Source organism: Shewanella sp. SM95, from assembly GCF_025653595.1.
In the GTDB taxonomy this organism is placed as follows: Bacteria; Pseudomonadota; Gammaproteobacteria; order Enterobacterales; family Shewanellaceae; genus Shewanella; species Shewanella oncorhynchi.
Map to the genome: position 1 here is coordinate 1 of NZ_JAKKSE010000028.1, position 53,591 is coordinate 53,591.

At 45.5% G+C, this 53,591-nt stretch carries 46 protein-coding genes, 1 tRNA gene, 1 rRNA gene and 1 pseudogene; 27 read left to right on the plus strand and 22 right to left on the minus strand.

Annotated features, from left to right (window positions below):
* A partial coding sequence (locus L5M29_RS20815; RefSeq protein ID WP_411569023.1) for a transposase occupies positions 1–229 on the plus strand: 229 nt, incomplete at its 5' end.
* Here L5M29_RS20815 and L5M29_RS20820 read toward each other — a convergent pair.
* Positions 226–600, minus strand: coding sequence for a hypothetical protein (locus L5M29_RS20820; protein WP_411569051.1), 375 nt, complete (start codon positions 598–600; stop codon positions 226–228). The two genes, L5M29_RS20815 and L5M29_RS20820, sit on opposite strands and share 4 nt — an antisense overlap.
* Before the next feature lie 548 nt (positions 601–1,148).
* Between L5M29_RS20820 and L5M29_RS20825 the strand changes: the two genes are divergently transcribed.
* The 5 genes from L5M29_RS20825 to L5M29_RS20845 all read left to right on the plus strand — a co-directional run bounded on the left by L5M29_RS20825 (position 1,149) and on the right by L5M29_RS20845 (position 5,449).
* On the plus strand, positions 1,149–3,263 hold the full coding sequence (locus L5M29_RS20825; protein WP_263169837.1) for a heme lyase CcmF/NrfE family subunit: 2,115 nt from the start codon (positions 1,149–1,151) through the stop codon (positions 3,261–3,263).
* On the plus strand, positions 3,263–3,682 hold the full coding sequence (locus L5M29_RS20830; protein WP_028761784.1) for a cytochrome c-type biogenesis protein CcmH: 420 nt from the start codon (positions 3,263–3,265) through the stop codon (positions 3,680–3,682). Before L5M29_RS20825 ends, L5M29_RS20830 begins: the two co-directional genes overlap by 1 nt.
* 17 nt (positions 3,683–3,699) lie before the next feature.
* Positions 3,700–4,284 carry a TlpA family protein disulfide reductase gene (locus tag L5M29_RS20835; RefSeq protein WP_263169840.1) on the plus strand — a complete coding sequence of 195 codons (585 nt, stop codon included), beginning with the start codon at positions 3,700–3,702 and terminating at the stop codon, positions 4,282–4,284.
* Between the two features lie 174 nt (positions 4,285–4,458).
* Positions 4,459–5,037 carry a nucleoside triphosphate pyrophosphohydrolase family protein gene (locus L5M29_RS20840; RefSeq protein ID WP_105250355.1) on the plus strand — a complete coding sequence of 193 codons (579 nt, stop codon included), beginning with the start codon at positions 4,459–4,461 and terminating at the stop codon, positions 5,035–5,037.
* Between the two features lie 124 nt (positions 5,038–5,161).
* Positions 5,162–5,449 carry a helix-hairpin-helix domain-containing protein gene (locus L5M29_RS20845; protein ID WP_113939223.1) on the plus strand — a complete coding sequence of 96 codons (288 nt, stop codon included), beginning with the start codon at positions 5,162–5,164 and terminating at the stop codon, positions 5,447–5,449.
* Positions 5,450–5,460: 11 nt separating this feature from the next.
* On the opposite strand, the gene L5M29_RS20850 is transcribed toward L5M29_RS20845, so the two are convergent.
* The 4 genes from L5M29_RS20850 to L5M29_RS20865 form a co-directional block, all read right to left on the minus strand.
* A complete protein-coding gene (locus L5M29_RS20850) occupies positions 5,461–6,543 on the minus strand; it encodes an AI-2E family transporter (protein ID WP_113939224.1) in 1,083 nt (360 codons plus the stop codon).
* A 226-nt stretch (positions 6,544–6,769) separates the two neighbouring features.
* A complete protein-coding gene (locus L5M29_RS20855; protein WP_219250996.1) occupies positions 6,770–7,687 on the minus strand; it encodes a TlpA family protein disulfide reductase in 918 nt (305 codons plus the stop codon).
* A gap of 221 nt (positions 7,688–7,908) precedes the next feature.
* Positions 7,909–8,958 carry an NAD(P)H-dependent flavin oxidoreductase gene (locus L5M29_RS20860; RefSeq protein WP_263169843.1) on the minus strand — a complete coding sequence of 350 codons (1,050 nt, stop codon included), beginning with the start codon at positions 8,956–8,958 and terminating at the stop codon, positions 7,909–7,911.
* Positions 8,959–8,992: 34 nt separating this feature from the next.
* On the minus strand, positions 8,993–9,388 hold the full coding sequence (locus tag L5M29_RS20865; protein ID WP_263169847.1) for a VOC family protein: 396 nt from the start codon (positions 9,386–9,388) through the stop codon (positions 8,993–8,995).
* Between the two features lie 298 nt (positions 9,389–9,686).
* On the opposite strand from L5M29_RS20865, the gene torT reads away from it, so the two are divergent.
* Entirely contained in the window at positions 9,687–10,679 is a 993-nt protein-coding gene (gene torT, locus L5M29_RS20870; RefSeq protein WP_263169849.1) for a TMAO reductase system periplasmic protein TorT, read from the plus strand.
* 122 nt (positions 10,680–10,801) lie between these two features.
* Here torT and ubiA read toward each other — a convergent pair whose 3' ends face one another.
* Together ubiA and uvrD are read right to left on the minus strand one after the other, a co-directional pair.
* Positions 10,802–11,662: a 4-hydroxybenzoate octaprenyltransferase gene (gene ubiA, locus L5M29_RS20875; protein WP_006084316.1), complete on the minus strand. Its 861-nt coding sequence runs from the start codon at positions 11,660–11,662 to the stop codon at positions 10,802–10,804.
* Between the two features lie 138 nt (positions 11,663–11,800).
* Positions 11,801–13,969, minus strand: a complete 2,169-nt coding sequence (gene uvrD, locus L5M29_RS20880) for a DNA helicase II (protein WP_263169851.1) — start codon at positions 13,967–13,969, stop codon at positions 11,801–11,803.
* A gap of 590 nt (positions 13,970–14,559) precedes the next feature.
* On the opposite strand from uvrD, the gene L5M29_RS20885 reads away from it, so the two are divergent.
* The 3 genes from L5M29_RS20885 (at position 14,560) to L5M29_RS20895 (ending at position 17,385) form a co-directional block, all read left to right on the plus strand.
* Entirely contained in the window at positions 14,560–15,438 is an 879-nt protein-coding gene (locus L5M29_RS20885; RefSeq protein WP_219250994.1) for a restriction endonuclease, read from the plus strand.
* A gap of 132 nt (positions 15,439–15,570) precedes the next feature.
* On the plus strand, positions 15,571–15,996 hold the full coding sequence (locus L5M29_RS20890) for a GNAT family N-acetyltransferase (protein WP_263169853.1): 426 nt from the start codon (positions 15,571–15,573) through the stop codon (positions 15,994–15,996).
* A 189-nt stretch (positions 15,997–16,185) separates the two neighbouring features.
* Positions 16,186–17,385: a class I SAM-dependent methyltransferase gene (locus L5M29_RS20895; RefSeq protein ID WP_131524220.1), complete on the plus strand. Its 1,200-nt coding sequence runs from the start codon at positions 16,186–16,188 to the stop codon at positions 17,383–17,385.
* 25 nt (positions 17,386–17,410) lie between these two features.
* Here the strand turns inward: L5M29_RS20895 and L5M29_RS20900 are convergent.
* From L5M29_RS20900 to L5M29_RS20915, 4 genes and pseudogenes are all read right to left on the minus strand, one after another.
* Positions 17,411–17,857, minus strand: a pseudogene (locus tag L5M29_RS20900) (NUDIX hydrolase).
* Positions 17,858–17,908: 51 nt separating this feature from the next.
* Entirely contained in the window at positions 17,909–18,787 is an 879-nt protein-coding gene (locus L5M29_RS20905; protein ID WP_263169855.1) for a neutral zinc metallopeptidase, read from the minus strand.
* Positions 18,788–18,917: 130 nt separating this feature from the next.
* Positions 18,918–19,343: a hypothetical protein gene (locus tag L5M29_RS20910; protein WP_263169856.1), complete on the minus strand. Its 426-nt coding sequence runs from the start codon at positions 19,341–19,343 to the stop codon at positions 18,918–18,920.
* An 11-nt stretch (positions 19,344–19,354) separates the two neighbouring features.
* Positions 19,355–19,486, minus strand: a complete 132-nt coding sequence (locus tag L5M29_RS20915; RefSeq protein ID WP_263169858.1) for a hypothetical protein — start codon at positions 19,484–19,486, stop codon at positions 19,355–19,357.
* A gap of 368 nt (positions 19,487–19,854) precedes the next feature.
* Here L5M29_RS20915 and L5M29_RS20920 point away from each other — a divergent pair, with 368 nt between their 5' ends.
* From L5M29_RS20920 to L5M29_RS20940, 5 genes are all read left to right on the plus strand, one after another.
* Positions 19,855–21,351, plus strand: coding sequence for a helicase HerA-like domain-containing protein (locus tag L5M29_RS20920; protein ID WP_219234791.1), 1,497 nt, complete (start codon positions 19,855–19,857; stop codon positions 21,349–21,351).
* 365 nt (positions 21,352–21,716) lie between these two features.
* A complete protein-coding gene (locus tag L5M29_RS20925; RefSeq protein ID WP_105250371.1) occupies positions 21,717–21,839 on the plus strand; it encodes a hypothetical protein in 123 nt (40 codons plus the stop codon).
* 279 nt (positions 21,840–22,118) lie between these two features.
* The gene (locus L5M29_RS20930; protein WP_105250372.1) at positions 22,119–23,075 is read left to right on the plus strand and encodes a TAXI family TRAP transporter solute-binding subunit; all 957 of its coding nucleotides are present in this window, start codon (positions 22,119–22,121) and stop codon (positions 23,073–23,075) included.
* A gap of 108 nt (positions 23,076–23,183) precedes the next feature.
* Complete coding sequence (locus tag L5M29_RS20935; protein WP_263169860.1) at positions 23,184–25,217, plus strand: TRAP transporter permease; 2,034 nt, start codon at positions 23,184–23,186, stop codon at positions 25,215–25,217.
* A gap of 45 nt (positions 25,218–25,262) precedes the next feature.
* Positions 25,263–25,667 carry a DUF1850 domain-containing protein gene (locus L5M29_RS20940; protein ID WP_263169861.1) on the plus strand — a complete coding sequence of 135 codons (405 nt, stop codon included), beginning with the start codon at positions 25,263–25,265 and terminating at the stop codon, positions 25,665–25,667.
* Here the strand turns inward: L5M29_RS20940 and L5M29_RS20945 are convergent.
* On the minus strand, positions 25,664–26,383 hold the full coding sequence (locus L5M29_RS20945) for a FadR/GntR family transcriptional regulator (RefSeq protein ID WP_263169863.1): 720 nt from the start codon (positions 26,381–26,383) through the stop codon (positions 25,664–25,666). The two genes, L5M29_RS20940 and L5M29_RS20945, sit on opposite strands and share 4 nt — an antisense overlap.
* A gap of 276 nt (positions 26,384–26,659) precedes the next feature.
* On the opposite strand from L5M29_RS20945, the gene L5M29_RS20950 reads away from it, so the two are divergent.
* The 3 genes from L5M29_RS20950 (at position 26,660) to L5M29_RS20960 (ending at position 30,645) form a co-directional block, all read left to right on the plus strand.
* Entirely contained in the window at positions 26,660–27,901 is a 1,242-nt protein-coding gene (locus L5M29_RS20950) for an OprD family outer membrane porin (RefSeq protein ID WP_317633259.1), read from the plus strand.
* Positions 27,902–28,551: 650 nt separating this feature from the next.
* Complete coding sequence (locus L5M29_RS20955; RefSeq protein WP_168827782.1) at positions 28,552–30,231, plus strand: FAD-binding protein; 1,680 nt, start codon at positions 28,552–28,554, stop codon at positions 30,229–30,231.
* A 69-nt stretch (positions 30,232–30,300) separates the two neighbouring features.
* The gene (locus tag L5M29_RS20960; protein WP_263169867.1) at positions 30,301–30,645 is read left to right on the plus strand and encodes a cytochrome c3 family protein; all 345 of its coding nucleotides are present in this window, start codon (positions 30,301–30,303) and stop codon (positions 30,643–30,645) included.
* Positions 30,646–30,769: 124 nt separating this feature from the next.
* Here L5M29_RS20960 and L5M29_RS20965 read toward each other — a convergent pair whose 3' ends face one another.
* Positions 30,770–31,747 (minus strand): sensor domain-containing diguanylate cyclase, encoded by a 978-nt coding sequence (locus tag L5M29_RS20965; protein WP_263169869.1) that lies wholly within the window; start codon positions 31,745–31,747, stop codon positions 30,770–30,772.
* A gap of 142 nt (positions 31,748–31,889) precedes the next feature.
* Positions 31,890–32,225, minus strand: a complete 336-nt coding sequence (locus L5M29_RS20970; RefSeq protein WP_011845636.1) for an FKBP-type peptidyl-prolyl cis-trans isomerase — start codon at positions 32,223–32,225, stop codon at positions 31,890–31,892.
* Positions 32,226–32,459: 234 nt separating this feature from the next.
* On the opposite strand from L5M29_RS20970, the gene trxC reads away from it, so the two are divergent.
* The gene (trxC, locus tag L5M29_RS20975) at positions 32,460–32,882 is read left to right on the plus strand and encodes a thioredoxin TrxC (RefSeq protein WP_113939239.1); all 423 of its coding nucleotides are present in this window, start codon (positions 32,460–32,462) and stop codon (positions 32,880–32,882) included.
* 57 nt (positions 32,883–32,939) lie between these two features.
* Positions 32,940–33,374, plus strand: a complete 435-nt coding sequence (locus tag L5M29_RS20980) for a hypothetical protein (protein WP_131524208.1) — start codon at positions 32,940–32,942, stop codon at positions 33,372–33,374.
* Between the two features lie 164 nt (positions 33,375–33,538).
* Here the strand turns inward: L5M29_RS20980 and L5M29_RS20985 are convergent, their stop codons facing one another.
* A complete protein-coding gene (locus L5M29_RS20985) occupies positions 33,539–34,939 on the minus strand; it encodes a DASS family sodium-coupled anion symporter (RefSeq protein ID WP_168827785.1) in 1,401 nt (466 codons plus the stop codon).
* 611 nt (positions 34,940–35,550) lie between these two features.
* On the opposite strand from L5M29_RS20985, the gene L5M29_RS20990 reads away from it, so the two are divergent.
* Both L5M29_RS20990 and L5M29_RS20995 read left to right on the plus strand, forming a co-directional pair.
* On the plus strand, positions 35,551–36,717 hold the full coding sequence (locus L5M29_RS20990; RefSeq protein ID WP_198572014.1) for an MFS transporter: 1,167 nt from the start codon (positions 35,551–35,553) through the stop codon (positions 36,715–36,717).
* 261 nt (positions 36,718–36,978) lie between these two features.
* Positions 36,979–37,680, plus strand: a complete 702-nt coding sequence (locus L5M29_RS20995) for a pseudouridine synthase (protein ID WP_263169875.1) — start codon at positions 36,979–36,981, stop codon at positions 37,678–37,680.
* Between the two features lie 163 nt (positions 37,681–37,843).
* On the opposite strand, the gene L5M29_RS21000 is transcribed toward L5M29_RS20995, so the two are convergent.
* Together L5M29_RS21000 and zntR are read right to left on the minus strand one after the other, a co-directional pair.
* Positions 37,844–39,346 (minus strand): SO_0444 family Cu/Zn efflux transporter, encoded by a 1,503-nt coding sequence (locus L5M29_RS21000; protein WP_263169877.1) that lies wholly within the window; start codon positions 39,344–39,346, stop codon positions 37,844–37,846.
* A 2-nt stretch (positions 39,347–39,348) separates the two neighbouring features.
* Positions 39,349–39,849 carry a Zn(2+)-responsive transcriptional regulator gene (gene zntR / locus L5M29_RS21005; RefSeq protein ID WP_263169880.1) on the minus strand — a complete coding sequence of 167 codons (501 nt, stop codon included), beginning with the start codon at positions 39,847–39,849 and terminating at the stop codon, positions 39,349–39,351.
* A gap of 352 nt (positions 39,850–40,201) precedes the next feature.
* Between zntR and purH the strand changes: the two genes are divergently transcribed.
* The 4 genes from purH (at position 40,202) to L5M29_RS21025 (ending at position 46,981) form a co-directional block, all read left to right on the plus strand.
* Entirely contained in the window at positions 40,202–41,800 is a 1,599-nt protein-coding gene (gene purH, locus L5M29_RS21010; protein WP_131524202.1) for a bifunctional phosphoribosylaminoimidazolecarboxamide formyltransferase/IMP cyclohydrolase, read from the plus strand.
* 70 nt (positions 41,801–41,870) lie between these two features.
* Positions 41,871–43,163, plus strand: a complete 1,293-nt coding sequence (gene purD, locus L5M29_RS21015; RefSeq protein ID WP_263169881.1) for a phosphoribosylamine--glycine ligase — start codon at positions 41,871–41,873, stop codon at positions 43,161–43,163.
* 183 nt (positions 43,164–43,346) lie between these two features.
* Positions 43,347–46,583 (plus strand): ImpA family metalloprotease, encoded by a 3,237-nt coding sequence (locus L5M29_RS21020; protein WP_263169885.1) that lies wholly within the window; start codon positions 43,347–43,349, stop codon positions 46,581–46,583.
* 170 nt (positions 46,584–46,753) lie between these two features.
* A complete protein-coding gene (locus L5M29_RS21025; protein ID WP_105250390.1) occupies positions 46,754–46,981 on the plus strand; it encodes a hypothetical protein in 228 nt (75 codons plus the stop codon).
* Positions 46,982–46,999: 18 nt separating this feature from the next.
* Here L5M29_RS21025 and L5M29_RS21030 read toward each other — a convergent pair whose 3' ends face one another.
* The 3 genes from L5M29_RS21030 to hemE form a co-directional block, all read right to left on the minus strand.
* On the minus strand, positions 47,000–47,803 hold the full coding sequence (locus L5M29_RS21030; protein WP_263169886.1) for an SDR family oxidoreductase: 804 nt from the start codon (positions 47,801–47,803) through the stop codon (positions 47,000–47,002).
* A 75-nt stretch (positions 47,804–47,878) separates the two neighbouring features.
* Entirely contained in the window at positions 47,879–50,458 is a 2,580-nt protein-coding gene (locus L5M29_RS21035; protein ID WP_263169890.1) for a putative bifunctional diguanylate cyclase/phosphodiesterase, read from the minus strand.
* A 416-nt stretch (positions 50,459–50,874) separates the two neighbouring features.
* Positions 50,875–51,939, minus strand: coding sequence for a uroporphyrinogen decarboxylase (gene hemE / locus L5M29_RS21040; RefSeq protein WP_006079904.1), 1,065 nt, complete (start codon positions 51,937–51,939; stop codon positions 50,875–50,877).
* Between the two features lie 457 nt (positions 51,940–52,396).
* On the opposite strand from hemE, the gene rsd reads away from it, so the two are divergent.
* Positions 52,397–52,876 (plus strand): sigma D regulator, encoded by a 480-nt coding sequence (gene rsd / locus L5M29_RS21045; protein WP_113941703.1) that lies wholly within the window; start codon positions 52,397–52,399, stop codon positions 52,874–52,876.
* 496 nt (positions 52,877–53,372) lie between these two features.
* On the opposite strand, the gene L5M29_RS21050 is transcribed toward rsd, so the two are convergent.
* A tRNA-Asp gene (locus L5M29_RS21050) sits at positions 53,373–53,449 on the minus strand.
* A gap of 36 nt (positions 53,450–53,485) precedes the next feature.
* Positions 53,486–53,591, minus strand: a 5S ribosomal RNA gene (gene rrf, locus L5M29_RS21055); the annotation flags it as partial.

Consider the following 53,591-nt stretch of genomic DNA (forward strand, 5'->3'; position numbering starts at 1 on the left):
TGAAAACAGCTTACACTGGGTGCTAGATGTCTCAATGAAAGAAGATAGTTGCCAGATTTACCAACATCATGGGGCAGAAAATTGGGCCATGCTTAGGCAAATATCACTCAATATGCTTAGGGCAGAACCTTCTAAGGGAAGCATTCCGGCGAAACAGAAAAGAGCTTGGATGAAACCTGAATATCTAGAATCGGTTTTATTAGCAGGATTGCAGTTGGGCGAATTTTAAACATTCATGCGGTTGCCCTGATATTTTTGGCTATCACCACCGTGTAAGTATTCTTCACCACGGTCACTGACCTTATAGGTTCCTTTTAAACGACCTTGCTCGGCATATTTAAATACCGGATGATTTTCAAAAAGAAAATCAAACAACTCTTTTTCCTGAACAATATAATCCTGCAGTGTTCTTACACCACGGGACTCTAGTGTTAGATCGGGATTAGCCATAATTCCCTGAGCTTCCGCACTCTGTTGTTTATTACCATAGCCAGGCTTTACCTCGCCCGGTTTAGCATCGGATGCTATTCCGGCCACACTGACGATAGTACCTAAACAAAACAGCACGCTGAGTGCTATTTTGGATTTCCATCGTTTCATCATTCACTCCTAATTATCATTAGTTTTTTATTTTCCACTGAACCTAACTGCTCACTGAACGACATAAACAATTGACCAGTTACAGCATGGTGGAGGCAAAAAACCATTAAAAATCAGAGCTAGAGCACACTAAATTCCCGCTGATAAATCAAGATGAATAAAATCAATTAAAACAAATTAAATACAATAACTTACAAAATTAATGTCATTTATTTTTTAGAAGTTAAAAAGCACATTTCAGTTATAAAAAAAACTAAAAATGCGTTTGATTTTTCAAAAAACATCAAGCGTAAAAAGGAATGATTTAATAACGGATAAGATCACATTATTAAATGCGAAACTCGACTAATCTTAAAATCAACAGTGATTAAATCTTGTGATTAAACTGACTTTTACTACGAAAAGATTATATGTAAATTTAAAATCACAAGAAAATAACTCAAGTTTCTGAGCGAACTTAATAAAATCAGCATGTAAAAATCACACGGGTAAAATAGCCAACTGTAAACACTATATTACCGCGACCACATTATTCTAAGGCATAATAAATGACAACTATGCTTCCAGAAATTGGACATATATTACTGATCATCAGTAGCGTATTGGCATTATTTTCTGCAGCACTACCTTTAATCGGTATTAAGCAGAATAATGCCTATCTGGTAGGATTAAGCCCGATACTCTTTAGAGCTATATTTACCTCGGTATTTGTTTCACTTCTTTGCTTAATTTATGGCTTTGTCACTGATGATTTTTCTGTTGCTTATGTCGCAAACCACTCGAATAGCCAATTAGCATTGGGTTACAAAGTGGCCGCCGTTTGGGGCAGCCACGAAGGGTCAATGCTGTTTTGGATATTTGCGATTGCCCTTTGGGGCGCGATCATTAGTTATCGCATAAAGATGGCGGATTGCACTCAGGATAAGGCCAGCGATAAATACCAAGACGCCCTGTATTTTGCGAGGCTGTTGGCCATTTTGGCGTTAGTGATCCTAGGTTTTAACCTATTTTTACTCTTTACCTCTAATCCCTTTGCCCGTTTATTACCTAACATTCCGATTGAAGGGCGAGATCTTAACCCTATTTTGCAAGACATAGGACTAGTACTGCATCCGCCCATGCTCTTTCTTGGTTATGTTGGCCTCACAGTTTGCTTTGCCGCAGCGTTAGCATCACTGCTCGGTGGTGGTTTTAATACTCGTCAAATTAACTATTTACGACCTTGGGTATTATTAGCGTGGGTGTTTCTAACAGGCGGCAATGCCTTTGGATCTTGGTGGGCCTATAACGAACTGGGTTGGGGTGGTTGGTGGTTTTGGGATCCGGTAGAAAATGCCTCCTTTATTCCTTGGCTTGTGGCAACAGCATTAGTGCATTCCCTCATTCTCACTCAACGTACTCATGGCTTTAAACTCACGACTTTACTGCTGTGCTTATTGGCATTCTCACTCAGTTTACTCGGCAGCTTTTTGGTGCGTTCCGGCATAGTGCAATCGGTACATGCCTTTGCCGCCGATCCGACCCGTGGCATGTCAATCCTCTGCTTATTAGTGATTTTTGTTGGGGCTGCGTTACTCATTTTTGCACTCAAAGCCCACCATTTAAAACAGGATGTGACTTTCGCGCTTTTCAGTAAGGAAACACTGTTACTGCTCGGGATCGTTATCTTAGTCGTAGCAGGGTTTTCCGTATTGCTCGGTACATTTTACCCTTTGATCTATGAGCTACTCGATTTAGGTACACTTTCAGTGGGGGCCCCTTATTTCAACGCTATATTTGTCCCCCTCACTTTCTTGCTTGTCCTGTTAATGGGCATTGCGCCCTTAGTGCAATGGCAAATAGCGCAATGGCAAATAGTGCAATGGCAAAATGCCTCAAAGACTCGTATTACTTCCCTGCTCATTCCTAGCCTAGTGATATTAGCCGTCGCAGGCTGGGTAAGCTTACAGGCCGCCTCGGGCAGTAGCTTATTTTTACTCCTTGGCACTGCCGCAGCACTTTGGTTGCTAGTGTGTTTATTGCTCACGATATTGGCAGCCTCGGGATTAGGTAGACGAATATATGCCCGGCAATTAACCCAAAACCGCAATGAGCACGGCTTAAATCCTCCCGTTAAATCATCAAAACAAGGGTTTATAGCCATGCTATTCGCCCACTTTGGGGTGGCTATCACTATTATTGGAGCGACATCCGTCTCCTTTTTTGAACAGGAAGCCCTACTGCGAATGGGGCCTGGTCAAGGTAAGCCTTTGGCGAGTTATGTCTTAGTTTATGAAAGCACAGAGAATGTTGAAACCAATAGCTTTACCGCCATTCAGGCCAATATCAGTATCCGCGATGGTGCGAATGGTGAACGGGTTTTAAGCTATATCACACCACAACGGCAAACCTTTAAAAGCAATGGGATGGAAATGTCCCACGCGGGTATCGATCATGGATTCTGGCGGGATATTTATGTGTCTATGGGGCTGCAATTAAGTGACAGCGAATACCTTATCCGCATCAGCTATAAACCCCTTGCGAGTTGGATCTGGCTGGGCGCCATATTAATGATGCTAGGTGGGGCGATTGCCGCTTGGCCTACTCGCCATTTTAGCTACCAAGCTGATTTAACAACCTTAGTTAACCTATCCCATCACAAGCCACAGGAGACGCTTGCCTAATGAATCCAATATTGCGCTTTTTAGTCTTACTGCTCCCTATCACCTTATGTGGGATAGGGATCCCATGCTTATCCGTCGCGCAAGCTCAGCCCATATCAAGCCTTTCCTACCAGCAACAGGCAATAGATATCAGTAAAGTGCTGCGTTGCCCTATGGCGACGAATCAGAGCCTATTTGAATCACAGGCGCCAATCGCCCACGAGCTCAAAGCACAAATATTCTCGATGCTGGAACAGGGGCAAAACCAAGATGAGATTATCGATTTTATGGTGCAACGCTATGGTCAAAAAATCCGTTATCAACCTGAATTTAAAGCCTCCACCTTCGCACTTTGGTTTGGGCCACTGCTGTTATTAGTGCTTGGTGTTGGGTTGTGTCTCGCATTGGTAACCCGTAGAAAAACACAAACGACTATTTAAAAGTAAAGGATAACCAGATGAAATTACAATATTTTCCCTTTGTTCTACTCGTGTGTTTGGGTCTGTTTTCTAATAACAGCCCAGCCCACTCACTAGACAATAAACTCTACAGTACGGGAGAGCCCCTCCCTAAGCCCCTTGTGATGACTGGTTTTATAGAAATGCAGCACGCACGCGGCGTACCAGAAGTTCCCTTTATTGATGAATCAGGACAAACCCAAACCCTAAAACAGCACCAAGGAAAATTGGTTTTAGTCAATCTTTGGGCAACCTGGTGTGCACCCTGTTTAAGGGAAATTCCAGAACTCCAAAAGCTTAAGCAGCAGTATAAAGGGAAGAATATCGCAATCATTCCAATCTCTATCGATGAAGAATCTAAAGATGTACGCCCTTTTCTTAACCAACATGGCTTTAGCGGCTATGCCACTTGGCTTGACCCGGAGCAAAACATAGAACAAATCATTCCCGCGAATGTCGTACCCGCCAGTTATATTTTTGATGCTAAAGGTAATCTTGTCGGTTTTGTGCGGGGATATCTCGATTGGGCTGATAAAGACGTTGGCCCTTATCTTGATCAACTGATTGCAAAATACAGCCAATAATCACCAAGTAACACAGACTCACAATATATTTCTTCGTTCGGTCATCCGCCAAAATTTGCCGAAACCCGCTGCCGCCTATTTGACTGCGGGTATTTTTATCTCTACCCCATCTTTGTATTCTGCGACGCATTTCTTTAAAATTGCCGCCAAACTCTTTATTTCAAGGCAAATCAGATGAAACTCACCCGCTTAACTCAACCTATTTATGACCACTTATATCGTGATATCAGTGAGTTTCGTAGCACCTTCGACTTGCCCGTTAATGATGTTGATTCTTTAGATGACAAGGCCGACACTTTACATACTTCACTGATTATTGAGGAGTTAACTGAACTTGCCGAAGCCGATAGCCGTATCGAACAGGCCGATGCCATCGTCGATTCTGTATACGTATTAATGGGCCGCCTAGTGCACTTAGGCGCGCAAGCAATGACAGACAGACTCGAAATCAGTTACCTGATTGACTTGTTGCTTTGCGTGGCTCAAAACCGTGAAATCGACTTTATTAGCTGCTGGGATGAAGTCCACTCGAGCAATATGAGTAAAGTGTGCCGTAACGAGCAAGAACTGGCCGAGACCATTGCCTTCTATGCCAAGCAAGGTGTTGAAATTGTCGGTAGTCAGCAAGGTGATTTCATCATAGCGAAATGCGCTAAAGATGTGGAAATGGCAGGTAAAGTGGTTCGCCAAGGTAAGGTACTAAAATCGGTTTACTATCGCCCAGCGGATCTGACAACACTGGTTAAAGCCTAGATTTTATAGCTTTTTTTAAGAGCCTGTTATTTGCAGGCTCTTATTTCGCCAAGGCAATTATCTCGCCTAAGCGATTATCCAGCAGTAATGACTTTTCAGCGTGTGTTTTAACGAGGCAATCCGTATGAATCCAGCAAAAGTCGTGCGTGCCGAGGTTAAGCAATTAACTGATTTACCGAATATTGGCAAAGCCTGTGCGGCGGATTTACGTTTGCTTGGCATAGATAAGCCTGAGCAGCTGTTAGATAGAAACCCCTACGAGCTGTATCAAACGCTGTGCGACAAAACGGGCCAGAGACACGACCCCTGTATGCTCGATGTGTTTATCTCCATCACCCGTTTTATGGCAGGTGAAGATGCTAAACCTTGGTGGTTTTACACCGATGAGCGCAAAAATACCTTAGAGAAATGATGCTTTAGCGACTATCTATCCGCCTGTTTATCCAATGGTATCGTTTCGGGCTCTTCCCTTAACCACTCACGCCAAATGGCCACCAGCAGGGCCATCAATACTGGACCAACAAACAAACCGACAAAACCCATGGTTTTTACGCCGCCGATCAAACCGAAAAAAGTCGGTAAGAAAGGCAATTTAATCGGCCCACCGACAAGATTGGGCCGCAGGGTTTTATCAACAATAAACAACTCTATGCTGCCCCAAAGAAACAAGCCGACCCCCGCCGTCATATCGCCAGTGCCGACAAGGTAGAGTGAAATCAAGGTAAACATGGTTGGCGCGCCGCCGGGAACCAAGGCCATAAAGGCGGTTAACACCCCAAAAGCCACGGCCGAAGGTACTCCCGCAATCCAATAGGCAATCCCCAGCACTATGCCCTCACCAATTGCGATAAGCGTCATACCTATCACGGTAGAACTGACTGTTGCAGGCACCACACGGGAAAAACTATGCCAGCGAGCAGGCAACACTCGCTCACCCACGATATCCAACTGTTTAGCCACTTGCGGACCATCTTTATACAGGAAAAACAAAGTGATCAGCATAAAAAGTAAGGTCAATAACAACCCTAAAGTATTCCAACCCAATTGCAGCACCCAACGGGAAATGCCACTCAAATTCTGGCCACTGATGGCACTGATAATTTGGCCTAATTCATGGGGTTCACCAATAAACTGCTGCCATTGCAGGGTTAACCATTCGCCCATCCAAGGCAAGTCTTTGATCCACAAGGGCACGGGCGAACCATGTTGGTTAGTAAACACCAACCAATCAACCCAAGTTCTAATCTCTTGTAACGCATAGGAAAATACAAACACCAGCGGGATAATCAGCCCGAGCACAATACAACATAGGGCAATGGTTGCCGCCAACGCCGAGCGACCACCGCATTTTGCCAATAGTTTTTGATAGAGAGGCCAACTTGAAAAACACACAATCAATGCAGCTAAGGCGGGCACTAAAAAATCGATAAAAAAGAATACGCCAGCACACAAGAGCAAAACCAACAAACTACGACCAATAGCGGCATTACTGAAAATCGGCGTCATAGTGCTAACCCCCCCACACAATAAAATTCAACGATAAAATGGAAAACACTCTGCATTACACCAAACAAGGTTAACGCTTAACCAACTCGTTCTACGAATCAGTTTATTGCGCAGTGCTTCCCATGGGCAATGACTTTAACACCGAATATTAAGCTGTGTATCTATTCAATCTTTGAAGACAAAAGGCCTTTGGATATCTATCAAAGGCCTAACATTTGGAATGAGCTTATTGAGCCGAAAGTTGCTCAACTACTTTCTCTGGCTGGCTAAAATCGGTAATACGCTGAATAACTTTACCATCCTTAACCCACAGTAAAGTAGGAATATTGCGGATTTTAAAATGATTAAATAACACACCTAATTCATCGATACTAAAATCGACTTGAGTTTGATAAAGCTGCTTAAAATCTTCGAGCGCTTTATCGTCTGTCCACAAATGATTGACCACACCGTGCCACGCTTTATTAGGCACTTTTTGCGCGAGATTATTTAAACCTTTTTGAACGGTAATACACTCTTTAGACATTTCTGGGCGGCTATCAGCCAAATACCAATCACACCATGTTGCGGTAAAAAAAAGTAAATGCTCACCTTGTTCCCAAGGTTTCAGTAACTTAGCTGTTTGTTCGGCACTGGGTGCCTCCGTTGTCTGCGCAGTCAACTCTTGGCCATTCGCCAACATATCGATAAATTTATCTAAATTAGCATCTGACTCATGGCTAGTGTAAACCACATCTCCAGCACGATTGATTAATACACTATAGGGCGTACCGACCAAACCTAAAGCCACACCCAGCTCGCCTTCATTATCCAACCACACGGGCATAGTGAGCCCGAAACGCGCGATAACGTCAGCAATCTTAGGTTGCTCTTCATTAATATTGATGTTCACCGCGACGATATTAATCTTGTCCTGATATTTCTTCTGCAGGGCTTCAAAATGCGGCATTTGCTCCATACAAGGTTGGCACCAGGTTGCCCAAAACTTTAGGTATATCGGCTTGTCACCCGCAACACTGGCTAAAGTCACTTGCTGCTGATCTGGATAGGTTTTAAGTGCGATATCTTGATAGGCTTTGTCGCCCGCAAACGTAGCAAAACTCATAACGGCAAGGCACATAACAATGATTTGACGTAACAACATAGTGTTTTCCTTAAATTGATAGATCACTCGCATCCACGACTATGGGGCCAGTGATTTGCAGCCATTTGTACAGAAAAAACATAATTTAAAAGAAGCGACAGTCTACCCAGCAGCCAACCTTTAAACAGTGAGTATAAACTAACAAGCCGCTAATTTAGTCATGTAAAATGTAAGCCTTGGTGAGCATACCAATGAGTATTAATAACCTATTCAACAATATCTTAGACCATCAAACCTAACGCCAATTGCCTCGTCAGCTCTGCGGCGGGAATCGCCTGACAGCCGGTTGCATTTTGGCCACACCAAAGTGGGCTAAAATCACCAAATCCTTGTTGTTCAGCGGCGCTTCGCAATACTGCGACGGCGCTTGAGGCGAGCGGAAAATCCGGTGCTGCATTATTGATGGGGCCAAGCTCTGCCATAAAACGATTCATAATTCCACGGGCGGGTCGACCAGTGAATAAGTTAGTCAGAGCCGTATGCTGCGCCGCCTCACTTTGCAGGGCGGCACGGTGAATATCACTGGTGGTACATTCGGGACAGAGTAAGTATGCCGTCCCCACTTGCACCGCCGAAGCGCCCATCGCCATAGCGGCGCGCACTGTCTTGGCGTCGACTATGCCACCCGCTGCAATAACAGGAATATCAACGGCAGCAATGATTTGCGGCAATAGACTAAAAGTGCCTAACTGCTCGGTTAAATCATCGGATAAAAAATGCCCCCTGTGACCTCCGGCCTCTAAACCCTGCGCAATAATGGCATCCGCACCACGCGCTTCAAGCCATAGGGCTTCTTCTACAGTTGTCGCTGTCGAAATGATTTTTGAACCCCAAGACTTTATCTGCAGCAACAAATCTTCATTCGGTAAGCCAAAATGAAAACTCACCACCTCAGGTTTAAATTTAGCTAACACTGCAGCCTGGGTGCTGGTATATGGCGCGCGTTGTGCCCCCACGGTTTGGCTATCAGGATTGACACCCAACTCAGAAAAATAAGGCGCGAGTTGATTAAGCCATGCGGCTTGTTTCGCTGCTTGCGGTTCAGGTTCGTGATGACAAAAGAAGTTTACATTGATGGGCTTAGTCGTCTGGGTGCGAATATGTGTCAAGGCGGTATCTAAGGCTTCGAGGGATAACATGGCGCAGGGCAAAGATCCCAACGCCCCCACTTGCGACACAGCTATCGCTAAGGCACTGCCCTGAACACCCGCCATCGGCGCTTGAATAATCGGTAATTCGATTCCAAATAATCGGGTTAACTGGCACGGCATACATCACCTCCTTTGACTTGTTATCACTTGATGCTCAATCCTGATATGGCCCCGCGGTTAAACGCTGGGAGATCCACCACAGATTGCCCACGGGATCCCGCACCCCACCTTGGCGATCGCCATAGGGCATATTCGCCACTTCCATCACTAATTCACCCGCAGAGGCGAGTGCCTGAGCCACCGTTTTATCAGCATTTTCCACATATAAATAATAGGATGCGGGCATAGGCGTAAAAGCTTCACTCGCCTCACTCAACATAAATAAACAGTCGCCGATTTGCATCTGTGCATTAGCTATTTTGCCATCAGCCCGACGGGAAATATGTAGCGCTTTAGCATCAAAGGCTTGCTGTAAAAAAACCACTAAACTATCGGCATCAGCGATCATCATATACGGGCTAACCCGTGCAAATCCTGGCGGAATAAACATAACGATTCCTTGTTACCTAAGCATGAAATTGATCATAAAAAACCACTATTAGCCAATGACTATAGACTAAGCACGAGGGCGAAAACTAGCCCGCAGCCATTAAGCCTTCAACGTGAAATGTAAACTTAAGCATTCAGTGAACGAGCCAAAGCGTAAAGCCTGCGGATGCTTTGCCCCACGGCGTTTAAGTCATTTTATATCTTTGCGACCAAACCATAACAGTACTGCTTTACGCTTGTTATTAAACAATAAATTAGCTTTATTTAACTATGATTAAGCAACTACGGATCCTTGTTCTATGCTTAGTTCACTGTTCACTTACCATGATGAGCCTATGCACTTGACTGCATTCTTCGCCCGTTCCCTCAGGATTTGCCTCCTCTTAACCCTCAGTAGTTTCGTCTTTGCAGTGCAGGCAGCTTGGTATCCCGCCGATGTCATTGCCGACGGTCAAAAGACCCTCTACACGCCACTCACTAAGGCCAATAAAGCATGGCGGATCTGCGCCTTACTTCCCCACGGTAAAGATCAATATTGGTGGGGCGTCGCCTTTGGATTATCACAAGAAGCCGAGCGCCAAGGCGTAACGCTTGGCATTTATGATGCTGGTGGATATGACAAGATTGAGCAGCAAAAACAGCAACTCCATGATTGTTATGCACTCAAGGCTCAAGCTTATATTATTGCCGCCAATACCGCTGACGGACTGATTGCGGATATTGAACAACTCAGCGCTGCGGGCATTCCGGTTATCGATTTAGTCAATGGTATCGCGACCGACAAACTCACGAGTCGATCCTTAGTCAGCTTTGAAGATATGTCCGTTGCGGCGACAGAATATATTGCGGCGCAGCAGCGAGAAGCTATCAATCAGGAGTCACCTAAGCTTAAGGTGGCGTGGTTTCCTGGGCCTAAGGGTGCATCTTGGGTGATGGCGGCGGAACAAGGATTTAGACGGGCGGCAGCTAAACAAGAGTTCGACACAATTGAAGGCGGTTACGGTACGACGGAGTTATTTGTTCAAGCGGATTTGGTGCGAAAAGTACTTGCAAAACAAAGCGTAGATTATGTAATTGCCAATGCGGTGGCGGCCACGTTCGCGGCGCGCTTTTTAGATGGACGCCGGAATCAAACCGGCAAAGTCATCGCATTTTACTCTAATGCGCAAACTATAGAATTAGTACAGAAAAAGCAGCTACTCGCAACAGTCAGCGACTCACCGGTATTGCAGGCTCGAATTGCTATCGATCTGGCGGTGCGCGCACTCGAAGGTTCGCCCTATCCCCGCTGAGTGAGCCCAGTTATCAAGGTCATCTCCCAAGACAACATCCACCAAATCGATTTAGAACAGATATTAGCGCCGGAAAATCAATGGATGATCCATCAAGATCTGCCCAGCGTAAACGATGCTCGTTAAATCAAATAATCCGCACCCAACCCAACAAATAAGGCTAAACCTGCCCAGTTATTATTGAGGAAGGCTTTAAAACAAGGGGCTCGCTCGCGACCAAAGATCAGCATTTGTTGGTAAGTGCTAAAGCCAACAAAAGTCAGTATGCCTAAACCATACAGCAAACCACGGTCGGCGCTCCAACCTGCGGCGATAAAGCAAGCCAAGGCGGCAAGCTGAAATAAGCCTATGATTTGGCGATCATATTTACCAAACAAAATCGCAGTAGATTTAATACCCACTTTGAGATCATCGTCCCTATCGACCATGGCATACATGGTATCGTAGGCGACAGTCCAACACCAATTGGCGGCAAATAACCACCAAGCCTCCATCGGCACTTCACCCGTTTGCGCGGCGTAAGCCATAGGGATAGACCAACTCCACACTATGCCTAAAAACATCTGTGGCATGTTGGTGATGCGTTTAGTGAATGGATAAATAATAGTGAGGATAATACCGACAACGGATAATTTAACGACTAATCCATTGAGTAATAAAACTAAACCAAAAGCGGATAAACCTAAAATGACGAACAGTATCAGCGCTTCTTTGGTGCTGATTTCGCCACTGGCTAGCGGGCGTGATCGAGTGCGTTCAACAAAAGAATCGAGATCGCGATCAGCATAGTCGTTAATAATGCAGCCACAGGCACGCATGATCACTACGCCAATAATGAAGATAACCAAGACCTTAAGATCCGGCATACCACCCGCAGCTAACATTAGCGCCATCAAACATGGCCACAGCAATAATAGCGTACCTATGGGGCGGTCGATTCGAGTAAGACGGGAATACACATCCCACTTTTGCTTTAAATTCATTAACTAGGTACTCCCAATACCCTCAAGTTTCCACTCGTTTTCAGGCTTAGCATCATATACCCATGCTTCTCCCGATGCGAATTCATCCCCTAAAAGCGTGTCACAAAAAGCTGACATTTATCGCGTTCAGGGCTGGTATTAAAGCGCCTCTAACCGAGCGTAAGCCACCACTAACCACTTGCTGCCAAAGTCAGTAAAGCTCACTTGTACTCGCCCTTGGGCACCGCTGCCCTCAAAGTTGGTCACTTTACCTTCACCAAATTTAGGATGATTGACTCGTTGGCCGACGTTAAAACCCGTATCGTTTGTGGCAGCCGATTTTTGGGCGCTGAAACGATTATTCGCCATCGGCGTTGAAACCTGCGCCTTAAGACGGATTTCATCCACATATTGCGGCGGGATCTCTTTGATAAAACGCGACGGCCGAGCATAATCTTCGCGGCCATAAATGCGCCGCGATTCCGCATAAGTTATGTAGAGTTTTTCCATGGCGCGGGTCATGCCCACATAGCAGAGACGGCGTTCTTCATCGAGTCTATCGCCCTCTTCGAGCGCCATTTTACTCGGGAAGAGCCCTTCTTCGACACCCGCCATGAACACCATAGTGAACTCTAACCCTTTAGCAGAATGCAGCGTCATTAGCTGCACCGCATCGGTAAAGGCATCGGCTTGGCCTTCGCCTGCTTCGAGCGCCGCGTGGGATAGGAAACCGTTAAGTTCGCCCATGTCCTCCATCTCTTCTGGCATTTCGAAAGTACGCGCCGCCGTGACGAGTTCTTCTAAGTTTTCGATTCTAGCGTGGGCTTTTTCACCCTTTTCGGCTTCATACATGGCCTTAAGGCCCGACGCCTGGATCACAGTATCGGCCATGCGATACAGCACCATATCTTGGGTGTCTTCACGCAGTGTCATGATTAAGTCCATGAAACCACGCACAGAATTTGCTGCGCGACCCGCAAGCACTTTCTCGTCGAGCAAACGTACACTCGCCTGCCACAGGGTTAACTCATGCTGGCGCGCAGTTGAACGCAAAATATCCAAAGTGCGATCGCCAATGCCACGGGGCGGCGTGTTCACCACACGCTCGAATGCCGCATCGTCGTCTTTGTTATTAATCAGCCGCAGATAACCCATGGCATCTTTAATTTCTTGGCGTTCGAAGAAGCGTAAACCGCCGTAGATGCGATAGGCTAAGCCTTTGTGTAACAAGGCTTCTTCCAATACCCGCGATTGAGCGTTAGAACGATATAAAATCGCACAATCGCTGAGGTTGCCGCCCTTTTCGTGCCAATCATTAATTCGACCGACGATAAAGCGCGCCTCGTCCATTTCATTAAAGGCGCAATAGAGCGAAATCGGATCGCCATCGGCTTCATCCGTCCACAACTCTTTGCCCATACGTTCTGGGTTATTGGCGATTAAGGCGTTGGACGCTTTAAGAATATTGCCCTTCGAGCGATAGTTTTGCTCGAGGCGAATCGTGGTCGCACTCGGGAAATCTTTTAAGAATCTATGTAGGTTTTCAACCTGAGCGCCGCGCCAGCCGTAAATCGATTGGTCGTCATCACCCACTATCATCACATTGGCGGTTTGACCCGCGAGCACACGGATCCACGCATATTGAATGGCGTTAGTATCTTGGAACTCGTCCACCAAAATATGCTTGAATCTGTCTTGATAATGGGCCAACAAGTGCGGCTTATTGAGCCATAACTCATGGGCACGTAATAGGATTTCGGCAAAATCGACTAAACCCGCGCGGTCGCAAGACTCTTGGTAGACCTGATAGATTTTTAGCAGATTCTGCTCAAGCGGAAAACCGCCCGCATCGATATGTTTAGGGCGTAATCCTTGGTCTTTTTTACCATTGATATAACCCTGAGCTTGGCGTGGAGGATATTGTTTCTCATCCAAATTCAAGCTTTTAAGAATACGTTTGATCAAGCGCACTTGATCGTCAGAATCGAGGATTTGGAAGCTTTGCGGTAAACCCGCATCTTGGAAGTGAGTGCGTAACAAGCGATGCGCCAAGCCGTGGAACGTGCCAATCCACATGCGGCCCATATTGGTGCCAGCGACTTTTTCAACTCGCTCGCGCATCTCAGCCGCAGCTTTATTGGTAAATGTCACCGCAAGAATCGAGTAAGGACTCTGCTGTTCAACCTGCATCAGCCACGCAATGCGGTGGGTCAACACCCGAGTTTTACCACTGCCTGCGCCCGCCAACACTAACATGCTAGATTGCGGTGCCGCGACAGCCTCGCGCTGCTTATCATTCAGGCCGTCTAGTAAAGAAGATACGTCCATTCTCGCCTCCAAAAAATCGAGGAGGCATTATAACAGAAGAAAACCCGCCTGCGCGCTTGATCCACAATACAAGAGCCACTAGACGAGAACCATAGGACGAATGACAAGTTGCCGCATCTTACTTTGCAATGGAGTCATAATGACTAAATGAATTAAGCACAGTCATTCCAGTGACTCGCCATTAACTCATCCCTGAGGGCTCGACGACGGCATCCATGCCGTCAACGGTCACTTCCATGACAGTGCTTAATCTTGCCACCCCCTTCAGTAATCTGAACCCCTTCTTACAAGCATGCACACTGTAAATTTAAAGATGGTGGCTAGCTAATTTCTTAGAAACTTACCTTGTAAGCCTTTTTGTTGCTAAGTGACTTATCGTTACTTGAATACTGGACAAAAGTGAATTAAGTTATTGTTTTATATTGAGCGTTCCGATTTATCGACATCATTCTTACCCATTTACATAGATGTGGCAGCGGCCAAGTCCAACAAACGATTTATGCACTGCAAACACCGCAGCGCATAAATACTAAGACGTTAGGCTGGTGTCGAAATCGATGCTTATATACTAAGAAAAATAAGGATTATTCATGACTACATATTCACTTAAAAGGCTAGATTTCGATTTACTAGATTACATCTTCGAAATGAAAGGTGGGTATGTTTTAGATTTCTCAAATCAAACATACTCTGAGTTTTTTAATGATGAGCTAGGAATAAACATCGACGATAATAGGTTCTGCGATATAGGTACAAGTAAAGGGAAGCGGCTGCGCAGTTATTTAAAACAATCTAAAACAGAAGAAGTTTTGAGAGTGCTAGCTTCATTGTGGCAGTATCGTGAGACTAAACGGAAACGAGCGAGCATCGACGAAGAAAAACCAGAGTTAGTATCAGAGTTTAATGAACTCTTGGTTCGCCTTGGCGGGAAAGCCCCCGTGAATAAGAGTAAATCGTCGTTCGTTCCGCATGATGAAGCAATTAATGAAAGTACAGCCAAAGAATTACTGGAAGCTCTGATGCAACTGGCAGCAATGGATCCTCACCCTAGAGGTTACGCGTTTGAATCTTTCCTCAAAAATCTTTTTGATGTAAGCGGGATGTCTGGTAGAGCATCTTTCCGTTTGCTCGGCGAGCAAATTGACGGGAGCTTTGAGCTTGATGGGGAAACATATCTTCTTGAGGCAAAATGGACCAATTTGCCGGTAAACGCTGCTGATTTACGTTCCTTTAACGCTAAAGTTCAAGATAAAGCAGCTTGGTCAAGAGGCTTATTCGTGAGTAATAGTGGTTTTACTGAAGAAGGATTACATGCGTTTGGTCGGGGTAACAGTCTAGTTTGCATGGATGGCCTAGATTTGAGTGAAATGTTAATGAGAAAAATCGGATTTAAGAGCGTTCTATCAAAGAAAGTCCGTCGTGCAGCTGAAACAGGTAAACCATTTGTACGGCTACGCGATCTTATTTAGTAAAGTAAAATACTTAACAAGCGCATTAAATCTGACATTTCAAATTGTCCAATTTTTTGCAAAGAACAAGACGCAAAAAACGTCCAACATGTTCCGCAGCTTATGCGAGCGTTAGTGCTCAATAAGGTTCACATGCAATTTAAATTTATCAAAGCAACAGCCCAAGATTGGGACTATTTGTTTGACCTGAGAAAATTGACAATGGTTGAGCACCTTGAAAAGTCTGGGCAATTCCTTTCTGAAGAGGAACACCAGTTTAGATTAAAAAACTCCTACGAATACTCGCACTTAATTATTTACGACAAGAGCGTTGTTGGTACATTACAGTTCCGCGAATTTGAAGATAAGGTAGAAATTATGCAGCTTCAAATTCACCCTAATAACCAAGGAAAAGGCCTAGGTAGTCTAGTGTTAAAGCAAGTTTTAGAAACTTCAAAACCCAAGTATCTTGAACTAACAGTTTTAAAAGAAAATCGGGCGCTTAATTTATACAAAAGGCTCGGCTTTAAAATTTTTGACGAAGACCAATTTGAATATTTTATGTGTACAGAGCACTAACAAGTCGCTGTAGTATCAATTGAGCGTGTCACTAGAATGACTATGCTTAATCACTACGACCTTCAATAGATAGATCAGCAGCGAAGCTCTGCCTCAACCCTCCTTCTCGATGAGAATAACTTTAGGTAGCGGCGGATCGCGGTTAGAATACTCACCCTGTTTTTCTTGGTTACTTTTTCGGAAACAATCATGTCCCATTCAGCGCTTAATTCTTTTGATGATTTTTACCAGCTTTTGGCTGACAGCTTGGCGAAGAATAGTCTGATCAAACTATTGTTGAGTAAGTACCGAGGGGCAGATAAAAGCTTGCAGCGCATTACGATTCGGCCGATCAGTTTGCAAAATGAATCTATGCTGTCGTTTGTGTATCAACACCAGACGAATCACATCACTAAAAACCTGAGTTATGACGAAGGCTTAGCTAGCATAAAACTGTTACTCGGTAGCGATTTTAAGAGTGCCCACTTAGCCACGGCGCAGGCAGAAGTTCAGCTTGAGATCAGCAAAAAAGGCAAAGTCCAAATCAGCACACATAACGTTAAACAAGCCGTCGCGGCGCCCTTAGAACATGACCGTGAGAAAAAGCGTTTTGTGGATATCGAACGTCCCTTCCTGACCAAGCTAGGGGTGACGGACAGCCAACATAATCTTATCCCTGCGATGTCGCGTAAATGGAAGCAAATCAATAAATTTATTGAGGTTTTCAGTCAAGCACTCGAAGCCTCACCCCACAAGAATGACCAACCGATCAATGTAGTCGATTTTGGGTCAGGCAAAGGCTATCTCACCTTTGCAATCCATGATTACCTGCGCCACAGCCTTCACAATGATGCGCAGGTGACTGGGGTGGAATTACGCCAAGCCTTAGCCGATTTATGTAACGAAACGGCGGCAACGCTGGATCATCAAGGATTGTCATTTGTCTGCGGCGATGTGAGAACACACGCGCCTAAGCAAACCGATGTGATGATCGCGCTGCACGCCTGTGATATCGCCACTGACTATGCGATTCATTATGGTATCCGCGCCAATGCCGACATCATCATGTGTTCGCCTTGCTGCCATAAACAAATTCGGCCGCAGATGCACAGCCCAGAATTGTTTAAACCTATGCTGCAATATGGGGTGCACATGGGCCAACAGGCTGAAATGGTGACGGATTCATTACGTGCGCTATTTTTGGAAGCCAACGGTTATGCGACTAAGGTGTTTGAATTTATTAGCCTAGAACATACCAATAAAAATAAGATGATTTTGGCCGTTAAAAAGCCACAACACAATCAGAAAGACAGCGCCGCAATCCTCGCGCAAATAGCTGACATTAAAGCCTATTACGGGATCAAGGAACATTGCTTAGAAACCTTACTCGCGCAAACCCAAGCCGATTAACAGCCAGCGGTTTACTGGCAAAGCATTAAAACTTTGCGCTCATGACAACCCCGTTGAAATTGAGGCAATCTTTAATTCTTTGCTGCTGAACCGCGCTAAGGGTGTCGATATCGTGGAAGGCAAACTCTGAGTGTTCGTGGCTTAATTGGATCGGCAATGGCTCACTTTCTGCCCCATTTTTTGCCACCTCAGGCACCTCAGGCAATAGCAGTTCACAACGAAAGATAAAGGCTTGGGATTGATAGGCGCTGTGATAATACACGCCGCTCAAATAGTTAACCCGCACACTTAACCCCAATTCCTATTGGCATTCGCGCACTAAGGCCTCGTGAATCGTTTCACCTGGCTCGAGTGCGCCACCGGGCAAACCCCAAGCAAAATTACCATAATTGGCCTTAAGCAACAGCACTTGTCCCTGCGCATTAGTGATAACCGCGTGGCTACTCAATCTAAAGGTATCGTTAAAGGCCACTCAGTTATCCTTGCATTTCTGTTCGGTACGTATTTGAGATATCAAACAAAATCACTTCGCCGCAAAGGTATTACAACTGGCGAGATTACCCGAATCAAACCCTGTCTTAAACCATTTCACCCGCTGCGCCGAACTGCCGTGGGTAAAAGCATCGGGCTGTACGGCGCGACCCGCCATCTTTTGCAGACGATCGTCACCCACAGCACTGGCGGCGGCAATGCCTTCCGCTAAATCGCCCGCTTCAAGTAAGTTAAGTTGTTGATTGACATAATGCCCCCAAATACCCGCGTAACAATCCGCCTGTAATTCGAGTGCAACACTCAATTGATTAGCCTGCACTTTACTGCCAGATTGCTGGGCTTGGCGCACCTTAGTGCTCGTGCCCAGCAGGTTTTGCACATGGTGGCCTACTTCGTGGGCAATCACATAGGCAAAGGCAAAATCACCGGGCGCGCCTAAGGTTTTAAGCTCATCAAGAAAGCTAAGATCGATATACACCTTACTATCGGCAGGGCAATAGAAAGGCCCAGACTGCGCCTGTCCCATACCGCAGCCAGTGGAGGTCATATTGCGATAAAGCACTAACTTAGGCTCTCGATATTGCCCTTTTAACAACTGGCCCCAAACGGTTTCTGTGGTGCCTAAAATGGCCGCCACAAACTGGGCATTTTCATCCTGTACCGCTGTTGTTGAACTAGATTGAGATTGGCTAAGATGAGATTGAGCGCTCGGGTCGAGTGACAGACCACCGGTAAAATACTGAAAAGCAATATAAATGCCGCCGATGAGCAACACCACGCGGCCAAGTTTAGTTCTCAGCAAAAAAGGCAAGAACCTAAGTAACAAGGCACTCGGCACACCCGCAGATGCCATTTGCTGGCCGCGTCGGTCTTCGATATTGGAGCTTCTGTCAGTGTCACGCCAGCGCATCGCATACCTTCACTCTGTAGTTAAAACTTTCATTAAACCGCTATTAAAGTCGCTTAGATGCACAACTCTGATTTCGTATTTGCACTCTAGCGCCTAGCGGTTAAGAGTCTAGTGATTAAGTGTCTAGTGATTATTTCGCCTGTGTATCGCTTGTGGGCGCGTCTTTCAGTGAGCGTAAAAACAACCCTAAACCACCAAAGGCCAAAACGAGGATCACAATCAGTTCAAAGGCCGACATGGATTTAAAGTGGAATTGAATCGAGCTGATAACCCCCACAACCAAGGCCGTAAGCGAACCTAGACTCAACAGCCAAGCTAACTTACTCTTAGCGTCAAAAAACACCATCACAATGCCGATAATAAACGGTAGCATCACCATGCCTGTGGTAATCGACATGCCTTGCCCAAAGGCATTCACTCGATATAAGCCATAGCCCAGTCCAAAACTAGAGCTCACTTGTATTGCATTGAACAATAAATAAAATCCACCACACATCATGGCAAGACCCATAAAAAATTGTCTCGTCCCGCCCTGTGTTCCGCCCGCACCTTTCATAGATATCCTTTCTACATTAACGATTTTTGAGTGGCTTGTTCTATGGCCATTTTCAGCCGCTGATTTTCTTCGACTGCTTTTACTTTTGCATACTGATAACGGCTTTTATCCGCTTCGGCGACACAGCGCTGTTTATCTCTCATGGGCTCATAAGATTCAACACAGGTTCTTGCATCACAGACTCATTCGGTGCAGGCAGATGTCAGCACAGTAAAGAACAAGAGCAGCATAATCAAAGGGAATTTCACCATCAAGCACGCCTCAGTGAATGACAAAAATAACACACTTTATTCATAGGTAACGCCCATATTGCCAATCACACATTTTTGCTAAGTGATATCAAGCTTATTCAGGCCCCATGTTGACATAAATTACGCTAAGGCCAACACTCAATGATGAATTTTTATACGCATGAACGACGACACTAAAGTGGATTAAATACACAGAGGCTAAAATAAGGATGCTGCAACGATTCCAATATAAGCCCTACCGTTAACATTAAGGAATGCCTTTGAATACGCTATTAATAGGAAAAGGTGAACAACAGGTTCACTTAAATCTTAAGTATGCCAATCGCCATGGGTTAATTGCCGGTGCCACAGGGACAGGCAAAACCGTGTCGCTGATGAGTATTGCCGAAGGTTTTTCACGCCAAGGCGTGCCGGTTTTTATCACAGACGTTAAAGGCGATATCTCGGGTCTAGCGATGGCGGGTACCCCAAGTGAAAAGCTATTACAAAGGGCAACTCAAATTGGCATTGAGGATTATCACAACGAAGCCAACCCTGTAGTGTTATGGGATTTAGCGGGCGTTCAAGGCCATCCACTGCGTACCACCATCAGCGAAATGGGCCCAACCTTACTCGGCCGAATTTTAGAATTGAATGACACCCAGAGCGGTATTTTAGACATAGTCTTTCAACTAGCGGACGACCAAGGGTTATTACTGCTCGACTTAGATGATCTGCGGGCCATGCTGGCCTTAGTTGCCGAGGAACGCAAAGAAATCTCCGCCAAATATGGTTTAATCAGCGCCCAATCCCTCGCAGCGATACAACGCTCGGTACTAGGATTAGAGCGCGATGGTGGCAAAGACTTTTTTGGTGAACCCGCGTTACAGCTTGAAGATTTAATGCGCACTAATTTGCAAGGACGCGGCATTATCAATTTATTAGCAGCAAACAAACTGATTTTAACACCCCGTTTATATTCAAGTTTTTTACTCTGGCTACTCTCAGAATTATTTGAGAATCTGCCCGAAGTCGGCGATCCCGAAAAACCTAAGTTAGTGTTTTTTATCGATGAGGCGCATTTACTCTTTGAGGGTTGCCCACCGAGTCTATTAAAACGCGTCGAACAGATCATGCGCCTAATTCGCTCAAAAGGCGTAGGCGTTTATTTTTGCTCGCAATTTCCTGATGATGTCCCAAGCGAAATTCTCGGACAATTAGGTAATCGTATTCAACATGCCCTGCGAGCTTACACGCCAAGGGATCAAAAGGCCGTTAAAACCGCCGCCGAAACCTTTGTGCCTAACCCCAAACTGGTTGTTAGCGACGTCATATCCCAGCTCGCTGTAGGTGAAGCCTTAGTGTCTATGTTAGCCGACAAAGGCGTGCCAACTATGGTCGAGCGCGCGCTCATCGCACCGCCACGTTGCCGCATGGGACCCGCCACAAGTGAGGAGTTACAACAAGTCCGTGTCCAAAGCCCGATTGGAGGTAAATACGATCAGTTAATCAACCGCGAATCGGCCTACGAACGCCTTAACCAAAGACGAGTTGGTAACGCCACCAGCGACACCACATCCACAGCAAGTGATGCTCAAACGGGCCAAAAAGCCGAAGAACAAGGTTGGTTCAGTGAACTCATTTTTGGCAATAAGCGCCGCCAAGGGTTAGCTGAAACCTTGTCAAAACAAGCGGCACGCACGGTTGGCAGCCAATTAGGTAAACAAATTTTGCGCGGTATATTAGGTGGCATGTTAGGTAAATCGAGCCGACGTTAGGCATATGGTACTTAGTTAAGCCTCCAATTAGGGCCCACTAAAACCACAAACAATGACGAAAATAGAGGTACTGTGTCCTTGTTCGCATATTTCTTATACAGGTTAACGCTAGCATTAGCATTAATTATTCTAAGTGATAGATGGATCATGGTACGGAATTCGGTGATAAGATTATTTTGCTGTAATCGCTCATTGAGGCAAATAAATTCACAGATAATTATCAATGATTTTAGATATTTGTAATTTAAAATGTTGTAATTCGAGATAAAAATTTCGCTTCAATCAGGACGTCATGGAATAGGTTCAATTAAGTACGGCTTACATGATTAGCCTGATGAATAACCAAAGAGTACATGGAGTTTTATATGAGTAAAGAGCAAAAAAACCGTAAAGAATCGAAGAAACAACCGCTGATGTCTCCTAAAGAGAAAAGAGCAGCAAAACATGCGAAAAACGCAACTAAAGGTTTCTTAGATAACACTAAATAGTGTCTTGTTATTAGGAGGTTTGTCCTCTAATAACACAAATAGGGTTAACTTAGGTTAGCCCTTTTTATTGCCCGCTTCATTGAACCAACCAAGTTTTACCTCACAATACAACCTTGCTCAAAACAGTCCCAGAACTCAGTTTTGTGATACAAAAGTAGCAGCTATCGACTATAGCCTAATTGACCTTTTTCAGGTTTTATGTAGTTATATTGAGCTGATTACGGTATTTACCGCTCGAAAGACCCTACATAACGCTATAAAAAATAAGGATATTTCATAATGAAAATCAAAAAACGTTTTGTCGCCGTCGGCGCAGCAGTGACCCTCACACTCAGTGCTGCCGCTATGGCTGCTGCCCCCGCCTTTATCAACATTCTCACAGGCGGCACCAGTGGTGTGTATTACCCTATTGGCGTTGCGCTGTCGCAACTCTACGGCACAGGAATCGAAGGTTCTAAAACCTCAGTTCAAGCAACTAAAGCCTCGGTAGAAAACCTCAATTTATTGCAAGCGGGTCGTGGTGAATTAGCATTCGCTTTAGGTGATTCAGTCGCAGCAGCATATCAAGGTGATATTGATGCAGGCTTTAAAACGCCGCTGGATAAAATCCGAGTACTTGCCTCGGCTTATCCTAACTACATTCAAATCGTCGCCAATAAAGAGTCTGGCATTAAAACCTTGGCTGATTTAAAGGGAAAACGTATCTCAGTGGGTGCCCCTAAATCAGGGACAGAACTCAATGCCAGATCGATTTTCAAGGCTGCGGGATTAAGTTATGAAGACATGGGGAAAGTCGAGTTTTTACCCTATGCCGAATCCGTTGAGCTAATCAAAAATCGTCAATTAGACGCCACTTTACAATCTTCCGGTCTCGGCATGGCAGCTATCCGTGACTTAGCTGCGACTATGGCAATCAACTTTGTTGAAATTCCAGAAGATGTGATCGCTAAGATTAACAATCCCGCCTATCAACATGGCGTGATCCCAGCATCGACCTATGAAGGCCAAACCACCGACGTTTCTACCGTCGCCATTCAAAATTTACTGGTGACTCAAAGCGGTGTATCGGATGATTTAGCCTATCAGATGACAAAACTCATGTTCGAGCACTTAGACCGACTCGGTAACGCGCACTCCGCCGCGAAGACCATCAGCGTAGATAAAGCGACGAAAAATCTGCCAATACCACTGCATCCAGGTGCAGAACGTTATTACAAAGAAGTTGGTGCACTCTAAGTTTTACTGATATCTGTGCATCCTATTCCAAACTAAGCAATTGAGATGCCGTTGAATAACGGCATCTCGTTTATATCATCTCTGTAGTCTAATGCTGTGAGGCATAATATGAGTGATCCCCAACAAGGTCTCAGCGCCAATACTGGCGATTGGCCCAAGGCTCTATTTTATACAGCCTTAATTTTTTCTATTTTTCAAATCATCACTGCCGCTTTTCATCCCGTCTCGACTCAAGTACTGCGTGCCACCCATGTGGGCTTTTTACTGTTAGTGGTTTTTTTAAGTTATCCCGCTAGAGGAAAATCTCAGCCTTGGCAGCCACTCGCTTGGCTACTCGGTCTAGCTGGTATGGCCACAGCGGCTTATCAGTGGTATTTCGAAGCCGACTTAATTCAACGTTCAGGCGATCTGACCGATGCGGATATAGTGATAGGTATCACTTTGATCGTATTAGTGTTTGAAGCAGCGCGCCGAGTCATGGGCTGGGCGCTACCTATCATCTGTAGCATCTTTTTGATGTATGGCTTATTTGGCCAGTATTTACCCGGTGACTTAATGCACCGCGGCTATGGATTCGATCAGATCATCAATCAATTAGCCTTCGGTACCGAAGGGCTATACGGCACACCAACCTATGTATCGGCGACGTATATATTCCTGTTTATTCTCTTCGGCTCCTTTTTAGAACAAGCCGGAATGATCCGTTTATTTACCGACTTTGCCATGGGATTATTTGGCCACAAGCTCGGCGGTCCTGCAAAAGTTGCAGTAGTGTCATCGGCATTGATGGGGACGATTACAGGATCAGGTGTTGCCAACGTGGTCACAACGGGCCAATTTACCATTCCACTCATGAAACGATTCGGTTATCGCCCTGCCTTCGCCGGCGGGGTAGAGGCAACATCGAGTATGGGCAGCCAAATCATGCCGCCGATCATGGGCGCGGTGGCCTTTATCATGGCCGAAACCATTAACGTCCCCTTTATCGAGATAGCCAAAGCGGCATTGATCCCTGCGCTACTTTATTTCTGCTCCGTATTTTGGATGGTGCATTTAGAAGCCAAACGCGCCAATCTCTGTGGCCTGCCTAAAGATCAGTGCCCGAATCCATGGGCGGCAATTAAAGAGCGTTGGTATCTCCTTATCCCTTTGTTTATTTTAGTCTACTTGCTGTTTTCGGGTAGAACGCCGCTGTTCTCAGGCATGGTAGGACTCGCCCTCACATCGATAGTAATTTTAGGCTCAGCCATAGTACTGCGGCTTTCCTCAATGGCGATGCGGATTGCCTTTTGGATTGCCCTTGGCATCCTATGCGCTGGCTTCTTCCAACTCGGGATCGGGGTCGTATTTGGGGTTATCGCCTTATTAGTCGCCATTTGTTGGTTTATTAAAGGCGGCATAGATACTCTCACCATCTGCTTGCATGCACTGGTAGAAGGCGCCCGTCATGCCGTGCCTGTGGGTATCGCCTGCGCTTTAGTCGGTGTGATTATCGGCATAGTGTCACTGACAGGAATTGCCTCGACCTTCGCGAGCTATATTCTTGCCGTTGGCCAAGATAACTTGTTCTTATCACTCGTGTTAACTATGGTCACTTGCCTAGTGCTCGGCATGGGGATCCCCACGATCCCTAACTACATTATTACTAGCTCGATTGCCGCTCCCGCATTACTCGATCTCGGTGTGCCACTGATTGTGTCGCATATGTTTGTATTTTATTTCGGCATCATGGCCGATCTCACGCCTCCCGTTGCCTTAGCCTGTTTTGCCGCGGCGCCAATCGCTAAGGAATCAGGCCTTAAGATCAGCCTTTGGGCAATCCGTATCGCCATTGCAGGTTTTGTGATCCCCTTTATGGCGGTTTACGATCCCGCTTTGATGCTTCAAGGTGATAGCTGGTTAGCCACTGGGTTTGTCTTGCTAAAAGCGACTGTGGGTATTGGTATTTGGGGCGTCATCTTTACCGGATATCTATTACAAAAACTCTACTGGTGGGAACGCGTTATCGGCTTCCTTGCAGGTGCTAGCTTAATTCTTGCTACGCCGTTGAGTGATGAAATTGGCTTTGGGCTCGCGCTGCTATTTATCGTGCAACACAGCTGGCGAGCACGCAAACTCAAACGTCTCGCAGAGCAAGGATAAGCTCTTGAGATTATTGGTCGTTAATCAGTCTTTGAAGGTAAACAGATGCTAGGCCTGTGTTTAGGCCTAGCGGGCACGCTGTGGGCCCAAGTGCCCACAGACAACTTCACCTTGGCATGGAACCACAGCATAGAAAAAATTCGCTGGGAGGAAGACTATAACGTCATGCCACAAGGATTAGTGTTGGTCGAAGCAAGAGTGAAAGGTGCGGGTGCTGGAATGGAAATCCCAGATGATGCTTATCTTAAAAATGGCAGCTGGCATTATCAGCCCAAGCTGCCCATTTTGCCTGTGTTGCGCTTAGGTCGCACGCCCGAAGCAGGGGATTTTGAACTTTGCTTCACTCAAATCTCAGGAAAAGTGCAATGCCAAGCCATGAGTCATTGGATTGGCTTACCCAACAAACAAACAGCCGCGGTTGAACTTTGGGGTTGCAACTCTTTGCCTTAAGCGCGTTTATCCATATATTTACGCTCAATTTCTATTAGGCGCCGATTAAAATCCTCAAGGTGTGCAAACATTTCGGCCTCAGCTTTCGCCCCATCTTTTGCGATAACCGCTTCGACAATGACGTCATGCAAGCCTAAAGGATGAATTTCATCAGTCGGTGGTTGAAACTTAGTCGTTTGATTACTTAATAAAACCAACAAGGATTTTACGATCGCTTCTAAAAAGCGATTTCCAGAAATTTCAGCAAGCAAATAATGTACTTGAGATCGCAATATGACAGTTTCGGGATAAGCCAATGAGTCACTTTCATGACTATTCGCCTCTTGCAAAGCTTTAGCTTGCTCTGGAGTGCAATTTTTAGCAGCCATTCTAGCCACTTGCGGCTCAATCAGCATGCGTGCTTGACACAGTTCAGGAAGGGAAAGTTTCCCCATTAGAAATAAATCTTGGCAAGCATCACTTAAACGTTCAAAGGTTAAGTGCTTAACAAATGCGCCACCTGTTGCACCTTGGCGAATCTCCACTAATCCACCCGCTTCGAGGCTTTTGATCGCCTCTCTCACCACAGTACGGCTAACTTGAAATAATTCTATTAATTCGCGCTCAGAGGGTAATTTATCGCCAGCCTTATATTCGCCATCTAAAATAGCATTTTTCAGTTGCTGCCCGACTTCACTCGATGCTCTTATCTGCTTAATTGGCTTGAAGATATGCACTTGATTATCCCAAATATGCTTAGTGTCGCCATACTAGCATAAAACCGCATTAACGCAGAAAAAGTACTCTCATCTTTCCTACATTAGTGATTAAAAAACATTCATCTTTGTTGATCCAAGTAACATCTGTGCGAATTTCGTAACTAGTTTCTCATATTCATCCTAACTTCGTTGTCGACATTAGTCATACGTCATACATTTAACCTAAGAATGTTAAACATAATTTCTTTAACTAGCTCAGACAATTCTGATCAGGGCTTACTAATAATAGGGAAGATGAGGATGAAAAAATCTTATTTATCTTTGCTTGTGCTATCTACGCTAGCGATTCCAGCTACAGCAGATACCAGCATTGATCAAATGTTTAGCCAAGGTACGTTAAAAGGGGAATTACGCTTATTCGATTTTACCCGTGACTTTGATAATACGACGAACACTAAACACGATACGTCATTTGGCGGACTGTTTTATTACAATACCGCAAAAGTGAATGGCCTCAGTTTTGGGACCAGCTTCGCATCTGCAAATCCCATTTGGACCAATGATTCAGATGATGTCTACGGTCTAGTTGCGCGCGATGCCGCAGGCGACCATGACAACGCCAACCGTTTACAGGAGTATTTTGTCCAAGGTAATTGGTGGGATACTCAATTCAAATTAGGTGCACAAGAACTGCGCACACCAATGATGAATCCCCATGACATTCGTGCGATCCCACGAACTTTTCGCGGCTTTTCAGCAGAAAATAAGAGTGTTGACAATCTAACGTTATCAGCACTCTATATTACAGATTCCATGGGGTGGTCTGACAATAGCTTCGTATCCGTAAAAGAGGCGGTACAAAGCGAATTAGCAAGAGCGGGTATTGTGGCAGATGTTGCCGATAACCCAGTTTATGCCCTAGGTGCTAAATATCAATTGCCCTTTAAAACAGTCCAAACTGAAGCCCATCTTTGGCACTACAGCATGGAAGATGTTTTCAATCAAACCTATGCCAAAGTGAAATTAGCCGCTGATGTTGGTCCAACGAATTTGTACTTAACACCTTCCTATTTAACTCAACAGGCAATAGGTGATGAAACCGGCGGCCCACTCGATACCTATCAATATGGCTTCCATCTTGGCGCCAAATTGGCGGGGGCAGATCTCACTTATATGTACGCCAAAACTGGGGATGACACAGTGCTGACCCCATGGGGCGATGAAAAAGTGGTCATTCAACAGGTATATCAATCTGCACGGGCGAATGAAGAGGTCAACGCGTTAAAGCTGGCCTATGACTTTGAAAAATTAGGGGCGAGTGGATTAGAAGCCTATGCCTTTTATGGGCAGTACGATGTGCCAGAGGGGACTGCGTCAGATTTTAATGAAACAAACTTTTCAATCGCCTATAAATTTTCAGGCATGTTATCGGGCCTAGGTCTTAAGGCGCGTTATGCCATGGTCGATTTTGATCAAGCTGAAGATCTTGACGATCTGCGTTTATATGTCACTTATAAATTTATTTTAGGTAAATAGTCACAAATACAACTCCCCTGCACCAAAACTTATATGGGTGTATCAGCCTTGTTGGATACACCCGGTTTTTACACTGCAAAATGCTCAATCCATTTAAATGTTGCGGTGAATGCGTTGACTTAATTATTGAGATCAAAAATGGAAAAAATAATTTCTTAATTATTCCAGCCATGGCTATTTCATGTGTCTTATTTAGCGGATGCGTAAATAACGATGACTCTAACGCCTCGTTACCACAATTAACTCCCGTAAACCTAGAACACTAAATATATGTAGTGAAATAGCTTAACAACACATATTTTATTTTGATCACTGTATTTAAGAAATACATCTTCCTCAAAAAATTCACTGCATTATTTAATAAAGAAAGTCCTACATTAGCTTGTTTCAAAAAGAATAATCATATTAACAGCTCAAAACTCCAGCATTTTGTGAAGCACTGCAAAGATGTAATTAATACCTCTTTTGGTTTATTGTCATATGTCATACATTTAAACGTATGTTGTTAATGAATGAGAATTTAATCACTTTCACACAACTGCACTTCTAGTTTTTAAAGCAAACAAATCACATGCGGTTATGGCCAGATCCATTGTCGTTGCTAACGATGTCATATCGACCTTAGCAATGAGGACCCAAGGAGTATCAAAATGAGTAAAGAGCATTCACAGAAACCGAAAGAAATCGATCAATACACTGCTAGCGTCCTGCAAAATGGTATATCTCGAAGAAGTTTCCTAACTCGAGCTGCAGTGGGAAGTGGTGGCTTAGCCTTTGCAAGTCTTGGTATTGCTTCAGCGAGTGCGGCACCACTTCAAGTTGGCACTGAATATGGCGAAATTGGCGGCGCAACGCTCAATTTTCTACCTAAGCCAAAACCTATTGCTGATAAAGATATTGCAACAACCCAAACCTTTGATGTTGTTGTCGTCGGTGCAGGAGCTTCTGGTGTGCCTGCGGCACTATCAGCCAGAGAAAGTGGTGCAACCGTTGCGTGTTTACAAAAGCAAGCTATCCCTGTCTCTCAAGGAAACACTGGTTCAGGAATTGACCTGAAAAACAGTGATAAATCAGCAATTGAAGCTTTAGTTAGCCGTTTAATGGCGGATAACGCGCACCGTTCACATCCCGGTCTTCTTAAGCAATGGGCTTACAATTCAGGTGAAGCTGTCACTTGGGTTATCGATAGAGTGAAACAAGGTGGCGGCCAGATTGTTGACCAAGGTACCAAAGTGCAGCACGGTATTCGCGGAATTGCTGATACTGATGACCGTTTAAATTTTATCACTTCTTTCTGCGGCCCTAAACCCTACACCACGGGTGATGCTATGCGCGCATTAGCTAAAACAGCAGAAAAAGCAGGCGTTAAGTTTTTCTTTAATACTCCTGCACAACAATTAATCCAGGATGAGTCAGGAAAAGTCATCGGCGTCATTGCTCAAACTCGTGATGGTAAGTACCACAAATACATGGCGAAGAAAGGTGTCATTCTGTCCTCTGGCGACTATCAAAATAACAAAGCCATGTGTGACTTCTTCATCCCCGAACTGAAAAACTTTGAACGTAAACAAATGGATCGTACCGGTGACGGTTTTGCTATGGCCTATTGGGCTGGCGGCGTTATTGAACCTGTTGGACATACCAAAATGTTGCACGACTTCGATGCCGGCCCGGCATCCATGTGTGACATGCCATTCTTAGCGGTAAACCGTAAAGGTGAGCGCTTTGTGAATGAGAAGGTTGAGATGTCTCTAATGAATAACTACTTGAAAGATGAGCAGAATGCGGGGCATTACTCACAAGTATTTGATTCTGACTATATGACGCAAGCGAAGGATTGGCCTGGCCACCTCTATTCTCCTGAAGAGCTTAAAGTTTACATGCCTGAAGTTCCTGGTGAGAAAACAGGAGTATTTCCCTCTTTGATCAACACCCATTCAGCTAACACATTAGAAGAATTGGCTGTGAAGTTAGAGTGCGATCCAAAAACCTTTGTTGCCAGCGTTAGCCGTTATAACGAGCTGTGCAAAAAAGGTAAAGATGAGGACTTCGGTAAACCTAAAAGCAAAATGGTACCAGTACTCAAACCACCGTTTTACGGTATTCACCGTCGTATGCGTATTTCTACTTTATGTTCAGGAATTCTCGTTAACGACAACCACCAAGTACTTGATGCCGATGGTAAGGAAATTCCAGGTTTATTCATTGTTGGTAACCTAGGCGCAGGTTTCTATGGTGGCGTTGACTACCCATTAACGGTATTTGGCTTGTCTTTAGGTCGCTGCTACACCTTCGGCTATTTAGCTGGCAAATATGTAGCAAAACTATAGAACACATAGTCATCAATAATGGATGCCTCACATTTTGGCATCCTGTGAAATGAATAATGGGATCAAACAATGAAAAACTTAACAATTATATTGGCTATTATTTTGGGTATTTTCGCTGGCAGCGCGTTCGCTAAAGAGAGTACTTTACTCGATCAAACTCATATGGCGAAAGGCCTTAAATGTGCAAGCTGCCATGGTGCAGAAGAACGACAAGCAGTCCCTATGCTCAAGTGTGTACAATGCCACAACACTAAGAAATTAGCGGAAAAAACGGCGGATGTAAAACCAATCAATCCCCATAAAAATCGCCACTTCGACACCGAAACTGATTGCAGTAAGTGCCACCATGTACACAAAAAATCTGAAAACTATTGTGTCAGTTGCCATCAACCATTTAATTTTGTAACTCCATAAGCTGATGACACTAAGCTTAAAAAGCTAAAAACAAAAAACCACCATTAAAGGTGGTTTTTTGTTCTAATAAGGCACTGTAATCAAATCTAAATGAAGTATTACTAAGATCTGCAGGCTTGGATCATTATTCCGACGACTGATAAAAACAATATCCATGCTTTCCTTGGTGTTTCACGCGATACATGGCGGCATCCGCGCGATCACAACTCTCGGCAAAACTATCACCAGAGTCAAATATATCAATACCGATACTCAGGCCTACCTCCACTTCACAACCTTCTAGCAGGAATTTATCTCGATAAACATCGAGCAATGATTGTGCGAGTGCCCCTAAAGATTCATGATCAAATGACGGCAGTAATATCACAAACTCGTCGCCACCTAACCGTGCGATCTGCGCGAATTCACCTGCGTGAGATACCAAAGTATGCGCAACGTGCATCAACAGGCTGTCACCAAACTTATGGCCGTGACGGTCATTTAACGCTTTAAAACCATCAAGGTCGATAAAAAATAACGCACCGCGAATATCTGGTTGCGAAGATTCATCGAATACTTTGGCAATAGCTTGGCGATTCATTAAGTTGGTGAGTGGATCACTGTGGGCTAAACGGGCTAAATCTATTTCGTAGCGCTTTTCTTGAGTAATATCGATATGGCTGCCCATCATTCGCAGTGGTGTTCCATCAGCTAAGCGCTCGACAATACGCCCACGATCGGACACCCAAGTTATGCTGCCATCTTTGTGTAGCATTCTGTGAACTGCTTGATAGTAATCGGCTTGACCATTCACATGATCTTCAAAGGCTTTTATCACCCATTCTTTATCTTCGGGGTGTAATTTACTTTTCCAGATATCAACATGGGCAGCAAACTCTTCAGGACTAAACCCGAGCATTTCACCCCAGCGCATGTTAAATATGGTTAAATTTCCGCTTGGAATATGCTGTTCCCATAGACATAAACCATTACCATCGAGGGCCGCAAAGAGTTTTTCTTCGGCACGATAATTCAACGCCGCTAAATGAGCGTTTTCACTTTTTAGCTGAGCGATCTCAGCCTGAAGTTGCGCAATTAACTCTGCTGCAGTATCCGAAGCCACGACAAATCTCTTTCCATTAAGTGGGAAAATTGAGTCCAGTGTAAATCACCCAATGCCGAAGCAACATAGCGAAGAGTGCAAAATGAGCCAGAATCATATTGGCTCAATTGAGCTTACACAGACTCTCGCAGTCCTGTCACGCTTAGTCGCGAGTCAGCACTTCGAGCAATTCGATCTCAAAGGTGAGATCAGAATTTGGTTTGATATGTGCCCCCACTTGACGCTCGCCATAGGCTAAGTGAGCTGGGACTAACAACTTACGTTTGCCACCCACTTTCATCCCCATAATACCTTGATCCCAGCCTTTAATCACACGGCCAGTACCAATTACACATTGAAACGCCTGACCACGATCATAGGATGAATCGAATTGGGTACCATCCTGCAAAAATCCACGATATTGGGTAGTGATCAGTGCACCTTTTACCGCTTCTTTTCCTTCGCCCACTTGCAGATCGATTACTTCTAATTCAGTCATATCTTCATTCTCTTTTCTTGTTCGCACTTAGGGCGTGATATTCAACTTTGCGCAGGATTTTATCACCGACGAGCGGGCTTGTCGGCGCAATCTAAACATTTCTGCGGCTCGGTTCACTGCTTAATCCTTAATAATAAGGTCATCATGGGCGATAACATCATCACTCGCCCTTTAAATTACTGTCGGTTAGCCCAATATATAAGTCGTATAAACGTTTTATTTTGGAGCTTTGCCATGATTATTGCCTGCCCCCATTGCGATACGTTAAACCGCGTTCCCGATGAGCGTTTAAACCAACAACCCACTTGCGGTAAATGTAAGCTCAGTGTCTTTACGGCTGCGCCAATTGAACTCAATAGCGCAAACTTTGCCAACCATGCTAATAAATCAGAGCTTCCCCTAGTCGTTGACTTTTGGGCCAGCTGGTGTGGGCCCTGTAAAAGTTTTGCGCCCATATTTTCTGCAGCAGCTAAGACATGGGAGCCTCAATTTCGCTTCGGTAAAATCAATACTGAAGAACAACAAGCCCTCGCGGCTCAATTTAATATTCGATCTATTCCAACCTTAATGATTTTTAAACAAGGCCACATACTCGCACAGCAAGCCGGAGCTTTGCCCTCCTCAGCGTTAAACCAATGGTTAAATGCCTATAAATAATAGGATTGAGCTAAGATACAACCGCTCAGCCGAGCTAATTTGTAAAGGTAACGAAAATTGAAAAAAGCAATGTTCTTACTGGGTGCAGTGCTCTTGCTAGTGGTGACAGGATGGGGTTTACAACAACATCTCACAATTGATACTTGTCTCGACAAGGGAGGGACTTGGAACGATGAAACTCAGCAATGCATTCGCCCATTCGAGCAAGGGATAGCCTTTACTCGCAGTGATCATAATTCTGCCGAGCCGCAGACAGCTTATGTTTATCTTTCCGAGAATTTACAGCAAGCAGAAGTGTTTTTTGCCACAACAGATAAGCCTATTATTTTACAAGCAGTTACTGTCACTGAAGGCGATACCACTCCCGTATTATATAAAAATGATATTGAACAGATTGATATCATCAACGTAAAAGAAATCTTTTATCTACGTTATCAACATCAAGCAATTTATAGCGCAAATACTTTTAGTCGCAACTTAACCTCAAATTAAGTGCAAAACATAAGCATAGAGTAAGCTTCGAAACACTAAGCCCAAAAACTCGGTACAACGACTCTGCTAAAAACAAAATGCGTATCCGCCCTATGCTCTTCATAAGGCGAATACTATTCTAGCGGCAACGTTAAAACACAAAGTTTCCATGAACTATATCAGTGTTAAATATCCCAGAAGGTATGGGCGATAATACCCAAGACTATCATACTGATAAAGTTGATGATCATACCCACTCGCACCATTTCCGATTGCTTGATATGGCCAGAACCATAAACAATAGCATTGGGCGGTGTCGCCACCGGCAGCATAAAGGCGCAAGAAGCTGCAATACCAATCAGCACAGATAACATCACAGGCGATATGCCTAATGCCTCAGCAATCGCAGCAAATACAGGCACTAATAGTGCAGCGCTGGCGGTGTTACTGGCAAATTCAGTCAACATCACCACAAAAGCAATCACAGCAAAGACGAACAACGACATGTGAGTGCTACCGAAAATATCTGTCATCCAGTGAGCTAAAAATACGCTGGTGCCAGTGGTTTTTAGTACTGCGCTCAGTGTTAAACCACCACCAAACAATATGAGTACACCCCAATCTGTGGTCGATTCAATTTTCTTCCAGCCGACCAAACCTAAGCCCGAGAGTAAAACGACGGCACCTAAGGCGACTATGGTATCAAACTGAGTGATGCCACCTAATGCCTTAGCTAACGGTACACTGAAAATCCAGCAACATACGGTAGTCAGGAAGATAAGCAGAGTAAATTTCCCCTGAAATGTCAGCTTCTGAGCTTCAACATTCACATCGAATTTGGCAGAAAGATCAGGCTTAAAATACCAATACAAGGCAATCAACATCATAGGTAGCATGAGGATAACGGTTGGAATACCAAACTTCAGCCAATCACTAAAACTTAAGCCCACTTGAGCCGCAGCAATCGCATTCGGTGGGCTCCCCACTAAAGTACCGATACCGCCTATGTTGGCCGAATAGGCAATACCGAGCAGTAAGAATACATAGGTGCTGTGGTATTTTTCGCGGTCGAGCTGCTGCAAAATCCCGAGTGCCAATGGCAACATCATCGCCGTGGTCGCGGTATTGCTGATCCACATCGATAGCAGCGCAGTTACTCCAAACAGCATCAAACAGGCAATACTGAGTTTACCCTTAGAGGCTAGCAGCAGCTTTTGCGCTATGAGGGTATCAATCTTTTGATGATGCAAGGCCGCAGCCAATACGAAACCACCAAAGAATAAGTAAATGATGGGATTGGCAAAGTTACTCATTGCCTCCTTGGTTTCAAACACCCCAAAGAATACGGCGAGTATAGGAACGAGAATCGCAGTGATACTGATGTGAATCGCTTCGGTCAGCCAAAGAATCGCGGCAAAGAACAAAATGGCCAGCCCAGTATTCACCCCTTGTTCGAAAGGTAAACCGTAATAAAGTGCAAATAACAGCACAATATCAGCCACTAGGATCAGCATTTTTTTCTTATCGAGCCCCTCGCTGACGGGAGCTTTATTAGGTGGAGCAGTACTTGAATCTGTTAAAGACATGGTTACAACCTTAATACCATTTTATTTTGACGCAAATTTAGGGCATAGATCACACTTGGCAAAGCGGTTTATTTTGTAATTTTATCACTTGGCAACAACATTTATTGCTGAGCTAGCACGCACAAACGGCCGATTAGCGACAATAATCACCAAATTCTGATCGACACCTTTGTTTTAAAATTTCAAACGGACAAAGATCGAACAAAACCTTGCCCACGTTGTAATTTAATTAATGTTTAAAACTGAGACATAGATCACGCCACACTTTCTACCAAGGTGATAATCAACTAATTAATCATACCTTCTGATCATTGGTAGGATTAGGTATTATTCCCCAAATTTGGCACAAAATTGAATGTGTGTAGCGCTAAATCGAATCTAGGTATCGTTGAATGTGCACTAAAACTGCGACGCAGTGAACAGCAAGCGAACAACACAAACGTATTGCAACAAAGCAACATAGAAAACCCAATATCTACATGAATCGTAAACACAAATATTATTCACCACCACAGTCAATCTAACTCACTTTACCCTGTCAGCGATCCAGCCTAAAGTCGCGACCGCAACCCCGCCAGCTGTATATTATTTGTCTGTTTTCGGAACCGCCCGTGGAAAAAATTGCCTTAACTCAGTCGGCTCAAAAGCCCAGCCTTTTCGTCCCCGTAGCAGGGTTAAGTTTGTTTGCTTTGGCATCAGGCTACTTAATGAGCTTAATCCCACTGTCGCTCACTTTTTTCGAACTCAGCACCTCACTTGCTCCATTACTGGCCAGTATTTTTTATTTAGGTTTATTACTGGGGGCGCCTTGTATTGCTCCTGTTGTTGCCCGTATCGGCCACAGTAAAGCCTTTATCCTTTTTTTGAATATCCTTCTTTGCAGCGTTGTCGCTATGATATTAATCCCCAAAAGTGGAGTCTGGTTAGCCTCTCGACTTATAGCGGGATTTGCGGTTGCAGGGATTTTTGTGGTGGTTGAATCATGGCTATTAATGGCCGATACCCAAAAGCAACGCGCTAAGCGGCTTGGACTTTATATGACAGCGCTTTATGGAGGCACTGCCTTAGGACAATTAGCCATTGATTATTTAGGTACAAAGGGCAATCTACCTTACCTAGTGATCATGGGATTATTAGCCGCGGCAAGTTTACCCGCGCTACTGGTAAAACGCGGTCAACCTCAGGTAAGCGAACAACAATCAATGTCATTGTCTGCGCTAAAAAACCTAAGTCAGCCTGCCATTATGGGATGTTTAGTCTCTGGATTATTGCTTGGCCCTATCTATGGTTTACTTCCCATCTATGTGGCACTGGATATGGGGCTTGATCAGCAAACAGGACAATTTATGGCCCTCATCATAGTGGGTGGCATGCTAGTACAACCTTTAGTCAGTTATTTATCTCCTCGAGTTAATAAAAGTGGCTTGATAGTAAGCTTTTGCCTACTGGGTGTCGCAGCATTATTGCTGCTCACTCAGCATTCAAATATGACGCTGATTATTGGATTTCTATTGCTTGGCGCAAGCGCTTTTGCCCTTTACCCGATTGCAATCAGCTTAGCTTGTGACGACTTGCCTGCTAGCCAAATTGTTTCAGCGACTCAAGTGATGCTGCTGAGCTATTCGGTGGGGTCAGTGATAGGCCCATTAGTGGCCAGCAGTTTTGGCCAAACGGAGTTCGGCTTACTCATGTATTTAGGAATATGCTGTATTCTGAGCAGTATTTACATTTTTGCTCAATTACTTATTAATACTAAGCCAAGTTTTTCCTCGCCTTAACAAGTCCCATAAAATACATTGCACTGCGACTCAATAAGCAGCCACTTAGTAAACGACATGCTCATCGAGTGGCTCAAATAGAAAACATCTGCGGTCAAATCAACACAAAACGAACAGCAAGATGATCCACAAAGGTCATAACGTTAAAAATCAGTACGCTTAGTTTTAACATTCAGACAGGGCAGTTGCTTATCCTCCCTAAGTCGCGATAATGCAGCTTACTTAAACACCTGTGCTGACTGTTTTTCCTGAGATTTCACTATGCGCCTCGACAAATTCCTCTGTAAAAGCACAGATCTTGATCGCAAAGCCGCAAGAGTCGCCATTCTTAGCGACTCAATCACAGTCAATGGCGCTATCGCGACAGACTGCGCGATGCAAGTGCATGAAAATAATACTGTCAGCCTTAATGGAAAGCCGCTAGCGCCACGCCCATCTCGCTATATCATGTTGCACAAACCTGCTAATACCTTGTGCTCAAATGTGGATGGAGCCTACCCTTCGCTATTTCATCTGCTCAATATCGATCGCGCATTTGACCTGCACATCGTTGGCCGCCTAGATGCTGATACCACAGGCTTAGTGCTACTGACTGACGATGGCCGCTGGTCGTTTAATATTATCTCGCCTCAATATCAGTGCGAAAAAATCTATCGTGTCCAACTGCGAGATCCACTCGACAGCGAAGCGACTGCAGCCATAGCCGCAAAGTTTGCCGCAGGGCTAAATCTACAGGGCGAAACCGCCCTCACTCTGCCAGCAACACTGCAGCAAGTGGATGAAAAAACCGTGCTACTCACGCTCACCGAAGGCAAGTTTCATCAAGTCAAAAGGATGTTTGCCGCCGTGGGCAATAAAGTGGTTACCCTACACAGGGCGCAAATTGGCGCAGTGGCCTTAGATATCGATGTAGGGAAATGGCGCAACTTAACCTTGGCGGAGATAAGCTCCTTCACATCCTAATTGATTCACAAGGCTGAAGCAGACAGGCAGCCTACGTTTATCGACGTTAAAAAAGCAAACAAATACTGATAGGTTTGCAAATCAATCCCATAAAAAATCCCAGTGTTAGCAACAACACTGGGATGTTTATGTGTTTGATACTGCTTAGCGGAATATGAATCGACTAAGAACAACAATCGTTGCGGCGAACCCAGCTTCTTGGGATCTTCTCAAAAACCACTTTTGCCATGAGTAACGCCAGCACTATGCCAGAGGTTGCCACTAACCATTGAGGTAACATTTGGTGCTCTTCACCAATTTGTGGCATCACCACAAAACCAAAGGTATTAACCAGATAATTGACCAACATACCGGCCACTAAGGCCACGCCAATCACACCGCCAAGGTAGCCCCACAGCGCACGTTTACCTAGCTCTTTAGCCACTATGCCTAAAGTCGCGATATTGGTTGCCGGACCTGCCATCATAAACACGAGTACAGCACCCGGTGACACACCCGCCAATAATAATCCAGCGGCAATCGGTGTCGATGCGGTCGCGCAAATATACATAGGCACAGAAACGAGCACCATCACTAGCATAGCTAAAATGCCATCGCCCCATTTAGCCAAAAAGTCAGCCGGCACATAGGTTTGTACCAGAGCTGCGAAAAATAAGCCCACCAGCAGCCACAGCGTAGTATCACGCACTAAATCCGTTGCCGCATATTTAAGGCCAATTCCGATACGACTGAGTACCGATTGCGACTTAAATTCAGTCGCCATATCTTGAGTAGACGCACAGCAGCTATCGCCTGCAGTGTTAGCACTAACCTGCTCAGCATCCTTAGCACTGCCACCACAGCAAGCGCCTTTTTTCACCACCACTATTTTTTCAGGCTCTGTGGTTTGACTGCCACAACATGACCCCACGCTTTCTGCTTTAGCAGCGTTAACCTTGACCACAGAACCCATAGTTTGAACAGATCCCATGGTTTGACCGCCAACAGCCATAACACTTGAAGAACCTGCCATTAAGCTCGGCGCCGCCATAGGCGTCATTTTGATCTTCGGCTTTGGCTCGGCTGCAGGTGCATCAACACCGTTATTACCACAGCAGGAAGACTTTACGGGCGTTATCGTAGGCGTAGTCGATGAGCAGCAGCTTTTAACCGCTTCGGCTTTTACCATCTCTGGCTGAGCCACTGATTTTGAGGCACAGCAAGACGCCACTGACGCCTCCCCCTCTTGCTTGGCATCAACCGCTGCGGACTTAACAGCAGGCTTGCCATCGTCATCATCACGCCCTACGAGTAAGCCAGCCACTATCGCACTGGTAATCGCTGCAATCGGTCTGACGATCGCCATAAAGGGGCCGAGTAACACATAAGAAACCGCGATGGAATCGACGCCCGTTTCAGGGGTTGAGACTAAAAAGGAGGTGGTGGCCGCTTTAGATGCACCAGAACGGCGCAGCCCAACTGCTGCGGGAATAACGCCACAAGAACACAAAGGTAAAGGTGCGCCAAGCAGCGCCGCTTTCACTACGGTTTTAAAACCGTGACCACCGAGCTGCTTTTGCATCCACGCCATTGGCACGAATACTTTTAATAACCCAGCTAAAATCAGGCCCAGTAACAACCAAGGCGCCGAGTCTAAAAACAGATCAATAAAATTCTTCAGTAACATAATTAATTCCCTGACTCTTCATTAATGGCTTTGCCGTGATGATTCTGGTGCGCTTGGTACTGATTTACATTATGAGAGCGATGCTCAACGCGTACCCGCTCAGTGCTGGATTCCAACGCCTCTAAAATAGAACAATGTTCGGCGCTACGTGGCCCACCACAGCAAGCATCAGACAAGCTTTGTAAACTCGCTTGAAAATGATTCAGCTCAGCAATTTTGGCCTGTACTTGAGCCAATTTACAATCAACCATGCCTTTTACATCGGCACAGACTCGGTTAGATTTATCGAGTTCAATTGACAGCAATTCACTGATTTCATTGAGGGTAAAACCCACAGCTTTCGCCCGTAAAATAAAGCGTAATCGTGCAGCATCGGCCTCGGTATATACTCGATAGCCAGACTCAGTACGGCTCGACGGCGCGAGTAGGCCGTGCTTCTCGTAGAATCTTAACGTGTCGGCTTTCACCTCACATAAATCCGCCAATTCACCAATACGATACATGTCTTCATCCTTTGCGAAATAACCCACAACTCAGGGATCATTTCCAGCATACAACTCAATAGTGCAAGTATAAACCTTGGAGCCAACTCCAAGGTCAAGAGGTAATTTTAACTTTACTGAAAGCCAACACGGCAATGCCGCTTTGTTCTGAAATGAATATTGTGAAATCACGCAGAAAAAACACCCGTAAATCGAGTTTTACGCTAGAATACGCGCGCTGTGACGAAGGGATAAAAAGTTAGCTAATAAAGTAAAAATAGGACCAAGGGACTTTTGGAAAGCAGTACAGCGTTAAGGCTGTTCTGTTTTCCGAAAGATCCTTGAAACTAAAATAACTGGACCCTGTACCCAAATGACTGCTGCAAATAATGCCAGACCCATTCGTCGCGCGCTGTTAAGCGTTTCAGATAAAACCGGAATTCTCGAGTTCGCCAAAGCACTTCACGCCCAAGGTGTAGAATTGTTATCAACTGGCGGCACCGCTCGCTTGTTAGCGGATAACGGCGTGCCTGTTATCGAAGTATCTGATTACACAGGACACCCTGAGATCATGGACGGTCGCGTTAAGACGCTGCACCCTAAAGTGCACGGCGGCATTTTAGCGCGCCGCGGTCTTGATGAAAGCGTGATGGCCGACAACAATATCAATGCCATCGATCTGGTTGCGGTTAACCTTTATCCCTTCGCTGAAACTGTGGCTAAAGCTGGTTGTACCTTAGAAGACGCTATCGAAAATATCGATATTGGCGGCCCAACTATGGTGCGCGCGGCGGCAAAAAACCACAAAGACGTTACCATAGTCGTTAATGCGGCCGATTACGATCGCGTACTTGCAGAAATGACGGCTAACAATGGCAGCACGACCCATGCGACGCGTTTCGACTTAGCGATTGCGGCTTTTGAGCACACTGCGGGTTACGATGGCATGATCGCCAACTACTTCGGCACTATGGTTCCTGCACACAGCACGGACGAATGCTTTGCTGATTCTAAGTTCCCACGCACGTTCAACACCCAATTAGTGAAGAAACAAGACTTACGCTATGGCGAAAACAGCCATCAAGCAGCGGCTTTCTATGTTGACACTAAAATTGATGAAGCTTCTGTGGCTACCGCGATTCAGTTGCAAGGCAAAGCCTTGTCTTACAACAACATTGCCGATACTGACGCCGCCCTTGAGTGCGTAAAAGAATTCTTGGAACCCGCCTGCGTTATCGTTAAACACGCTAACCCCTGTGGTGTGGCCTTAGGTAAAGACTTACTCGATGCCTATAACCGCGCTTATCAAACTGACCCAACCTCAGCCTTCGGTGGCATTATCGCCTTCAACGGCGAATTAGATGCTGCGACGGCGAGTGCGATCGTTGAGCGTCAATTCGTTGAAGTGATTATCGCCCCAAGCGTCAGCCAAGCGGCGCGCGATGTGGTTGCGAAAAAGACCAACGTACGTTTATTAGAATGTGGTCAGTGGAATACTAAGACCCAAACCTTAGACTACAAACGTGTTAACGGCGGCTTACTGGTGCAAGATCGCGATCAAGGTATGGTCGGTTTAGAAGACATCAAAGTGGTTTCTAAACGTCAACCTACGGCAAGCGAACTGAAAGACTTAATGTTCTGCTGGAAAGTGGCGAAATTCGTTAAATCTAACGCCATCGTTTATGCCAAAGACGGCATGACTATCGGTGTCGGCGCTGGCCAAATGAGCCGCGTTTACAGCGCGAAAATCGCTGGCATCAAGGCCGCCGATGAAGGCTTAGAAGTAGTGAACTCTGTAATGGCATCCGATGCTTTCTTCCCCTTCCGTGACGGTATTGATGCCGCAGCGGCTGCGGGCATTAGCTGCATCATCCAACCGGGCGGCTCAATGCGCGATGCTGAAATCATCGCAGCAGCAGACGAGCACGGCATGGCCATGGTGATGACAGGCATGCGCCACTTCCGTCATTGATAACAACTTAAATCAAACTTGGCCCTAGCGATTAGGGCCTTTTCCTTTGCGATGTGTGGGAGTTTTAACCATGAAAGTGTTGATCATTGGTAGCGGCGGCCGCGAACATGCCCTAGCTTGGAAAGCCGCTCAATCGGCTCAAGTTGATACCGTTTACGTAGCACCCGGCAATGCGGGCACAGCCCTAGAACCTAATGTTGAAAATCTGGCGATCAGCGCCACAGACATCCCTGCTCTGCTCGATTTTGCGAAAACCAATAAGATTGAACTGACCATAGTCGGCCCAGAAGCGCCATTAGTGATGGGCGTAGTTGATGCATTCAACGCCGCAGGTTTACCGATTTTTGGCCCAACTAAGGCGGCAGCTCAGCTCGAAGGTTCAAAAGCCTTCACTAAGGACTTTTTAGCCCGCCACAATATTCCAACGGCGGGTTATAAAAACTGCACTGAAATCAGCGATGCCAAAGCTTTCGTGCGTGAATTAACGGCCACAACGGGTTATCCAGTGGTTATCAAAGCCGACGGTTTAGCCGCAGGTAAAGGCGTGATTATCGCGCAAGACCAAGCTGAAGCCGATGCCGCAATTGATGACATGCTCGCCGGTAACAAGTTTGGCGAAGCTGGTTCGCGCGTAGTGATTGAAGAGTTTCTCAAGGGCGAAGAAGCCAGCTTTATCGTGATGGTCGATGGTAAAAACATTCTGCCAATGGCCACCAGCCAAGACCATAAAGCCCGTGATAACGGCGATTACGGCCCAAATACTGGCGGCATGGGCGCTTACTCGCCAGCACCTGTGGTAACTCAAGCGGTACACGATTGGACTGTGGCGAACGTCATTCGCCCAACGGTTGATGGTATGGCGGCAGAAGGCAATGTCTACACTGGCTTTTTGTATGCGGGTTTGATGATATCGCCCGATGGCAGCGCCAAAGTGCTCGAGTACAACTGCCGCTTCGGCGATCCAGAAACTCAGCCAATCATGATGCGGTTAAAGTCTGACTTAGTGGAACTCTGTTTAGCCGCCACCCGTGGCGAGTTAGATAAAGTGACCGCAGAATACGACGAGCGCGCAGCCGTGGGTGTGGTATTGGCTGCTGGCGGTTACCCAGATGAGTATCGCAAGTTTGATGTGATTGACGGTCTCAGCCTTGGCGATAACGACGGTAAAGTTTTCCATGCGGGCACTGAGATGAAAAACGGCCACGTCGTTACCAACGGCGGTCGCGTATTGTGTGCGACGGCACTGGGTAACACAGTCACCGAAGCGCAAAAAGCCGCCTATAAATTGGTTGATGAAATCCACTGGGATGATGTGTATTTCCGTACCGATATTGGTTATCGCGCAATCGCACGTGAACAGTAAGATTAATTAATATCTCTATTAAAAAACCGGCAAGAAGCCGGTTTTTTTGTGCCTGTTTTTTGACAAGCGTCAAATATAACATCATGATTTTCAATAAAATTATATAATTAATTCTATTGAAAACAGGAGCAACAAGATACAATGTCAACCAAATGTTAAATATACCAAGTTCAAGGACTCCCCATGAGGATTAGACTACTTTATGCCTCCATTGCCATACTGCTTAGTGGATGCGGTGGCGGCTCAGAAGATGCTGGCACGACAACACCACCCACTCAGCCGCCAGTCCAACCTCCCGCGCTGGTACAATACACCGCCAACAGCCTATCGGTAATAGGTGGCGCACTGAGTCCAAGCAGCCAAAAAGTGGAGTCTGGCAAAAGCGCTATTTTTAGCGTTACTGCCGATACCGGCTTTACGCTTGAGGGCATTACTGGCTGTGGTGGCACGCTCAATGTGCTGACTTACACCACTGCGGCCATGACGGCCGATTGCACTATCACGCCGACATTTATCAGTAATGCCGAAAATGCCATTAAACACCAAGACCACAGGCTTGCCAGTGCGAGTGAGTTAATTGATTTCAGCATCGCCGAACTCGCTAATATCGACATCAAACGTAAAGCCCAGATAAATCAGCTATATCAAGGTGTCGGTAGCAGCATCTCTTGGCATCCAACCCATGACTCAATTACCTTTTCGAGCTTTATGCCGGAGAACACTTTTACTGTCTTACCATCAAATGTCGATGGCAGTGGGGCAAGCGCCGTTCGTGGGTTAGTGATGGCGGGCGAGCAACAGGGGCAAAGATATGCGGCCATGGGAGGAAATCTATTTTCTGTCAACACTTCGGCGCAAACCGATACTTTATTGAAAAACCTTTTAGGCTGGCTGACCAAAGGCGCCGATAAAACCGACGGCCTCAGCATAGTGACCGCCCAAATGCCGAGCAAGGCTGACAGTTGGTACTTTCCCCATAATGAAGGGATCCGCACTTGGCTCACAAACAACTACCCCGCAGCCCATAGCATTAATACAGCAAATACCTGTGACTACAGCGAGTTAAGCAACTGTATCAACACACTGAAACCGGATCTGATTATCATTAGTGACATAGACCGTCAGTCACTCGGTTTTGCAGGCATAAAAGCCGCGATCGCTAACGCCAAAGCGGCAGGAATTCCCTTGTTGCTCTCTAACTACTGGCGTAATGAAAGCCCAATACTGTCGCCACTTTATCTTGAGATGGGGCTTTCTACCTCTGGCAATTACTGGTCAAAACTCAATGCCAATAACCTCAGTGTGACCGATATTTTGGTCGAAGACACCGCCCTGGCCAAGGTGAATAATTTGCTCGGCAAGCTTAACGAAGGCCGCTTCGACACCTCAGTACTCAACGACTGCGGCGGTAATTACTTGAGCTGTAATGCTGCCGCCTTTGTTGACTCATTCAAGGCGGGTGCCGATTGGTATCGAGCCAATGCTGAAACCTTAGATAACCATGCTATCGATGTGTTTACCAAAGCAGACTTCCCCTTGATGAAGGCCGGACTGCTGCTCGCCGATAAGTATCGCAGCGAGATTGACTACCCCATAGCCTACAGCGAATACGCCCAGTGGCAGCAGGCCCTGTTTGCCGATTGGACCGTCAGCTATGCCCGTACCCGTAACTTAGCCCAGCCAGATTTAGGTGAATATGTTACCGACAGAGCTAACCTCAGCAAGGGCAGCAATGCGCACTACGCTTATCCTGCGACTGTCACAGAACATAAAACCATTAGCGTGCCCTATGCAGGCCAATGGACGACCACGGGCTGGTATGCACTGCCAGGACAAACCATTAAGCTGACTCGTCTCGATAGCAGCGCTGCGAATGTGGAGATCAAACTCAACTACCACAGACGCAATACTAACCGTGCCTATGAGCAGAAAATCTACCGCGGTCCATTGGAGTTGGCGCAGCAACGCCTGCGCTTAGCTCAAGGACAAAGTCTCGAATTTTCTTCCCCCTACGGCGGGCCGATTTATCTGTATATCAGTGGTGATACTTCGAATGCTGATGGCGGCGCGTTAAATGTCGAAGTCAGCGCTGAGCATCTGGCTAAACATCCGACCATTATGGATTTTTCAAACCCTGCAGAAATAGCAGCCTTTAACGATCGCATCCAAAATACCGAATTACCCCATGTAGACTTGCGTACCGATGGTGCCGAGCAGCATCTGCGTCGCGACCGCTTTTTAAACGCCATCGGCGGGGATGTACCCGATGTAAACGCGCTACTCAAAAGTATTGTCGATGACCATATCAACAGCGTTTACACCCTTGCGGGACTTAAGATCCAAGGCAAGAGCTTAAGTGAATCCTTACCTGCCGATGTACTAGCGGCCTGCAAAGGACTGTTTGGCGACGACTGTATCGATAATAGTCTGCATACCCGCACTATCATTCAACACGCGAATTATGACCAAAATGCCCAGTGCGGTGGAGGTTGTAGCGGTAATCCTTGGGACGCAGCATGGAATATCGACCCAACGGGTTGGGGTGATAACCATGAGTTAGGCCACAATCTGCAAACTAACCGTCTCAATGTGCAATATGCTGCGGTAAGTGATCATGATAACTGGGCAGGTTATGGCAGCCGCGCAGGGGAAAACTCCAACAATATCTTCCCCTATGTGGTGAAGTGGAAAACCCATTATCTGCGCGACGGCAATACAGGCACAGTGACCGATGGTCACATGAACCACAAGGATCTCTTTTATGTGTTTATGTCAGATGCCGCAGGTACAACAGACACCAGTGGTAAACGCGTAGTGTTTGGCGCCAATTGTAAGGTGCTCGATGCTGGTGAAGACAGATACACTGCGCCTTGGGCCAGCAATACTTATGCTGTGCATAACGGTTATCGCATGGCGTTTTACATCCAAATGGCGCTTAAGGCTCACGGCATGACGCTCAGTGACGGCACCACTCTGAACAATGGCTTTAATCTCTTTACCTTGCTGTATCAACACAGTCGTATTTTCGGTAAATATGCGAATAACGCCAGTGATTGGGAAGCGAATCGTAGCAAACTGGGCTTTGGCCAATTTCCGTTTGAAGGCAATAGTGTCTACGGTGGCAAAACAGTGAAAGATATTCCGGGCAACGACTTTATGCTGGTGTCTTTGAGTAAACTCACAGGCAAAGATTGGCGCAACCACTTTGATATGTTGGGTCTGCGCTACTCAAGCCTTGCGGCCGCACAAACAGCCGCCAATGCCACATCAGGGGCTATCCCCATGGGCATGTATGAGTTAGAAACCGACTTGCCACCCGCCAATATGAGCCAAGGTTTAACCTTTGTGCCCTTGTCACTCACTGATGGTACAACCCTGTGGAAAGGCGTGGGTTCGCCAACCCAGTGCACCAAACCATAAGTGTGCTAAACCTTAATCTCGCTAAGATACTAACGCTATTCATAAACCTCGCTCTGGCGGGGTTTATGTTTACCTTAAAATGTGATGTAAAGCACATACCTAGGTTAAGATGACGTGCACCATTTAGCTTCTTATATTTTTAACAATCATGAAATTAATGGGGTAAATATATGGGTTATTCGATAAAAGATCTTATTTATCAAGGTGAAAAATCAGGCGTACATAACTGGCAAACCCTAGAAGGAGCCAGCTTTTACTGGCATCCAGATTGGTTTCATATTGCAGAGGATATGACGGGCCATAACGCGACTGTGACTATCGATATCGATGGGGACAAAGCGACTCAAAGTGAAGCTGAACAATCAATCATTAAGCATCTCAATAAGAGTGGCAAATAGCTTGTAGTGGCAAAGACTTTAGTGCCCGGAGGCGATCGCCCTGCGGGCAATTTTGTCGATTAAGCCTGGTGCGATCAGCTTAAGCCAACGCCCCAAACGACCGCGAAGTGAAGTAATCAGTTGACGGCCTCGAGTTGCAATCACTGGCAACATCATATTAGCGCATTGCTCGGCCGTCAGTATCTTAGCTTCTTGCATCGGTGACTTGCCTAAAGGATTACCCGCACCATCAAGGGCGCGTTTGTGAATTTGTGACACCACAAAATCAGGGCAAATTACCGTCACCGCCACATTATCGTCCGCGAGCTCAATCCGCAGTGAATCGAAAAAACCAATCACGGCATGTTTAGATGCAGCATAACCGCTACGAGTGGGTACGCCTGTTAATCCAGCGACTGACGCCACAACGACCACTTGGCCCTTACTGGCCTTTAAATGGGGTAAAGCAGCATGGGTCAAATACGCAGGTCCAAGATAATTCACCCGCATAATGTCTTCAAGTACAGACAGTTGAGTAAGCTCATCGAACCGTGACCACATGGTCATGCCGGCATTATTAATCAAAATATCGAGATGACCGTAATGCGCGACCGTGGCTTCAATTAAGGCTTCGCACTGTTCAGGACGAGAGACATCGGCAGCAAATACAAAGGGAGGTAAACCATAATTAGCTATTTCTAAGGCGAGTGAAGCGAGACGTGTTTCATTACGCGCACTGAGCACTAGTTGGCAGCCCATTCGCGCCATTGCCACGGCGAGCGCCCGACCAATACCTTCTGAGGCACCCGTGATGATCACGACCTTGCCAGTGAGTCCATCCATAGTCATTCCTTTGTTATCGCTATGTTAATTACGCCTTTTGCTAAATTGGCATAATCACGCTAAAAGCGCAATCCTTCACGCGCGTTGTGCAAGCCTCATCTCGTATTGCTCACGATAATTAGCTAAGGGTTGCGGGCGCCCTATCGCATAACCTTGCGCATAGTTAATGCCTATGCTCAACAACCTGTCAATAATATCCTGATTCTCAACAAATTCAGCAACAGTCTCGATTCCCATAACCCGACAAACATCCTGAATCGATTTAACGATGGCGTAGTCTTTAGCATTCACGGCGAGGTTCTTAATAAAACAGCCGTCGATTTTGACATAATCCACCGGCAGCTCACGCAGATAACCATAAGAGGCAAAACCACTGCCAAAATCATCCAGTGCAAATGAAAAACCGAGTTTACGTAACTGCTTCAACATTTCCATACCACGATTGCGATTTTGAATCGCGGTGGTTTCAGTAATTTCAAAACAAATACATTGGCTTGGAATATCAAAAATGTGTTGCTGCTGGGCGATATATTCCACCATACCTTCGGCGCCTAAACTATTGCCCGAAAGGTTGATCGAAATACAATGATCAGGCCAAAGCACGGGGTTCAAAGACAACCATAAAAAAGCTTTGCGGATGACTTCTTTATCGATATCAGGCATCAACTTAAAACGTTCTGCGGCGGCTATAAACTGCGCAGGCGCCAAAATGCGGCCACAGGGCTCTTGAATTCGTAACAGAATTTCCATTCGTTGTCGCTGCGGACCACTGCCTAGTCCGCGGATCGGTTGGTAATAAAGGATCAACTCGTTTTCTTCAATCGCTTGCGCGATACGTACCGCCCACTTAGGCGCATTTCTTTGGTAGGTGAGCTCTTTATCTTTATCATCGTAAAAATGAATTTGATTAGCCCCCTTAGCTTTAGCGGCAATGCAGGCGATATCAGCGTCTTTTAATAACTCTTGTGCATCGATATAGGGAGCACGGCCAAAGGCAACACCTATGCTGAGGCCAACTTTATAATTACAGTTTTTATCGTTCAACACTTGCATGGAGACTTGCGCGATCATTTGCTTCAGTAATTGCGCCACAGATAAGGCACTACGATTACAAATCACTAAACCAAACTCATCGCCACCAAGGCGCGCCAATAGCTCCTGTGACCCAAGACAAGCCTGCATTGCCTTAGCCACCATAGCAAGCATACGATCGCCTGCAGTATGGCCACAGCTGTCGTTAATCAACTTGAATTGCTCCAAATCAAGGTAACAAACGGCGATAGTTTTGGCTGAAGCGGCAAATTGGGGTAACTGCTCATCAAATGCCTGACGGTTTAGCAGCCCTGTTATGCTATCGAAATTTGCCCTTTTTTGTAGCTGGTGTTTAAGCAACTCTTCTTGAGTGATATCCCGCAATACCACGACAGTACCAACAATTTCTTTATCGTGATTACGCAGATTGCTAATACTGCGCTCCATAATCCGAGGCGAAGCAGTTAATAGCTTGATTTTCTCGACCTGCGGCGCTGATTCTTCGAGACGAATGCAGGTAAAAACCGCCTGATTCAACTGCTCCCCAGCCTTTAACAGACTCGCAAGGCTCTGACCTATGGCATAGCAACTGGCGACATCGAGAAGCAACTCGGCCCGCGGATTCATATAAATCACGTTGGCATCGACATCGGTCAAAATCACCGCTTCAGCAATGGATTCTAAGGTGATTTTCGCGCGTTCGTTTTGCTGATAAATTCTTGCCAGCAAGCTATTAACACGGCTGGCGAGCACTTCTAATTCTTCATTACCCTCGCTTGTAACGGGTTGATAGACACTAGACATAGGATCGACCAGCGCCAATTGATGCATCAGATTTTTAAAGGGTTTGAGTAAGCCCGAACGCAGCCAAATATAACCAAGACCAACAATAAACACACCAAAGAGAATAAATCCGAGCGATACCCAATCGAGTTGAAATTTAACCTCCCTAAAGGGACCATCGGAAAACAGTACTTGCAGGTAGACAGGCTTATCTTTTAGCAGGCTTGGAATGTTAATCGCGTCACTGTGCACACCATCAACTGTTGGTGTAACGTCGCGAGAATGGCTCATGCTCACCTTAGTCACCAATAAGGCTTGAGCATATTCCAGTAAGTCTTTATCAGTCAGTTGGCGTACCAGCAGCACAGATTCATTGGGCGCAGAAGCCACGGAAGTAACGACATAAGCATACTTGCCCATCAAATAAGCGCCAGCAACACTGGGCTTGTCGGCACTGACAATAGCACTGGCGATTTCTCGTAACTTATCATTCTCAAAGGGACGTTCATTGGGGAAAAAAGGGTGCAATTCACCCTGCCGTAGAATATACCAACTCAGATTGGCTGACATTGAGCTATCGCGCCACGAGGATTCAAGCTTTTTAAGTTGGTCTTCATCTAATTGAGACAAAGGTAAGGCATAGATATTAGTGAGAAAGGTTAAGCGATCGACATCAATTTGAAACTGCTGCTGGATATTGGCAAGCTCACGGTTAGCACTATCTTGACGTAATAGCTCGACGCGATGGTCGTACCAATAACCAAGACAATAGGAGACAATTACCACCGCAGGGAGACAAAAGCCCGCAATAAATACCATTATTTTCTTGCCAATGTGCATCTCTTACCACGGCTTATTATAACTAAATTGATTGACGGCCTTGCATAATCCTTCATTACGCCATGCAACATATCTCATTTGCGAATAGTATTAAACATCACTTCGCTTTAGTCGTTGCTAAAGTAGACATTTTCATGCAATTAAATCCATTTCATACCTTTGATTTAAAAATAAAATTTATAAATTAAACAATTCTGAATTTTACTTTTTATCAAGATAATTCACACATAATCAGTATGTGAATATAGGGTATTTAAGTCGTTATTTAAAAGTAAGACTCATTAAGCTCGCAGACGATAGAAACCACTGCATACGCTAATCCATAAAGATACCTTCGCCAGAAGCTCCAACGCTATCAAATTCAAATGTCGGATATAAAACAGGCCCGCAAGCGGGCCTGTTTCGCAAACCAAAAATTACTTATGGTATTGCTTTGATTGTGCATGAACCGCCTTAATAAAGGCGCCAGCATGTTCTGGATCGACATGCTGATGAATACCATGGCCTAGGTTAAATACATGGCCAGTACCTTCACCATAACCCGCTAGAATATGACCAACTTCCTCTTCAATACGTGGAATTGGCGCATACAACATAGATGGGTCCATGTTGCCTTGCAATGCAACTTTATGACCGACACGACGACGGGCATCGGCAATGTCTACCGTCCAATCCAAACCTAGTGCATCACAGCCAGTTTCTGCCATCGCTTCTAGCCACAAACCACCGCCTTTAGTAAACAGCGTCACTGGCACTTTACGGCCATCGGCAAAGCGTGTCAGACCATCAATAATCTTCTGCATATAACGCAAAGAGAACTCACGGTAAGCAGAGTGCGATAACGCGCCGCCCCATGAGTCAAAAATCATCAAAGATTGCGCACCGTTAGCAACTTGAGCATTCAGGTATAGGATCACTGAATCGGCTAATTTATCTAACAGCATGTGTAATGCCATTGGCTCAGCGTAAGCCATCTTCTTAATTTTTTCGAAGGTTTTGCTCGAACCACCTTCAACCATGTAAGTCGCTAAGGTCCAAGGTGAACCAGAAAAGCCAATTAACGGCACTGCGCCATTCAGTTCACGGCGAATAGTGCTAACGGCTTTCATCACATAACCCAGCTCATCTTCTGGATCTGGAATTGAGAGCTTTTTGATCGCATCGATAGTGTCTGTTGGGCGCTCGAAACGTGGGCCTTCACCCGCCTCAAAATACAAACCTAAACCCATAGCATCGGGTACAGTTAGGATATCGGAAAACAAAATCGCCGCATCAAGATCATAACGACGTAAAGGTTGCAGCGTGACTTCACAGGCAAGCTCATGATTTTTACACAAAGACATGAAGTCACCCGCTTGAGCGCGAGTGGCTTTATATTCAGGAAGATAACGGCCAGCTTGACGCATCATCCACACAGGGGTCACATCGACAGGCTCTTTTAGTAGGGCGCGTAAATAACGATCATTCTTTAATTCTGCCATTGGGCTTGGTTCCTAGTCTTATTGAGATCCGCTGGGTCGGTAGTTTAGCATTTACGCGAATAATGTAACCTTTATGTGCAAATTTATGTGAGCTATTCCCCATCATTGGCGTCGATTTGACCGCATAAACCGGAAAATGTTACCCAGCTAACATACTGCTCATTTATTCGTAACGAAGTCACACTCAGACAGAAAAAAGTTGCGCCGGTTCCCCGCCTTTGGTATAAAAAGTCTGCGCTAGCAAGAACAATCAAGAAGCTCGTCGCATCGAGCCTGCTATAAACTTTACTCGCCCAACGATAGGTTTCTATCGTTGGGCTTTTTATTTGCATTTTTCGATACGAAACAGCTGGTTTGTCCATTTCGTCATTCTCGCAAATTCGCATGAAAAGAGTTGATCGATTAGCAACTTGTCCCTACATTAGAGTTATGTGCTGGCACTTAAATGGAATGCATCATGCTGAGAGAACTCGAAAAAGCAGAACAGAAGTGGGGCGGTTCAAATAAGCTTATTGATCAATGGCTAAAAAACCGTCGAAAACTGTTAGTGCATTACTGCCAAATTGCTGGGCTTCCTCCTTACAGTAAATCAGAAAAATCACTTCCCTCGTTCGAACATGTTAAATCTTTCTGTGACTTATTAGTTGACTATGTCTCCGAAGGACATTTCGAGGTCTATGATAAAGTCGTTAATGCCTGCAGTGAATATGGCGAATCAAGCAAAACGCTCGCGCAACAAGTATTGCCCAAAATCACGCCAACCACGAATGCAGCATTAGATTTCAACGATAAATATGCGGAAACACAAGACGATTTCGTATTATATCAACTCGATAAAGACCTATCTGAGCTCGCCCATAACATGGAAACACGCTTCGAACTCGAAGATGAACTACTTGAAGTTCTCCATCGCAAACATTCTGAGCACAACCAGTAGCCCCCCCTTCCTAAGCGCACCTTGCTGCATCTGTGCGCTTATCTATCCTTTCCCTCAATCGTTTTGAAAATGAAGTAGCATGGCTTTGGGCGACTACAGGAACACGTCCTAGGGCCATCAGACAGCAACCGTTTGAATCAAATTGAATCCGATAGAGCAGACGTAGTAATGGCCGAGGCAGCACACATTGGCAAATCGTTGTTTCAATAGGTATGGCGATATTGTTATGTAATGCTCGATAGCCTAAATGCATTGAGGAGCTACAGAGGATGACTCAGTTGGGCTTTCGGGAATGGATATATTTTGCTAATTAATAGAATTGGTTTAGCTTTAAAACAAAAATTTCATATTCTGATAAGGATGTCATCTACATGATGCCCGACTATGACGATAACCACATGCTTCGAGCCCGAAGCATGTGCGTCACTGGGACGAAAGATCCACAACGCCATAACGAAAAAAGCCCCATCTTTCGATGAGGCTTATCTCTTAATGTTGGCGGAGCGGACGGGACTCGAACCCGCGACCCCCGGCGTGACAGGCCGGTATTCTAACCAACTGAACTACCGCTCCTTTAGCTTAACGTCTACACGTTAACCTAAATTAGGCGCTTGGCGATGACCTACTCTCACATGGGGAGACCCCACACTACCATCGGCGCGTTTGCGTTTCACTTCTGAGTTCGGGATGGGATCAGGTGGTTCCACAAGGCTAT

What these genes read in the sequence shown, in the direction of transcription:
- L5M29_RS20820 (WP_411569051.1), bottom strand. Translation starts at nt 600, where the DNA reads ATGAAACGATGGAAATCCAAAATAGCACTCAGCGTGCTGTTTTGTTTA.
- L5M29_RS20825 (WP_263169837.1), top strand. Translation starts at nt 1,149, where the DNA reads ATGACAACTATGCTTCCAGAAATTGGACATATATTACTGATCATCAGT.
- L5M29_RS20830 (WP_028761784.1), top strand. Translation starts at nt 3,263, where the DNA reads ATGAATCCAATATTGCGCTTTTTAGTCTTACTGCTCCCTATCACCTTA.
- L5M29_RS20835 (WP_263169840.1), top strand. Translation starts at nt 3,700, where the DNA reads ATGAAATTACAATATTTTCCCTTTGTTCTACTCGTGTGTTTGGGTCTG.
- L5M29_RS20840 (WP_105250355.1), top strand. Translation starts at nt 4,459, where the DNA reads ATGAAACTCACCCGCTTAACTCAACCTATTTATGACCACTTATATCGT.
- L5M29_RS20845 (WP_113939223.1), top strand. Translation starts at nt 5,162, where the DNA reads ATGAATCCAGCAAAAGTCGTGCGTGCCGAGGTTAAGCAATTAACTGAT.
- L5M29_RS20850 (WP_113939224.1), bottom strand. Translation starts at nt 6,543, where the DNA reads ATGACGCCGATTTTCAGTAATGCCGCTATTGGTCGTAGTTTGTTGGTT.
- L5M29_RS20855 (WP_219250996.1), bottom strand. Translation starts at nt 7,687, where the DNA reads ATGTTGTTACGTCAAATCATTGTTATGTGCCTTGCCGTTATGAGTTTT.
- L5M29_RS20860 (WP_263169843.1), bottom strand. Translation starts at nt 8,958, where the DNA reads ATGCCGTGCCAGTTAACCCGATTATTTGGAATCGAATTACCGATTATT.
- L5M29_RS20865 (WP_263169847.1), bottom strand. Translation starts at nt 9,388, where the DNA reads ATGTTTATTCCGCCAGGATTTGCACGGGTTAGCCCGTATATGATGATC.
- torT (WP_263169849.1), top strand. Translation starts at nt 9,687, where the DNA reads ATGCTTAGTTCACTGTTCACTTACCATGATGAGCCTATGCACTTGACT.
- ubiA (WP_006084316.1), bottom strand. Translation starts at nt 11,662, where the DNA reads ATGAATTTAAAGCAAAAGTGGGATGTGTATTCCCGTCTTACTCGAATC.
- uvrD (WP_263169851.1), bottom strand. Translation starts at nt 13,969, where the DNA reads ATGGACGTATCTTCTTTACTAGACGGCCTGAATGATAAGCAGCGCGAG.
- L5M29_RS20885 (WP_219250994.1), top strand. Translation starts at nt 14,560, where the DNA reads ATGACTACATATTCACTTAAAAGGCTAGATTTCGATTTACTAGATTAC.
- L5M29_RS20890 (WP_263169853.1), top strand. Translation starts at nt 15,571, where the DNA reads ATGCAATTTAAATTTATCAAAGCAACAGCCCAAGATTGGGACTATTTG.
- L5M29_RS20895 (WP_131524220.1), top strand. Translation starts at nt 16,186, where the DNA reads ATGTCCCATTCAGCGCTTAATTCTTTTGATGATTTTTACCAGCTTTTG.
- L5M29_RS20905 (WP_263169855.1), bottom strand. Translation starts at nt 18,787, where the DNA reads ATGCGCTGGCGTGACACTGACAGAAGCTCCAATATCGAAGACCGACGC.
- L5M29_RS20910 (WP_263169856.1), bottom strand. Translation starts at nt 19,343, where the DNA reads ATGAAAGGTGCGGGCGGAACACAGGGCGGGACGAGACAATTTTTTATG.
- L5M29_RS20915 (WP_263169858.1), bottom strand. Translation starts at nt 19,486, where the DNA reads ATGAGAGATAAACAGCGCTGTGTCGCCGAAGCGGATAAAAGCCGTTAT.
- L5M29_RS20925 (WP_105250371.1), top strand. Translation starts at nt 21,717, where the DNA reads ATGAGTAAAGAGCAAAAAAACCGTAAAGAATCGAAGAAACAACCGCTG.
- L5M29_RS20930 (WP_105250372.1), top strand. Translation starts at nt 22,119, where the DNA reads ATGAAAATCAAAAAACGTTTTGTCGCCGTCGGCGCAGCAGTGACCCTC.
- L5M29_RS20935 (WP_263169860.1), top strand. Translation starts at nt 23,184, where the DNA reads ATGAGTGATCCCCAACAAGGTCTCAGCGCCAATACTGGCGATTGGCCC.
- L5M29_RS20940 (WP_263169861.1), top strand. Translation starts at nt 25,263, where the DNA reads ATGCTAGGCCTGTGTTTAGGCCTAGCGGGCACGCTGTGGGCCCAAGTG.
- L5M29_RS20950 (WP_317633259.1), top strand. Translation starts at nt 26,660, where the DNA reads ATGAGGATGAAAAAATCTTATTTATCTTTGCTTGTGCTATCTACGCTA.
- L5M29_RS20955 (WP_168827782.1), top strand. Translation starts at nt 28,552, where the DNA reads ATGAGTAAAGAGCATTCACAGAAACCGAAAGAAATCGATCAATACACT.
- L5M29_RS20960 (WP_263169867.1), top strand. Translation starts at nt 30,301, where the DNA reads ATGAAAAACTTAACAATTATATTGGCTATTATTTTGGGTATTTTCGCT.
- L5M29_RS20970 (WP_011845636.1), bottom strand. Translation starts at nt 32,225, where the DNA reads ATGACTGAATTAGAAGTAATCGATCTGCAAGTGGGCGAAGGAAAAGAA.
- trxC (WP_113939239.1), top strand. Translation starts at nt 32,460, where the DNA reads ATGATTATTGCCTGCCCCCATTGCGATACGTTAAACCGCGTTCCCGAT.
- L5M29_RS20985 (WP_168827785.1), bottom strand. Translation starts at nt 34,939, where the DNA reads ATGTCTTTAACAGATTCAAGTACTGCTCCACCTAATAAAGCTCCCGTC.
- L5M29_RS20995 (WP_263169875.1), top strand. Translation starts at nt 36,979, where the DNA reads ATGCGCCTCGACAAATTCCTCTGTAAAAGCACAGATCTTGATCGCAAA.
- L5M29_RS21000 (WP_263169877.1), bottom strand. Translation starts at nt 39,346, where the DNA reads ATGTTACTGAAGAATTTTATTGATCTGTTTTTAGACTCGGCGCCTTGG.
- zntR (WP_263169880.1), bottom strand. Translation starts at nt 39,849, where the DNA reads ATGTATCGTATTGGTGAATTGGCGGATTTATGTGAGGTGAAAGCCGAC.
- purH (WP_131524202.1), top strand. Translation starts at nt 40,202, where the DNA reads ATGACTGCTGCAAATAATGCCAGACCCATTCGTCGCGCGCTGTTAAGC.
- purD (WP_263169881.1), top strand. Translation starts at nt 41,871, where the DNA reads ATGAAAGTGTTGATCATTGGTAGCGGCGGCCGCGAACATGCCCTAGCT.
- L5M29_RS21020 (WP_263169885.1), top strand. Translation starts at nt 43,347, where the DNA reads ATGAGGATTAGACTACTTTATGCCTCCATTGCCATACTGCTTAGTGGA.
- L5M29_RS21025 (WP_105250390.1), top strand. Translation starts at nt 46,754, where the DNA reads ATGGGTTATTCGATAAAAGATCTTATTTATCAAGGTGAAAAATCAGGC.
- L5M29_RS21030 (WP_263169886.1), bottom strand. Translation starts at nt 47,803, where the DNA reads ATGGATGGACTCACTGGCAAGGTCGTGATCATCACGGGTGCCTCAGAA.
- L5M29_RS21035 (WP_263169890.1), bottom strand. Translation starts at nt 50,458, where the DNA reads ATGCACATTGGCAAGAAAATAATGGTATTTATTGCGGGCTTTTGTCTC.
- hemE (WP_006079904.1), bottom strand. Translation starts at nt 51,939, where the DNA reads ATGGCAGAATTAAAGAATGATCGTTATTTACGCGCCCTACTAAAAGAG.
- rsd (WP_113941703.1), top strand. Translation starts at nt 52,397, where the DNA reads ATGCTGAGAGAACTCGAAAAAGCAGAACAGAAGTGGGGCGGTTCAAAT.